53 protein-coding genes and 1 pseudogene (2 of these 54 cut by a window edge) are annotated in these 56714 nt (G+C 63.4%); 35 read left to right on the top strand and 19 right to left on the bottom strand.

All coding sequences use genetic code 11. The annotated features are described in order from the left end of the window. On the bottom strand, positions 1–677 hold the start of the coding sequence (gene glgX / locus CR492_RS02665) for a glycogen debranching protein GlgX (protein ID WP_180982392.1). It extends 1474 nt beyond the left edge of the window; only the first 677 of its 2151 coding nucleotides appear in the window; its start codon is at positions 675–677; the stop codon falls past the left edge of the window. A gap of 105 nt (positions 678–782) precedes the next feature. Then, complete coding sequence (locus CR492_RS02660; protein ID WP_102842125.1) at positions 783–1355, bottom strand: NnrU family protein; 573 nt, start codon at positions 1353–1355, stop codon at positions 783–785. Between the two features lie 307 nt (positions 1356–1662). Between CR492_RS02660 and CR492_RS02655 the strand changes: the two genes are divergently transcribed. The 3 genes from CR492_RS02655 to CR492_RS02645 all read left to right on the top strand — a co-directional run bounded on the left by CR492_RS02655 (position 1663) and on the right by CR492_RS02645 (position 6615). After that, a complete protein-coding gene (locus CR492_RS02655; RefSeq protein WP_102842355.1) occupies positions 1663–2709 on the top strand; it encodes an HlyD family secretion protein in 1047 nt (348 codons plus the stop codon). Then, positions 2706–5441 (top strand): ribosome-associated ATPase/putative transporter RbbA, encoded by a 2736-nt coding sequence (gene rbbA, locus CR492_RS02650; RefSeq protein ID WP_102842124.1) that lies wholly within the window; start codon positions 2706–2708, stop codon positions 5439–5441. Before CR492_RS02655 ends, rbbA begins: the two co-directional genes overlap by 4 nt. A 79-nt stretch (positions 5442–5520) precedes the next feature. Then, positions 5521–6615 (top strand): ABC transporter permease, encoded by a 1095-nt coding sequence (locus CR492_RS02645; protein WP_245411944.1) that lies wholly within the window; start codon positions 5521–5523, stop codon positions 6613–6615. Positions 6616–6644: 29 nt separating this feature from the next. Here CR492_RS02645 and CR492_RS02640 read toward each other — a convergent pair whose 3' ends face one another. Next, complete coding sequence (locus CR492_RS02640) at positions 6645–8078, bottom strand: helix-turn-helix domain-containing protein (RefSeq protein WP_102842122.1); 1434 nt, start codon at positions 8076–8078, stop codon at positions 6645–6647. A gap of 217 nt (positions 8079–8295) precedes the next feature. Here CR492_RS02640 and CR492_RS02635 point away from each other — a divergent pair, with 217 nt between their 5' ends. The 4 genes from CR492_RS02635 to scpA are packed head-to-tail and all read left to right on the top strand — an operon-like array spanning position 8296 to position 15917. After that, on the top strand, positions 8296–9828 hold the full coding sequence (locus CR492_RS02635) for an acyl-CoA carboxylase subunit beta (RefSeq protein WP_102842354.1): 1533 nt from the start codon (positions 8296–8298) through the stop codon (positions 9826–9828). Positions 9829–9835: 7 nt separating this feature from the next. After that, on the top strand, positions 9836–11842 hold the full coding sequence (locus tag CR492_RS02630) for an acetyl-CoA carboxylase biotin carboxylase subunit (protein ID WP_102842121.1): 2007 nt from the start codon (positions 9836–9838) through the stop codon (positions 11840–11842). Then, on the top strand, positions 11839–13707 hold the full coding sequence (locus tag CR492_RS02625) for a methylmalonyl-CoA mutase family protein (RefSeq protein WP_245411929.1): 1869 nt from the start codon (positions 11839–11841) through the stop codon (positions 13705–13707). Before CR492_RS02630 ends, CR492_RS02625 begins: the two co-directional genes overlap by 4 nt. Then, positions 13704–15917, top strand: coding sequence for a methylmalonyl-CoA mutase (scpA, locus tag CR492_RS02620; RefSeq protein WP_102842120.1), 2214 nt, complete (start codon positions 13704–13706; stop codon positions 15915–15917). The genes CR492_RS02625 and scpA overlap by 4 nt, the downstream gene beginning before the upstream one ends. Before the next feature lie 153 nt (positions 15918–16070). Here the strand turns inward: scpA and CR492_RS02615 are convergent, their stop codons facing one another. Further along, positions 16071–16466, bottom strand: a complete 396-nt coding sequence (locus CR492_RS02615; RefSeq protein ID WP_102842119.1) for a VOC family protein — start codon at positions 16464–16466, stop codon at positions 16071–16073. A 242-nt stretch (positions 16467–16708) separates the two neighbouring features. On the opposite strand from CR492_RS02615, the gene CR492_RS02610 reads away from it, so the two are divergent. From CR492_RS02610 to CR492_RS02600, 3 genes are all read left to right on the top strand, one after another. Next, the gene (locus CR492_RS02610) at positions 16709–17386 is read left to right on the top strand and encodes a TetR/AcrR family transcriptional regulator (RefSeq protein WP_102842118.1); all 678 of its coding nucleotides are present in this window, start codon (positions 16709–16711) and stop codon (positions 17384–17386) included. 191 nt (positions 17387–17577) lie between these two features. Then, positions 17578–18327: an electron transfer flavoprotein subunit beta/FixA family protein gene (locus CR492_RS02605; protein WP_102842117.1), complete on the top strand. Its 750-nt coding sequence runs from the start codon at positions 17578–17580 to the stop codon at positions 18325–18327. A gap of 1 nt (position 18328) precedes the next feature. Further along, positions 18329–19267, top strand: a complete 939-nt coding sequence (locus CR492_RS02600) for an electron transfer flavoprotein subunit alpha/FixB family protein (RefSeq protein WP_102842116.1) — start codon at positions 18329–18331, stop codon at positions 19265–19267. A 190-nt stretch (positions 19268–19457) separates the two neighbouring features. Here CR492_RS02600 and CR492_RS02595 read toward each other — a convergent pair whose 3' ends face one another. The 3 genes from CR492_RS02595 to CR492_RS02585 all read right to left on the bottom strand — a co-directional run bounded on the left by CR492_RS02595 (position 19458) and on the right by CR492_RS02585 (position 21862). After that, positions 19458–19949, bottom strand: a complete 492-nt coding sequence (locus tag CR492_RS02595; RefSeq protein WP_102842115.1) for a ferritin-like domain-containing protein — start codon at positions 19947–19949, stop codon at positions 19458–19460. Positions 19950–20027: 78 nt separating this feature from the next. Beyond that, positions 20028–20396 carry a 2Fe-2S iron-sulfur cluster-binding protein gene (locus CR492_RS02590; RefSeq protein WP_102842114.1) on the bottom strand — a complete coding sequence of 123 codons (369 nt, stop codon included), beginning with the start codon at positions 20394–20396 and terminating at the stop codon, positions 20028–20030. A gap of 347 nt (positions 20397–20743) precedes the next feature. After that, positions 20744–21862, bottom strand: coding sequence for an NAD(P)/FAD-dependent oxidoreductase (locus CR492_RS02585; RefSeq protein WP_102842352.1), 1119 nt, complete (start codon positions 21860–21862; stop codon positions 20744–20746). 200 nt (positions 21863–22062) lie between these two features. Between CR492_RS02585 and CR492_RS02580 the strand changes: the two genes are divergently transcribed. Then, complete coding sequence (locus CR492_RS02580) at positions 22063–22806, top strand: SDR family oxidoreductase (protein ID WP_102842113.1); 744 nt, start codon at positions 22063–22065, stop codon at positions 22804–22806. A 38-nt stretch (positions 22807–22844) separates the two neighbouring features. On the opposite strand, the gene nirD is transcribed toward CR492_RS02580, so the two are convergent. The 8 genes from nirD to CR492_RS02540 form a co-directional block, all read right to left on the bottom strand. Then, positions 22845–23168, bottom strand: coding sequence for a nitrite reductase small subunit NirD (gene nirD / locus CR492_RS02575; RefSeq protein WP_102842112.1), 324 nt, complete (start codon positions 23166–23168; stop codon positions 22845–22847). A 1-nt stretch (position 23169) separates the two neighbouring features. Then, positions 23170–25611 (bottom strand): nitrite reductase large subunit NirB, encoded by a 2442-nt coding sequence (gene nirB, locus CR492_RS02570; protein WP_102842111.1) that lies wholly within the window; start codon positions 25609–25611, stop codon positions 23170–23172. 29 nt (positions 25612–25640) lie between these two features. Further along, positions 25641–25991: a molybdopterin oxidoreductase gene (locus tag CR492_RS02565; RefSeq protein WP_102842110.1), complete on the bottom strand. Its 351-nt coding sequence runs from the start codon at positions 25989–25991 to the stop codon at positions 25641–25643. 11 nt (positions 25992–26002) lie between these two features. Next, complete coding sequence (locus CR492_RS02560) at positions 26003–28129, bottom strand: molybdopterin oxidoreductase family protein (protein WP_102842109.1); 2127 nt, start codon at positions 28127–28129, stop codon at positions 26003–26005. Positions 28130–28134: 5 nt separating this feature from the next. Further along, positions 28135–29349, bottom strand: coding sequence for a nitrate/nitrite transporter (locus tag CR492_RS02555; protein WP_102842108.1), 1215 nt, complete (start codon positions 29347–29349; stop codon positions 28135–28137). 114 nt (positions 29350–29463) lie between these two features. Continuing rightward, entirely contained in the window at positions 29464–30366 is a 903-nt protein-coding gene (gene cobA, locus CR492_RS02550) for a uroporphyrinogen-III C-methyltransferase (protein ID WP_102842107.1), read from the bottom strand. A 297-nt stretch (positions 30367–30663) separates the two neighbouring features. Beyond that, positions 30664–31860, bottom strand: coding sequence for a CmpA/NrtA family ABC transporter substrate-binding protein (locus CR492_RS02545; RefSeq protein WP_210200229.1), 1197 nt, complete (start codon positions 31858–31860; stop codon positions 30664–30666). A gap of 27 nt (positions 31861–31887) precedes the next feature. Next, positions 31888–32475 (bottom strand): ANTAR domain-containing response regulator, encoded by a 588-nt coding sequence (locus CR492_RS02540; RefSeq protein WP_102842351.1) that lies wholly within the window; start codon positions 32473–32475, stop codon positions 31888–31890. A gap of 202 nt (positions 32476–32677) precedes the next feature. Between CR492_RS02540 and CR492_RS02535 the strand changes: the two are divergent. The 23 genes and pseudogenes from CR492_RS02535 to CR492_RS02420 form a co-directional block, all read left to right on the top strand. Further along, positions 32678–34120 (top strand): annotated as a pseudogene (locus CR492_RS02535) (heavy metal translocating P-type ATPase); the annotation flags it as partial. Between the two features lie 137 nt (positions 34121–34257). Beyond that, positions 34258–35706: a sigma-54 dependent transcriptional regulator gene (locus CR492_RS02530; protein ID WP_102842105.1), complete on the top strand. Its 1449-nt coding sequence runs from the start codon at positions 34258–34260 to the stop codon at positions 35704–35706. Positions 35707–35715: 9 nt separating this feature from the next. Further along, the gene (locus CR492_RS02525) at positions 35716–35958 is read left to right on the top strand and encodes a hypothetical protein (protein WP_102842104.1); all 243 of its coding nucleotides are present in this window, start codon (positions 35716–35718) and stop codon (positions 35956–35958) included. A 227-nt stretch (positions 35959–36185) separates the two neighbouring features. Then, positions 36186–37148, top strand: coding sequence for a hydrogenase (locus CR492_RS02520; protein ID WP_102842103.1), 963 nt, complete (start codon positions 36186–36188; stop codon positions 37146–37148). A gap of 60 nt (positions 37149–37208) precedes the next feature. Beyond that, on the top strand, positions 37209–38807 hold the full coding sequence (locus CR492_RS02515) for a nickel-dependent hydrogenase large subunit (protein ID WP_102842350.1): 1599 nt from the start codon (positions 37209–37211) through the stop codon (positions 38805–38807). Positions 38808–38896: 89 nt separating this feature from the next. After that, entirely contained in the window at positions 38897–39211 is a 315-nt protein-coding gene (locus CR492_RS02510) for a hypothetical protein (RefSeq protein WP_102842102.1), read from the top strand. Between the two features lie 39 nt (positions 39212–39250). Continuing rightward, positions 39251–39574, top strand: coding sequence for a hypothetical protein (locus CR492_RS02505; RefSeq protein ID WP_102842101.1), 324 nt, complete (start codon positions 39251–39253; stop codon positions 39572–39574). A gap of 10 nt (positions 39575–39584) precedes the next feature. After that, positions 39585–40061: a hydrogenase maturation protease gene (locus CR492_RS02500; protein WP_102842100.1), complete on the top strand. Its 477-nt coding sequence runs from the start codon at positions 39585–39587 to the stop codon at positions 40059–40061. Continuing rightward, positions 40058–40378 carry a hypothetical protein gene (locus tag CR492_RS02495; protein ID WP_102842099.1) on the top strand — a complete coding sequence of 107 codons (321 nt, stop codon included), beginning with the start codon at positions 40058–40060 and terminating at the stop codon, positions 40376–40378. Before CR492_RS02500 ends, CR492_RS02495 begins: the two co-directional genes overlap by 4 nt. A 101-nt stretch (positions 40379–40479) precedes the next feature. Beyond that, a complete protein-coding gene (locus CR492_RS02490) occupies positions 40480–41493 on the top strand; it encodes a hypothetical protein (RefSeq protein ID WP_102842098.1) in 1014 nt (337 codons plus the stop codon). 49 nt (positions 41494–41542) lie between these two features. Continuing rightward, on the top strand, positions 41543–41755 hold the full coding sequence (locus CR492_RS02485) for a hypothetical protein (RefSeq protein WP_102842097.1): 213 nt from the start codon (positions 41543–41545) through the stop codon (positions 41753–41755). A gap of 8 nt (positions 41756–41763) precedes the next feature. Continuing rightward, entirely contained in the window at positions 41764–41988 is a 225-nt protein-coding gene (locus CR492_RS02480; RefSeq protein ID WP_102842096.1) for a hypothetical protein, read from the top strand. Between the two features lies 1 nt (position 41989). Next, the gene (locus tag CR492_RS02475) at positions 41990–42859 is read left to right on the top strand and encodes a NifU family protein (RefSeq protein ID WP_102842095.1); all 870 of its coding nucleotides are present in this window, start codon (positions 41990–41992) and stop codon (positions 42857–42859) included. After that, positions 42856–44055 (top strand): NHL repeat-containing protein, encoded by a 1200-nt coding sequence (locus CR492_RS02470; protein ID WP_102842094.1) that lies wholly within the window; start codon positions 42856–42858, stop codon positions 44053–44055. Before CR492_RS02475 ends, CR492_RS02470 begins: the two co-directional genes overlap by 4 nt. After that, positions 44052–46481, top strand: coding sequence for a carbamoyltransferase HypF (gene hypF, locus CR492_RS02465; protein ID WP_102842093.1), 2430 nt, complete (start codon positions 44052–44054; stop codon positions 46479–46481). Before CR492_RS02470 ends, hypF begins: the two co-directional genes overlap by 4 nt. A 3-nt stretch (positions 46482–46484) precedes the next feature. Further along, positions 46485–46766 (top strand): HypC/HybG/HupF family hydrogenase formation chaperone, encoded by a 282-nt coding sequence (locus CR492_RS02460; protein ID WP_102842092.1) that lies wholly within the window; start codon positions 46485–46487, stop codon positions 46764–46766. A gap of 65 nt (positions 46767–46831) precedes the next feature. After that, positions 46832–47989 (top strand): hydrogenase formation protein HypD, encoded by a 1158-nt coding sequence (gene hypD / locus CR492_RS02455; protein ID WP_102842091.1) that lies wholly within the window; start codon positions 46832–46834, stop codon positions 47987–47989. Then, entirely contained in the window at positions 47986–49053 is a 1068-nt protein-coding gene (gene hypE / locus CR492_RS02450; RefSeq protein WP_102842090.1) for a hydrogenase expression/formation protein HypE, read from the top strand. The genes hypD and hypE overlap by 4 nt, the downstream gene beginning before the upstream one ends. A 19-nt stretch (positions 49054–49072) precedes the next feature. Continuing rightward, positions 49073–49411 carry a hydrogenase maturation nickel metallochaperone HypA gene (locus CR492_RS02445; RefSeq protein ID WP_102842089.1) on the top strand — a complete coding sequence of 113 codons (339 nt, stop codon included), beginning with the start codon at positions 49073–49075 and terminating at the stop codon, positions 49409–49411. Beyond that, positions 49411–50370 carry a hydrogenase nickel incorporation protein HypB gene (hypB, locus tag CR492_RS02440; protein ID WP_102842088.1) on the top strand — a complete coding sequence of 320 codons (960 nt, stop codon included), beginning with the start codon at positions 49411–49413 and terminating at the stop codon, positions 50368–50370. Before CR492_RS02445 ends, hypB begins: the two co-directional genes overlap by 1 nt. A 56-nt stretch (positions 50371–50426) precedes the next feature. Continuing rightward, positions 50427–51026: a HupE/UreJ family protein gene (locus CR492_RS02435; RefSeq protein ID WP_102842087.1), complete on the top strand. Its 600-nt coding sequence runs from the start codon at positions 50427–50429 to the stop codon at positions 51024–51026. Between the two features lie 193 nt (positions 51027–51219). Next, positions 51220–51411 (top strand): hypothetical protein, encoded by a 192-nt coding sequence (locus tag CR492_RS02430; protein WP_102842086.1) that lies wholly within the window; start codon positions 51220–51222, stop codon positions 51409–51411. 691 nt (positions 51412–52102) lie between these two features. Continuing rightward, positions 52103–52747: a Crp/Fnr family transcriptional regulator gene (locus tag CR492_RS02420; RefSeq protein ID WP_245411928.1), complete on the top strand. Its 645-nt coding sequence runs from the start codon at positions 52103–52105 to the stop codon at positions 52745–52747. Positions 52748–53564: 817 nt separating this feature from the next. On the opposite strand, the gene CR492_RS02410 is transcribed toward CR492_RS02420, so the two are convergent. Beyond that, the gene (locus tag CR492_RS02410; protein WP_146030145.1) at positions 53565–53981 is read right to left on the bottom strand and encodes a hypothetical protein; all 417 of its coding nucleotides are present in this window, start codon (positions 53979–53981) and stop codon (positions 53565–53567) included. 272 nt (positions 53982–54253) lie between these two features. Between CR492_RS02410 and folE the strand changes: the two genes are divergently transcribed. Further along, positions 54254–54826: a GTP cyclohydrolase I FolE gene (folE, locus tag CR492_RS02405; protein WP_102842082.1), complete on the top strand. Its 573-nt coding sequence runs from the start codon at positions 54254–54256 to the stop codon at positions 54824–54826. A gap of 6 nt (positions 54827–54832) precedes the next feature. Here folE and CR492_RS02400 read toward each other — a convergent pair whose 3' ends face one another. The 3 genes in view from CR492_RS02400 to CR492_RS02390 are tightly spaced (at most 7 nt apart) and all read right to left on the bottom strand, a layout consistent with a single transcriptional unit that may run on beyond the window. Further along, positions 54833–55360 carry a chromate transporter gene (locus CR492_RS02400; protein WP_102842081.1) on the bottom strand — a complete coding sequence of 176 codons (528 nt, stop codon included), beginning with the start codon at positions 55358–55360 and terminating at the stop codon, positions 54833–54835. Positions 55361–55367: 7 nt separating this feature from the next. Then, on the bottom strand, positions 55368–55964 hold the full coding sequence (locus CR492_RS02395; RefSeq protein ID WP_102842080.1) for a chromate transporter: 597 nt from the start codon (positions 55962–55964) through the stop codon (positions 55368–55370). Next, positions 55961–56714, bottom strand: partial view of a hypothetical protein gene (locus tag CR492_RS02390; protein ID WP_102842079.1) — the 3' portion only. 86 nt of this gene lie beyond the right edge of the window; only the last 754 of its 840 coding nucleotides appear in the window; the start codon falls outside the window, past its right edge; it ends in the stop codon at positions 55961–55963. Before CR492_RS02390 ends, CR492_RS02395 begins: the two co-directional genes overlap by 4 nt.

The raw sequence follows: 56714 nt of genomic DNA, 5'->3' as shown, positions 1-56714 counted from the left end.
AGCAGGTAGTCGTCATTGATGAAGCTGTGGATCGGCAGCAACTCGATCGAGGTGACGCCAATCGATTTGATGTGGTCGATGACCTGCTTCTCGCCGAGCCCTGCGTAGGTTCCGCGCAGTGACTCTGCGATGTGCGGATGAAGTTTGGTATAGCCGCGCACATGCGCTTCATAAAAGATGGTCCGATCCCACGCGACGGGGCTGCGTCTTGGCTGCCCGCGCCAGTCGAAATTCGGATCGACGACGATCGATTTCGGCATGAAGGGGGCGCTGTCGCGCTCGTCGAAGGAGAGGTCGCCGTCGGCATGGCCGATCGTATAGCCGAACACCGCCGGGTCCCATTGGAGGTCGCCCATATGGGCGCGGCCATAGGGGTCGAGCAGCAGTTTTGTCGGATTGAAGCGATGGCCGGCGTCCGGCTCATACGGCCCATGCACCCGATAGCCATAGACCTGCCCCGGGCCGACGTCGGGAAGCCAGCCGTGATAGATCTGGTCGGTATATTCGGGGAGCGCCACACGCTCGAGTTCGGTCTTGCCCTCGGAATCGAACAGGCAGACCTCGACCTTCGTCGCATTTGCCGAAAAGAGCGCGAAATTAACGCCCTTGCCGTCCCATGTCGCGCCGATCGGATAGGGCAGGCCTTCGCGTATCCGGGATTTTATCGTTTCCGCCATCACGCCGTCTCCCATAGCGCCCGACGCGCCAAAGATTCTGCAACCCCTCGGAGGTTAGCGAGTTTCGTGCCGTCAGCGGGCGAGCGCGCGCGTTTCGCCGCAGGCTCACCTCAGAACAGGAACCCCGATCAGGATGGGATGGAGGAAGATCATGGCGACATAGGCCGCCGTCCCGACGATCAGCGTCACGGCGTCGGCGCGGGTGAATTCCGCGAGCCGGGGCGCCCCCACGTCGCCGCGCCGCTTGACCGCGATCCGGTCGTAGACGGCAAAAGCGAGGAAGGAGAAAAACAGGATCATGCCGCCAAGATCGCCGTTGACGAGGAGATGCGCCAGCGCCCAGATTTTGATCGCGACAAGCATCGGATGCCGTAGCCAGCCCCTGATCCGGCTCGGCGTCTTGCCCATCGCCGCCAGTGCGATGAAGGCCAGCCACATCAAAAGCATGGTAATGTGGCGGGTCCACTCCGGCGGCGCCCAGACCGGGATCAGGCCGGACGCGCGATAACGCGAAAAGCCCCAGACGATCAGGACAAAACCCACGAGGGACGCCGCCGTGTAAGCAAGCTTGTAAGGCTTCTCACCGAAGCGTCCGATCAGTTCGCCGCGCGTCTCGCGCATCGTCGTCAGCACATGGACGCCGAGAAAGACGATGAGTCCGAAGATCAAGATCAGCATGTCATCTTCCCTTTAGGTTGCGGGCCAGCGCGGGCGCGCCTTCGCCAACCGCCCGGCTGCTCTATCACAGAAGCGACGGATGCGGCGAGGCGCGATTGGCGACATATGCCGGTCGATTTGCGCCAACCGCTTGACAAGCCGAGGGCGCCGGAACCACGCTTTGCGGCCCGATAATGCAGCCGGAGGCCGCAGCCGCCGAATTGTTCACGGCAATTTGCGCGGTTTCAGCCGGAGCAAATAATAATAACGCCTTGATCCATAGAATCGACGGGCGCGAATGGATCGAGCCGTCGCAAAGGAAATTTATATGTATGCTCGCCGCGCCGCCCGATTGTGCCTGATCGCCGCCGTTCTGACCGCGACAGGCGTTGCGACGGCGCAGGGCCAGAACGACCTGAAGCAAGCCGCGACGAAAGCCGGCGAGATGATGCAAACGCTGATCGCGCGTCTGCGCGGCGGCAAAACTCCAGCCGGCATCGCCAAATCAAACGGCCGCATCGAGGCGACGCAGGTCGACGTCGCCGCCAAATATGGCGGGCGTCTCGAAACGCTCAATTTCGATGAAGGCGATGAGGTCACGGCGGGACAGGTCGTCGGCAAAATCTCCGGTCCTGAATATGAGGCTCAGCTGCGCGGCGCGCAGGCCGAGGTGTTGCGCGCGAAGCAGGCGCTCGCCGAAGCGGTCGCGCTGATCGCGCAGCGCCAGAGCGATCTGACCTTCGCCAAAACCGATCTCGAACGCGGCCAGGCGCTGCTGCAGCGCGGCAACATTACGCAACAGGTGGTCGACCAGAGACGCAACAAATATGAGGCGGCGGAGGCATCCCATCGCGCGGCGATGGCCCAGCGCGACCAGGCGGAATTTGCGATCCAGACGGCGGAAGCCGATGTGCAGCGGCTTCAATCGATCCTGGTCGACCTGGTGCTGGTGTCGCCGCGCAGCGGGCGCGTGCAATACAGGCTCGCGCGCGCAGGCGAGGTGGTCTCGCCCGGCCAGCGCATCCTCACCATCCTCGATCTCAACGACGTTTATATGACGATCTATCTGCCGGCGTCAGAGGCCGGCAAGCTCGCGCTCAGCGACGAGGCGCGCATCATCGCCGATCCCATTCCGCAATATGTGATTCCGGCCTCGATCAGCTTTGTCGCCACCGACGCGCAGTTCACGCCGAAAAGCGTCGAAACGGAGGATGAGCGGCAAAAGCTGATGTTCCGCGTCAAACTACAGGTCGATCCCAAAGTGCTGGAGAAATACCACCGGCAGGTCAAGACGGGCGTGCGCGGCATCGGCTTTGTGCGCACCGCGCCCGGCGTCGATTGGCCCGACGATCTCAAGGTGAAGCTGCCGCAATGACGCAAGATGTCGTCGCCGCGCTGAAGGGCGTCACCCATCGTTACGGCAAAAGGATCGCGCTCGACGACGTCAGCCTCGATATTCCCGCCCGCCGCATGGTCGGCATGATCGGTCCCGACGGCGTCGGCAAATCGACGTTGCTCGCGCTTATTTCCGGCGTCCGCGCCATCCAGAGCGGCGCGGTTACGGCGTTCGGCGCCAATATGGCCGATGAGCGCCTGCGCTTTTCCAATTGCACGCGCATCGCCTACATGCCGCAGGGGCTGGGGCGCAATCTCTACCCGACGCTCACCGTCTTTGAAAATGTCGACTTCTTCGGTCGGCTGTTCGGACAAACCGCTTCCGAACGGCGCGCGCGCATCGACGAATTATTGCGTGCGACGGATCTCGACCCATTCCTCGACAGGCCGGCCGGGCAGCTTTCTGGCGGCATGAAGCAGAAGCTCAGCCTCTGTTGCTCGCTGATGCATGATCCGGAGCTGCTCATTCTCGACGAGCCGACGACCGGCGTCGATCCTCTCTCGCGCCGCCAGTTCTGGGATCTGATCGGCTCGATGCGCGCCCGTCGCCCGGACATGAGCGTCATCGTCGCGACCGCCTACATGGATGAGGCGGCGCGCTTCGACTGGCTCGCGGCGATGGACGCTGGAAAAATCCTCGCGCAAGGGCCGCCGCGCGACATTCTGGAGCGGACGCACGAGACCTCTCTCGACAGCGCCTTCATCGCCCTTCTGCCGGAGGAAAAGCGCGCGCAGCACAAGCAGGTTCTGGCGCGGCCGCGCCCCGACAGCGCCGGCGAGCCACCGGCGATCGAGGCCGAGGGGCTGACGCGGCGGTTCGGCGATTTTGTCGCTGTCGACCATGTGAGCTTTCGCATCGGTCGCGGCGAAATCTTTGGCTTTCTCGGCTCGAACGGCTGCGGCAAATCCACCACGATGAAGATGCTGACCGGCCTCTTGCCGGCGACTGAAGGCTCGGCGAAACTGTTCGGCAGGCCGATGGCCGCCGACGACATGGCGATGCGGCAGAACGTCGGCTACATGTCGCAGGCCTTCTCGCTCTATAGCGAACTGACCGTCCGGCAGAACCTCGAACTGCACGCCCATCTCTATCATTTGCCGCCGAATGAGATCACCGGGCGCATTAACGAACTGTTGCAACGCTACGATCTGCGCGAAGCCGTCGATCAGCGGCCCGACAGCCTGCCGCTCGGCGTCAAGCAAAGGCTTCAGCTTGCCGTCGCCGTGCTGCACCGGCCCGCTGTCCTGATCCTCGACGAGCCGACGTCCGGCGTCGATCCGATCGCGCGCGACTCCTTCTGGCGCACCCTTATCGATCTGTCGCGCGACGATGGCGTCACGATCTTCATCTCGACGCATTTCATGAACGAGGCCGAGCGCTGCGACCGGATTTCACTCATGCACGCCGGCAAGGTGCTGGCTGTTGGAACGCCACGCGAGCTGGTTGAGAAGCGCGGCGCGGCGACGCTCGAGGACGCCTTCATCGGCTATCTTATCGACGCCGCGGCGACGGCCCAATCTTCCGCGCCTGTAGAAAACAGGGCCGCGCCGCCGCCGGCTGTGGACCATTCCGGCAAGACGAGGCGCTTCGATCCAAGGCGCCTTTGGGCCTATGCGCGGCGCGAGACGATGGAGCTTCTGCGCGATCCGATCCGGCTTGCCTTCGCTCTCCTCGGGCCGCTGATTTTGATGATGGCTTTCGGCTACGGCATTTCCTTCGACGTCGAAAACCTCAAATACGCCGCCTTCGATCAGGACCGCACGCCCGAGAGCCGCCGGCTGCTCGAGAGCTTTTCGGGATCGCGCTATTTTTTCGAGCAGCCTCCGATCGAGTCGCCGGCCGAGATGGAGGAGCGCTTCAAGCGCGGCGAACTGAGCCTCGTCGTCGAAATCCCCGCCGGCTTCGGCCGCGACATGCAAAATTCGCGCACGCCCGAAGTCACCGTGCAGATCGACGGCGCCATGCCCTTTCGCGGCGAAACGGCTCGCGGCTATGTGAGCGGCATCGCTGTGCAATATTTGAGGGACCGGACGGTTGAGAAGCTCGGCCCCAACGGGGTTACATCCACCGTGAACATTGAGACGCGCTTTCGCTATAATCAGGCCTTCAAGAGCGTCAACGCCATGGTTCCTGGCATCATCGTGCTGATGTTGATTCTTATCCCCGCGATCATGTCGGCGGTCGCCGTGGTCAAGGAGAAAGAGACCGGCTCGATCGCCAATTTCCGCGCAACGCCGATCAGCAAGTTTGAATTTCTGTTCGGCAAGCAGTTGCCCTATGTTGGCGTCGCCATGGTGAGCTTCCTTCTGCTCGTGCTGCTCGCGGGCGTTTTGTTCGGCGTCGAGGTCAAGGGCTCCTTCGCAACGCTCGCGCTCGCGAGCCTTTGCTATGTTTTCGCGACCACCGGCTTCGGCCAGCTCGTCTCGACATTTACCCGCACGCAAGTGGCGGCCGTTTTCGCGACCTCGATCCTTTGCATGATCACCGCCGTAAATTTTTCGGGGCTGCTGGCGCCGGTCGCCTCGCTGTCAGGCGGCGCGCGGCTGATCGGCCTCTCCTTTCCGGCCGCCTGGTATCAACCCATCAGCATCGGCGTTTTCACCAAATCGCTCGGGCTGGCCGAGTTCTGGGTCAGTATCCTGGCGCTTGTCGGATTCGCGCTCGCCTATCTTGCCGCCGCGCAATTCCTTCTGAAGAAACAGGAGCCCTGACGTGAAGGCGCCCGCCGGGAATGGAACGAAACCGGACGCGGGAGGGCTCCGCGCGCGGCTGTCCACGATCTACCGGCTGATGGTGAAAGAGCTGCGCAGCATCAGGGCTGACCCTGTGATGCTGGTCCTCGTCGTCTATTCCTTCACCGTCGCGGTCTACACCGTCGCGAACGGCGCTTCGACCGAGGCGATCAATCTATCGGTCGGAATTGTCGATGAAGACCATTCCGAGCTGTCGCGCCGGATCGCCGATGGATTGACCCCGCCGCTGTTCCAGCGCGCCGTCGAAGTTTCGGCCGGCGGCATCGACAAGGTCATGGATGAGGGCCGGCTCGTCTTTGTGATCGAGATTCCACCACGATTCCAGGCCGACATCCTCGCCAGCCGCACCACGTCCGTGCAGGTCGACATCGACGCCACCGCCATCACGCAGGCGGGCAATGGCGCCGTCTATATTCAGAACATCATCGCGACAGAAGTCGCCAATTTCCTCTCGGGGCGCGAAGGAACGACCGAGATCCCTGTAAACGTGGTCACCCGCGCAAAATTCAATCCGAACTTGAAATCGAGCTGGTTCACCTCGGTGATGCAGGTCATCAACAACATCACGCTCTTGACCGTCATACTGACCGGCGCGGCGCTGATCCGCGAAAGGGAGCAGGGAACCGTCGAACATCTTCTCGTGATGCCGGTGACGCCCTCGGAGATCATGCTCGCCAAGATCCTCGCCAATGGGCTTGTCATTCTCATCGCCGCCGGCCTGTCGCTGACCCTCGTCGTGCAGGCAGCGCTGTCCGTGCCGATCGCCGGCTCGATCCCGCTGTTTCTCGGCGGCTCGTGTTTCTACGTTTTCACCGTGGCGGCGCTGGGCATTCTGCTCGGCACCATCGCCTCCTCGATGGGCCAGTTTGGCCTGCTTGCGATTCCCGTGCTGCTCATCACGCAGCTTCTGTCTGGCAGCAGCACGCCGATCGAAAGCATGCCTGTCTGGCTGCGCTATCTGATGCAGACGCTCAGTCCGACGCCGCATTTCGTCGCCTTCGCCCAGGCCGTTCTTTACCGCGGTGCGGGCCTCTCCATCGTCTGGCCGCAACTTGTCGCCGTGGCGGTGATCGGGGGGGCCTATTTCTTGTTCGCGCTGCGCCGCTTCCGCCGGGTCATTTTCGGCGCGTAGACAGGCGCCGCCCAGCGCAACCAGCCGCCTCACTCGCCGCTTCTCAGTCTGTAGGGGGCGAGACCGCGTTCATTGGCGTCGATCTCGATCGCCGCGTCGAGCGGCGGCACGGCGCGTTGCAAACAGTCTTGCCGTTCGCAGACGCGGCAGGCGACGCCGATCTTGGCGACCGTTGCCGAACTGCGAAGATCGATCGCATCGGAATAGACAAGATCTTGCGCATGATCGATCTCGCAGCCAAACCCGATCGCGTAATTGCGCTGCGGCGAGCCGAACGAGCCGCCCTTCTTGGCGATCGAGCGCGCGACCGAAAGATAGCGCACGCCATCCGGCATTTCGGCGACCTGCACTAGAAAATGATTGGGCCGCTCGAACGCCTCGTGAATGTTCCACAACGGACAGGCGCCGCCATAGCGCGCGAACTGGAACCGCGTCGCGCTGTGGCGCTTGGTGATATTGCCGGCGCGATCGACCCGCAGGAAATAGAAGGGCGCGCCTTCGCGGCCCGGCCGCTGCAGCGTCGAAAAACGATGGCAGACCTGCTCGATGCTGACGCCGAACTGCCGCGACGGCCGCTCGACGTCATGTCGGGCCGCGCGCGCTTCGCCGGAAAAGCGCGCATAGGGCATCACAAGCGCGCTGGCGAAATAATTGGCGAGCGCAAGTTTCGCGATTTTTCCGGAGGCCGGGCTTTTGAACCGCGCGCCGTCGGCGAGTTCGTCGATCTTTTCGTGCTGCGTGCGCGCCGCAATATGACAGCCGAGCAGGAATTTCTGTGTCGCCGGCTCCTGATCGGCGTCGAGGAACAGGACGCCGATATCGGGATCGTAGCGGCTGATCGGGCCGCCGGCCGCTTTCGGCGTCGAGACCACGACGCGCGCGCCGAGCTCGCGCGCTGAATAGTCGGCAAGGCTTTGATAAGATACCGCATTCTCGCCCCAGAGCCGTTCGGCCAGGGCCTCGGCGCTGCGGTCGAGCGCATCGCAGTAATTGCCCATGAAATGGAAGAAATCCCGGACCTCGTCGAAGGCGAAGGGACGCCTTTGCGCCTCGACCCCGCCCTCGCCCTGACGCAAGGCGTCGTCGAGCCCGCGATAGCGCTCCTCCATGCGGCGATAGGTGGAATGCAGATCCAGCATGGCGCGAACGAGGTGGGGCGCAGCAGTCGAGATCGCCTTCAGTTCGCGGCCGCTGACGCTGGCGTGCTCGAACAGCGGATCGGACAGCATCTCGCGCAGGTTTGCGGCAAGGCGCTCCGGCCCATCGTCGTAAAGATCGGCGACCTGCAGCTTCAGCACGCGCGTGACCTCGACGAGGATCGCGGCGGTGAGAGGGCGCTGGTCGCTTTCGATCTGGTTAAGATAGCTTGGCGAGATGCCAAGGCGCCTCGCCACGAGCGCCTGCGGCAGGGATAGCTCCTCGCGGCGGCGCCTCAGGATCTGTCCGGCGAACAATTTCTTCATTTTTGTAAATCCGTTTGATTTACAGATTTGCAAGTTCGCCCGATTTGGATTGATCGCGCCGCTTACTGCAGTAGAACGCAAGAGTCGGTTCGACAACAAAAATCAGGCCGGCCCGCGCCGCTGCGGGCAGAAAGCCGCTTCTCTTTCAAAACGCCTGAAAATTTGTGAAGATTATGCGCCGCCGCAAAGGCGCGTCCGCAAAAGGAAACGTCTCGCCATGCGACATGTCATCGAGGAGCTTGAACGTCGCCGTGACGAGGCCCTCGCGGGCGGCGGCGCGCGCCGCGTCGGCGCCCAGCACGCCAAGGGGAAGCTGACGGCAAGAGAGCGCGTCGAGCTTTTGCTCGATAAGGGCTCCTTCGAGGAGTTCGACATGTATGTCGAGCATCGCTGCGCCGATTTCGGCATGGAAAAGCAGAAGATCCCGGGCGATGGCGTGGTCACCGGCTGGGGCACGATCAATGGCCGCGCCATATTCGTCTTTTCCAAGGATTTCACGGTGTTCGGCGGCTCGCTTAGCGAGGCCCACGCCGCCAAGATCATCAAGATTCAGGATATGGCGCTGCGCACGCGGGCGCCGATCATCGGCCTGTTCGACGCCGGCGGGGCGCGCATCCAGGAAGGCGTCGCGGCGCTTGGCGGCTATGCCGAGATCTTTCGCCGCAACGTCGAGGCCTCGGGCGTTATTCCACAGATCTCGGTGATCATGGGGCCCTGCGCCGGCGGCGACGTCTATTCGCCGGCTATGACCGATTTCATCGTCATGGTGCGCGACACCAGTTATATGTTCGTGACCGGGCCCGAGGTCGTCAAAACCGTCACCAATGAATCCGTCACCGCCGAGGAACTCGGCGGCGCGCGTATTCATACGACGAAATCCTCGATCGCCGACATCGCCTTCGACAATGACGTTGAGGCGTTGCTGCAGTTGCGCCGGCTGATTGATTTTCTTCCCGCCAACAATACCGGCGGCGCGCCGCATTGGCCGAGTTTTGACGACGTCGATCGCGTCGAGCCGAGCCTTGATACGCTGGTTCCCGACAACGCCAACAAGCCCTATGACATCAAGGAGCTGATCGAGAAAACGGTCGACGAGCGGGACTTTTTCGAGATTCAGGGCGCTTTCGCCGGCAATATCGTGACCGGCTTTGGCCGCATCGACGGGCGCACGGTCGGCTTTGTCGCCAATCAGCCGATGGTGCTCGCCGGCGTGCTCGACTCCGACGCCTCGCGCAAGGCGGCGCGCTTCGTGCGCTTTTGCGATTGCTTCGACATTCCGATCGTCACTTTCGTCGACGTTCCGGGCTTCCTGCCCGGCGTCGCGCAGGAATATGGCGGTCTGATCAAGCATGGCGCGAAATTGCTGTTCGCCTACTCGCAATGCACCACGCCCTTGATCACGGTAATTACGCGCAAGGCCTTCGGCGGCGCCTATGACGTCATGGCCTCAAAGCACATCGGCGCCGACGTCAACTACGCCTGGCCCTCGGCGCAGATCGCGGTGATGGGCGCGAAAGGCGCCGTCGAGATCATTTTCCGTCAGGACATGGCCGATAAGGATAAGATTGCGGCGCTGACCAAAAGCTATGAGGACCGCTTTCTGTCGCCCTTCGTCGCCGCCGAGCGCGGCTATATCGACGAGGTGATCAAGCCGCGGGAGACGCGGCTGCGGATTGCGCGGGCGCTCGCCATGCTGCGCGGCAAGACAGCCGAAAAGCCATGGCGCAAGCACGACAACATTCCGCTGTGAGGACGCAATGTTCGGAAAGATCCTGATCGCGAACCGCGGCGAGATCGCCTGTCGCATCATCAAGACCGCGCGCCGCCTTGGCGTCGCGACGGTCGCCGTCTATTCCGACGCCGATCGCGACGCAAGGCATGTCGAGATGGCCGACGAGGCAGTTCATATCGGTCCAGCGCCGGCGGCGCAAAGCTATCTTCGGATCGAGAACATCCTTGAGGCCTGCCGCAAGACCGGCGCCGAGGCCGTGCATCCGGGCTATGGCTTCCTGTCGGAGCGCGCGGCTTTCGCCGAGGCGCTGGCGGCGGACAATATCGCCTTCATCGGCCCGAATGTCGGCGCCATCGCGGCGATGGGCGACAAGATCGAATCGAAGCGCTTCGCACGCGCCGCCGGGGTTTCGACGGTTCCGGGCAATCTCGATATCATCAAGGATGGCGCGGACGCCGCGCGCATCGCCGCCGAGATCGGCTTTCCGGTCATGATCAAGGCGTCGGCCGGCGGCGGCGGCAAGGGCATGCGCATCGCAAGATCGGCAAGCGAGGTCGAGGAAGGATTTGCGCGCGCCAAATCGGAAGCCAAATCCTCGTTCGGCGACGACCGCATCTTCATCGAGAAATTCATTGAAAACCCGCGCCACGTCGAGATCCAGATCATCGGCGACAAGCATGGCCATGTGATCCATCTCGGCGAACGCGAATGTTCGATCCAGCGGCGCAACCAGAAGGTCATCGAGGAAGCGCCCTCCCCCCTGCTTGACGCTGCGACGCGCGAACTCATGGGCGCGCAGGCGGTGGCCCTCGCCAAAGCGGTCAGCTATGATTCGGCCGGCACCGTCGAATTCGTCGCGGGCCAGGACCGGAGCTTCTATTTCCTCGAGATGAACACAAGGCTGCAGGTCGAGCATCCCGTCACCGAGCTGATTACCGGCCTCGACCTTGTCGAGTTGATGATCCGCGTCGCCGCCGGCGAGCCGCTGGCGCTGGAGCAGGAGGATGTGCGCCTCTCCGGCTGGGCCGTCGAAAGCCGCGTCTATGCCGAGGACCCGACCCGCGGCTTCCTGCCCTCGATCGGGCGGCTCACCACCTACCGGCCTCCGGCCGAAGGCAAATTCGGCGAACTCACCATCCGCAACGACACCGGCGTCGTCGAAGGCGGCGAGATCGCGATCCATTATGATCCGATGATCGCCAAGCTCGTGACCCACGCGCCGACGCGGAGCGAGGCGATCCACGGCCACAGCGCCGCCCTCGACGCCTTCGCCATTGACGGCATCCGCCACAACATCCCTTTCCTTTCAAGCCTCATGTCCCATCCGCGCTGGCGCGAGGGGCGGCTCTCGACGGGATTCATCGCCGAGGAATATCCGGAAGGCTTTTCCAACCCGGCGCCAACCGGCGCGATCGCCCTGCGCCTTGCCGCCATCGCGGGGGCGATCGACTACCAGCTCAACCAGCGCAAGCGGCAGATTTCCGGTCAGATGCCGGTCGCCAAGGCGGTCACCTTCGAGCGCCGCCGCCACGTCGTCGTCGGAGCGGAAGACTTCGCTTTCGAAATCGATGAAACGCCGAAAGGCCTCGATCTTGCGTTCGAGGACGGGCGGCTCGTTTCGATTATCCCGATGTGGAAACCGGGCGAGCCGGTCTGGCGCGGCGTGGTCGACGGCGAACGCATCGCTGCGCAGGTCCGACCCATTTTGAACGGCGTGCTGCTCGCCCATGGCGGTTTTTTTGCCGAAGCGCGCATCTATACCCAGCGTGAAGCCGAACTCGTGCGGCTCATGCCGGAAAAACGTACGGCGGACAGCGGCAAGCATTTGCTCTGCCCAATGCCCGGCCTCATCCGCGAGGTTCTGGTAAGCGAAGGGCAGGCCGTGAAGGCCGGCGAAGCGCTGGCGATCGTCGAGGCGATGAAGATGGAGAATATCCTGCGCGCCGAGCGCGACGCGACGATCGGCAGGGTCTATGCGGCGGCGGGTCAAAGCCTTGCGGTCGACGCCGTCATCATGGATTTTGCGGCGTGAGCGCGCTCGCCTTTGCCGACGCCGCGGGCGAGGCCGCCTGGCGCGCCGCGGTCGCGCGCATCATGGCGAAATCCTCATCCGGCGCGCTTCCGGCCTTCCAGACCGATGACGCTATTCCGATCGCGCCGCTCTACCCGAAAGCCGACCCCGCGCCGCAGCCCTGGCGCGCCGCAAACGACTGCCGCATCATCGCTCGCCTCGATCATCCTGATCCCTTCGCGGCGAAGGCGCTCGCAACCGCCGATCTCGAAGGCGGCGCCAACGGATTGACGATCAGCTTCGAGGGCGCCGCCGCCGCGCGCGGTTTCGGCCTTCGCGCGCAAAGCGCCGAGGATCTCAATCAGGCGCTTGGCGGCGTTCGTCTCGATCTGATCTCGCTTCGCCTCGAACCCACCCCAGGCGGCGTCGGGGGCGCGCTGCAATTCGCCGAGCTCATCGAGCGGCGCAACCACGATCCGGCCTCGATCGACGTCGATTTCGGCTTTGATCCGATTGGCGTTTTCGCGGCGCGGGGCGGTCCCCCGACCAATTGGAAGGATCAGGAAGCCGCCGTCGCCAGCGCCTGCGCAACGCTGCGCGAACATGGCTTCGCCTCGCCTCTCATGCGCGCGGACGCGCGGCCCTACCACGAGGCGGGCGCAACCGAGGCCGAGGAACTCGCCTCCGTGCTGGCGACTGGCGTCGCCTATCTGCGCGCCCTCGCCAGCGCCGGCCAGCTGGCCAAGGCATCGACCGCGCTCAGTTTCGTGCTCGTCACGGAAGCCGACGTGTTGACGGGGATCGCCAAATTGCGCGCCCTGCGGCGGCTTTGGGCGCTTGTCGAAAAATCCTGTGACATTCCGAGCGCGCCGCTCCGGCTTCACGCCGAAACGTCATGGCGCATGCTGACGCGCCGCGACGTCTACGGCAATCTGTTGCGCGGCGCGCTCGGCTGCGCAGCGGCGATGATCGGCGGGGCCGACAGCGTGAGCGTGTCGCCCTTTACGGCGGCGCTGGGCCTTCCGGATGAATTCGCGCGGCGGCTCGCCCGCAACACCGGCGCGATCCTTTCGGATGAAAGCTATTTGACACGCGTCGCCGATCCGATCGCGGGATCCGGCGCGATCGAGGCGCTGACCCTCGCACTATGCGAAAAAGCCTGGGATCTGTTTCAGAGGATCGAGACGGCGGGCGGCTTCCCGAAGGCGCTCGCCTCGGGCTTCTGGCAGGACGCCATTGCTTTGTCGCGCGCCCGGCGCCGGCAGGATTTCGCCTCGCGCGCGCGCGCCCTCACCGGCGTCAGCATCTTTCCTGATCTTGCCGAAATCGTTCCGCCCGTGCTGTCGCCAAGCCGGCGCGCGGCGGCGGCCGCGGCGCGATCGGCGCGCGGCGCGCTCCCATGCCAGCGCGACGCCGAGCCGTTCGAACGTCTGCGCGACAAATCCGACGCATGGCTCGCCGCTCATGGCGCACGTCCACGTATTTTTCTGGCAAGACTCGACGCCAACGCCGAATCCGGCGCGCGCCGCGACCTTGCGCGGAGCGTGTTCGAGGCCGCCGGCTTCGAGACGGCCGGGCTTGAGACTTTCGCCGACCTCAAAGCGCTGACCGACGCCTGCTTTGCTTCCGGCGCCCTCGCCGCATGCCTCTGCGCGAGCGAGGCGGCTCACACCGCGAGCGGCAACGGTCATGAACACGTCTCGGGCAGTCGTCTTGAGGCCGCCGCGCGCGAACTTTCCGCGATCGGCGTAAGGGTGGTGGTCGCGAGTTGGCCCGGCGAGTTCGAGGGCGCGCTGCGCCGCGCCGGCGTCGAGGATTTCATCTTCGCCGGAAGCGACGCCGTTTCTTTCCTGCGCCGGATCTGGAACAAAAAACCGAGGGCATGATGCGAATTCCTGACTTCGCCAAGATCGCGTTCCATTCCGTGGCGATCAAGACGCCGGCCGCGGATGGGGGCCTCGCCGAGCCGTCCTGGCTGACGGCGGAGGGCGTCGCCGTAAAGCCCGCCTATTCGCCGCAGGACCGCGCGGGGCTTCCGGCCGTCGACGGTTTTCCCGGCCATGCGCCCTATCTGCGCGGCCCCTACCCGACCATGTATGTCAACCAACCCTGGACGATCCGGCAATATGCCGGCTTTTCCACCGCCGAGGACTCCAACGCCTTCTACCGGCGCAATCTTGCGGCGGGCCAGATGGGCCTGTCCGTCGCCTTCGACCTCGCGACGCATCGCGGCTATGATTCTGATCATCCGCGCGTTTCCGGCGACGTCGGGATGGCCGGCGTTGCGATCGATTCCATCTACGACATGCGCACGCTGTTCGACGGCATTCCCCTCGACCGCATGTCGGTGTCGATGACGATGAACGGCGCGGTTCTGCCAATCCTCGCCCTCTACATCGTCGCGGCGGAAGAACAGGGCGTGAAGCCGGAGCAGCTACAGGGCACCATTCAAAACGACATTCTCAAAGAATTCATGGTGCGAAATACCTATATCTACCCGCCCGGCCCGTCGATGCGGATCGTCTCGGATATCTTCGCCTACACGTCGGCGCGCATGCCGAAATTCAACTCGATCTCGATCTCTGGCTATCACATGCAGGAAGCGGGCGCCCCGGCCGATCTGGAACTCGCCTACACGCTCGCCGACGGCGTCGAATATGTGCGCGCCGGACTCGCCGCCGGCCTCGACGTCGACGCTTTCGCGCCCCGCCTGAGCTTCTTCTTCGCGATCGGCATGAATACCTTCATGGAGGTTGCAAAACTCCGTGCGGCGCGTCTCCTGTGGAGCCAGCTTATGGCGCAATTCGCGCCGAAATCGGAAAAATCGCTGATCTTGCGGACGCATTGCCAGACGTCGGGATGGTCGCTGACGGCGCAGGATGTCTTCAACAACGCAGTGCGCACGACAATCGAAGCGCTGGCCGCGGCGCTCGGCGGCGCACAGTCGCTGCACACCAACTCGCTCGACGAGGCCCTCGCCCTGCCGACCGATTTCTCGGCGCGGATCGCGCGCAACACGCAGATCATGCTGCAGCTGGAAAGCGGGATCACACGGACGATCGATCCTCTTGGGGGATCCTATTATCTCGAACGTCTGACGGCCGATCTCGCCGCACGCGCGCTGAGCCATATCGCGGAAATCGAGACGCTCGGCGGCATGACCAAAGCGATCGAAGCCGGCGTGCCGAAACTGCGCATCGAGGAAGCGGCGGCCAAGACGCAAGCGCATATCGACGCCGGGCTGCAGACGGTTGTCGGCGTCAATCGATGGAAGCCCGAGACAGAAGCGCCGCTCGAGGTGATGAAAGTCGATAATTCGGTCGTCCGCGCGGCGCAAATCGCAAAACTCGAGCGACTGCGCGCCGAGCGCAGCGCGGAAGAAGTCGAACGAGCTCTCGCAAAACTGAAGGAAGCGGCCGCGCACGGGACCGGAAACCTTCTCGAATTCGGCGTCGAGGCGGCGCGCGCCAAGGCGACCGTCGGCGAGATCTCGGCCGCGCTCGAGAGCGTCTACGGACGCCACGCCGCCTCGACCAGGGTGATTTCCGGCGTCTATCGCCGCGAGGCGGGCGCCGCCAATGAGGCCATTCACCGGGTCGCGGATCTGACCATGGGCTTCAGCCACAATGAGGGCCGCAAACCGCGCATCCTCGTCGTCAAGCTCGGCCAGGACGGGCATGACCGCGGACAGAAGGTAATCGCCTCGGCCTTCTCCGATCTCGGGTTCGACGTCCGCATCGGGCCGCTGTTCGCAACCCCCGCAGAGGCGGCGGCGCAGGCGATCGACGAAGAGGTCCATATCATCGGCGTCTCCTCCCTCGCCGCTGGTCACATGACTCTGCTGCCCGAGCTCAAGGCCGAACTCGAAGCGCGCGGTCGCGGCGACATCATGCTTGTCGTGGGCGGCGTCATTCCGCCGGCCGACGTCGCCCCCTTGCTCGATGCGGGGGTCGCCGCCGTGTTTCTGCCCGGGACGGTTATTCCGCAGGCGGCGGAGCGCCTCATCAACGAACTCAGCATACGGCGCGGCTACGCGCAAAAGCCGCCGTCCGCCTATATGGAGAAGCCGGCGCGCGGCGCACGGCCGGCGCCCTGAACCCGCGTCAGAGCTCCGCCTCCCGCCTGATCGCGCGCAACGGCGGATGGGCGCTGCGAAATTGGCGGGGCTTTCGAGGGTCGAGCAACACGGGTTTACCGGCCAGTGCTGACAAGGATGGCGTCCGCCAACACTATTGCCCTCCCGTCGTCGCTAACGGTAGCGCCCGTGGCTTTGCAACACCTCGATTTTATAGCCATCCGGATCCTGAATAAAGAAGAACCGCGCCATAAGGGCGCCGTCGTGAAACATTTCCTTGATCGGATTCGGCGCCAATCCGCGCGACGCCATAAGGTCTCGCTCGCGCTCAAGATCATCGACAACAAAAGCAAGATGGCCATAGCCGTCGCCGAGCGCATAGGGCTCCGTCCGGCCATGGTTGATGGTGAGTTCGAGCTCGAAATCGGCGTCGGCGTTGCGCAGATAGATGAGCGTGAAGTCGTCAAAGGGGATTCGATCGGCGATCTTCAGTCCGAACGCCGCCTCATAAAAGTCGACCGAGCGCTGCTCCTCCAACACGCGGATCATCATGTGAATGGCTTTTGTCATATGTCGGTCACGCTCCTTCAATGTGTGGCGGTCTGCGATCCTGGCGGTGATTCTCCGGTCAGGATGAACAGGCCGGCGCAAAGCGGAAGCTCCGCCGTCGCCTGCGCAAGACTAACTTTAGCTTAATCTGCCGGCCTTTAAGTCGCAATCGGGACACACAAAGGCGTCATTGAAGGTTGAGTTGGATTTTACAGAGAGGTATATGGTTTGATGTTCAGAAATACGCAGGTAGTGGCAGCCCCATGATGACATCTCCGGCCCGGAAATACCGCGCTTCGGAAAAGCGGGAGAGCACGCGCCAGCAAAACAGCGCCGACATCCAGGCGGCGGCCTGGCGCGTGTTCTGCAATGTGGGAATGGACGCGGCGAATGTACGCGACATCGTCAAGCTGAGCGGCCTCTCTCCGGGCACATTTTACAACTATTTCCGTACCAAAGAAGCGATCTTCGAAGTTATCGCGCAAGATCTATTTGAGCGGCTGCGGATCGAGACTCGCGCAGTTCGCGCACGGGCGACAAATCCGGAAGAGTTGCTGTTTCTCGCCTATAGTTCCTACCTCGATTTCGTCCAGTCGATCGACGGCGCAATGGATTTCATCCAACGCAATCAGCACTACATTCGCTCGGAGGTCTATCCGTCAACGGCGATCCACAGCCTCTCGACCGATCTGGAGCGAGATTTACGGCGCTTCATCCCCCCGTCCGCCATGTCCGACGAGGAAACCGGTTTATTCGCCGCCATGATTATCGCGGCTGGCGCCGAGGCCGTCTTTCGCGCGACCCAGCCGCCAGAAATCCGGATCGAAGCGCTGCGGGCGTTTCTGACGAGATTTATGCTTGGCGGCTTGAACGCCTGGCGGCCGGCCGAGCCTCAACCGGCGTCGCCCGATCGCCGACCTTCGGTCGCCAACGACGCCTGAACTGTCTTTACAATCCGCGCCCCGCCCCCTGGCGCGATTTGACGCGCGCGCGCCGCCGCCAGCGTGATCGACGCCGCGCCGGCTCTAGCTATATATTGCGCCGCCGGAGCGACGTTGTCGTTTGACATGCCGCGGCGGCTGCGCTCCTTGTTCCGCTGCGCGCAAAATTCCAGGAAAGGTTACGCATCGCGATGAAAGCCCTCGTGGCGGTGAAGCGGGTCATCGACTACAACGTCAAGATCCGCGTGAAAGCCGACAATTCCGGCGTCGAGACGGCGAATGTAAAATTCTCGGCGAACCCCTTCGACGAAATCGCCGTCGAAGAAGCGGTGCGGCTGAAGGAGTCCGGCAGCGTCTCGGAGATCATTGTGGTCACGATCGGCCCGGCGGCGGCGCAGGACGTACTGCGGTCCGCGCTCGCGATTGGCGCCGACCGCGCGATCCTTATCGAGACCGGCGAGGAAATTCAGCCGCTGGCTGTCGCCAAGATCCTCAAGGCGCTGTGCGAGCGGGAGGCGCCGCAGATCGCAATTCTCGGCAAGCAGGCGATTGACGATGATTCAAACCAGACCGGACAGGCGCTCGCCGCCTTGCTGGGCTGGCCGCAGGGAACCTTCGCCTCAAAGCTCGTGATCGCCAACGGACGCGCCGAGGTGACGCGGGAAATTGACGGCGGGCTGGAGACGCTGTCGCTGACGCTTCCGGCCGTCGTCACGACAGACCTTCGCCTCAACGAGCCGCGCTATGCCAGCCTTCCCAACATCATGAAGGCAAAGAAAAAGCCGCTCGACATCATTCCCGCGGCGACGCTCGGCCTCGATCTTGCGCCGCGCCTTGCGACCTTGCGGGTTGAGGCGCCGCCGAAACGCAGCGCCGGAATTAGGGTGAAAACCGTCGCCGAACTCGTCGACAAATTGAAGACCGAAGCGAAGGTGATCTGATATGGCCGCACTGGTGCTCGCCGAACATGACGGCCGCCATCTCAAAGCCGCGACGCGCAGCGCCGTCGCGGCGGCCCTGCGCCTCGGCGGCGAGGCTCATCTTCTCGTCGCCGGGCAGGATGTGCGCGGCGTCGCCGAAGACGCCGCCGCCGTCGCTGGCGTCACGAAAGTGCTGCTCGCGGACGATCCGCTCTACGCTCATCCCCTGGCGGAGACGCTGGCTCCTCTTGTGATCGGACTTTCCGCGGACTATGCCGCGATCGTCGCCGCCGCCACAACATTCGGAAAGAATGTCCTGCCGCGCGTGGCCGCCAAATGTGACGTGCAGCAAATTTCGGAGATCGTTGCGGTCGTCTCGCCTGATACGTTCGTGCGCCCGATCTACGCCGGCAACGCCCTCGCCACGGTCCAGTCAAAAGACGCCTTGAAGGTCATCACCGTCAGGGCGACCGCTTTCGAGCCCGCTGCGTCCGCCGGCGGCGCCGCGCCGATCGTGACGACGCCCGCCATGCCTGCGGCGGCGGATGCGAGCTTCCTGCGCGACGAGCTCACCAAATCGGAGCGTCCGGAACTGACCTCCGCGCGCGTCGTTATTTCGGGCGGCAGGGGCATGCAAAACGGCGATAATTTCAAGCTGATCGAGCCAATCGCGCAATCCCTTGGCGCGGCGATCGGCGCCAGCCGCGCCGCCGTTGACGCCGGCTTCGTATCGAACGATCTGCAGGTTGGCCAGACCGGCAAGATCGTAGCGCCCGATCTTTATATTGCAGTCGGCATATCAGGAGCCATACAGCACCTTGCCGGCATGGGAGAGTCGAAAGTCATCGTCGCGATCAACAAGGACGAAAGCGCGCCGATCTTCGATGTCGCCGATTATGGCCTCGTCGCGGATCTGTTTCAGGCGCTGCCCGAGCTCGCAGCCGCCCTGAAATCTGGATGATAAAGAGCGCCCTATAGAGCAGGATGCGTTCATACTGAATCGCATCCTGCTCATTAAGCATCTGTTTTGACCCATGTCCCGTTCAGATGGAATATCTGGACGATGAGGACGTGCTCCAACTTATGGATATGGGGCGATTTCTTATCGATCACATGTTTCCATGTGATCGGAAAGCGCTCTGGCGGCAGCTTCAGAAAACGCGCAAACGATCAACAGGCAGGGGTCCGCCAGCCTTGTGCGCGGCGATCCATTTGTTGATCTCGGCGACGTGCAGGGTTTCCTCCTCGACAAACTCCTTGGCGAGAACGCGGACCTCTGAATCGTCCGTTGTTCGGTAGATCTTGGTGTAATAATCGAGGCTCGCCTGTTCCGCGTCACGCGCGATCTCCAGCGCCTGCTCGCGGCCAATAAAGGGATCGGCGGCCCAGATCGCCGCCGATTCCGGACTCTCGAAATCGGGCCACGCGAATTCGTTCGGCCTCATGTCCGGGATGTCGCGAAAGCCCGACCGCGCCTTTGCGTCGGCAAGGTGCAGCCTTGAGTAATCGGAGAGGCGCCGGAACAGCTTGCCGACATCGCCATTGCCACAGCTTTGCATGACATCCGCAAGCTCGCCAAATCGAATCGCCGCCTCTTCCTCCAGCTTGACAGCATAAGCAAGAAACTCTTCGACGGTGTGCATGTAAATGCCCCTTTGCGTTACGCGACGCGCGGTTTTGTGTTCATCCTGCGTGGCGAGGCGACTTGACGCCCCGCAATTTCAGGCTCCGGCGGGTTCGCCGGTGAAATGGATGACGATTTCTTCTTCCCGCACGATAAACTGACAGGCGAGGCGATAGGGCGGCGCAATATCATTGGTCTCGGCGTCGCGGATCTGCTCCACCGTGATTTTGCCAAGCTCGCGAAGCTTGATCTTTTCCTTCTCCGTCAGCGCGATCGCCATTTTCGGCTTGCCGTCGACATATTTGACTTCAATCAGGCAGGAGCCGCATTCGCCATCCCGGCAATCATGCGGGATCTTGACGCCCTGCGCGAGTGCGACGCTGAGCACCGTACTGGTGTCGCCAGCAGTCGCGTAGGCCCGCACGTCCCGATGCAGCGTTTCCGAAGTAAAGGTTACAACCGGCATAATTTGATCCCCATCTTGCAAGCATCGCCTGATTTGTAACGGCGTTTTCTGCTTGTCTGTCAGTTTTCCAACATTTCATCATCCGCTTTGTCAGGAAAAATGACCCGTCTGCGGACCGTTTTACAACAAAGCAGCCTGTCCGATTTGACGGCGTTGCCAACTCAGCAAGCAGTATGCCATTTGATCTGCCTCAACTCGGCAGTCAATGCGTGGAATTAATAAGGAATTCCCGAATAATCTGCGGCGCCCTGAGCGACATTGTTCTGGCGCAATCGATCGCGTCGTTGATTGAAAAATTCGTTCAGGGCGCCAGTTCGGACAAGAACAATGCAGCATCGCCCGTCAGCTCAAGCTGCGCCGCGCTCCGGGTCCAGAAGCCGGGCGACATGATCGGCGATCGCCAGCGCCGCGGTGAGGCCAGGCGATTCCACGCCAAACAAATTGACGAGCCCGCGAACGCCGTGCTCGCGCGGGCCGCTTATGAGAAAATCCCGCGCCGGCGCGCCTTTCGGCGCCAATTTGGGCCTGACGCCGCAATAGGCGGGCTCCAGCGCCCCGTCCTGCAAGCCAGGCCAATAGCGCCGGATCGCGTCATAAAAGCCGTCCGCGCGATCCGGATCGACCGTGTAGCTCTCCTGAGCGATCCATTCGACGTCGGGGCCAAAGCGCATCTGATGCGCAAGATCGAAGGTGAGATGCACGCCAAGGCCTCCCGGAACGGGCACGGGATAAATCAGCTGGGCAAATTGCGGCCGCTGCCCCGAAAGAGCGAAATAATTGCCCTTGGCGAGATAGGTTTCGGGAATATGGGCAGCGTCCAATCCCTCGAAGCGGCGCGCCAGCGCCGACGTGCCGAGGCCAGCCGAATTCACCACCCAGCGCGAATTGAGGCGCATCGGATCGGCGCCGCCGATCTCAAGTTCGATCCCCTCGTCCCGCAGGCGACCGCCCATGGCCGGACTCTCCAGCGCGAGGACGCCTCCATGCGCCTCCAACTCCGCCTGAAGCGCGAGCATGAACCCGTGGCTGTCGACTATGCCGGTCAAGGGCGAAAACAGGGCGCCGACGCAGGCGAGTTCCGGGTTAAGCCGCCGCGCTTCTTCAGGCGCCAAATGCGTCAGTTCCACGCCGTTCAACGCGGCCTGCTTCTGAATGGCGCCGAGCGCGCCGGCCTCCGCCTCATTGGTCGCCACGATCAGTTTGCCGCAAGGCTCAAACGCCACGCCGTGCGAGCGACAATAGGCATAAAGCGCCTGTCGGCCGGCGACGCAGAGTTTCGCCTTCAGGCTACCCGGCGGATAATAGATTCCGGCGTGAATGACCTCGCTGTTGCGCGAGGAGTTGCCGGTCCCGGTCCCGCGGGCAGCTTCGACGACAATGACCTCTCGCCCGCCCATCGCGAGAACGCGCGCAATCGCAAGGCCGACAACTCCGGCGCCGATGACGACGCAGTCAACGGTTTCCACGGCGACAGGCTCCTGCAAACTGGGTGAGGCGGCAAGGATCCGGCGGCACGACGCACCTTTCGAGGGAATAATTCGGCTAGTTTGGCGCATTCCGGTCGACAAGAATACTCTTGGCGCCGCGCCGAGGGTCCCCGGCGGACATCGTGCTCCCAGCACGCTAGCCAGCGTGGACGTCCCGCGCGAAATGGAAGAGAACCGATATGACCGACAGCAGCAGCAACAAAATCGCGATCGTGACGGGCGCCTCACGCGGCATTGGCGCAGCAGTGGCGGCGCGGCTCGCCGCCGACGGCTTCGCCGTCGTCGTGAACTATTCCAGCGACTCCGCGCCAGCAGAAGCGCTAACCCGCGAAATCGAAGCCAGGGGCGGCCGGGCTCTAAGCGCCAGAGCCGACGTCAGCGACGCGCAAGCCGTGCGCGGCATGTTCGACGCCGCCGAGGCGGCCTTCGGCGGCGTCGACGTGCTCGTCAACAACGCCGGAATCATGGCGCTCGCCGCCATCGCCGATACGGATGACGCCAGCTTCGAGCGCCAGATGAACGTCAATCTCAAAGGTACGTTCAATACGCTGCGCGAGGCGTCGCGGCGGCTGCGCGACGGCGGCCGCATCATCAATTTATCGTCGAGCGTCGTCGGCTTGCTGCAGCCCACCTATGGCGTCTATGCGGCCACGAAAGCGGCCGTCGAAGCAATGACGAGCGTCCTCGCCAAGGAGTTGCGCGGCCGCTCCATCACCGTCAACGCCGTGGCGCCTGGTCCGACCGCCACCGACCTTTTCCTGAACGGCAAGCCGGAAGAACTCGTCGAACGCCTGGCGAAGCTCGCGCCGCTCGAAAGGCTTGGCCAACCGGCCGACATCGCAGCGGCGGTCGCCTTTCTCGCGGGGCCCGACGGCGCCTGGATCAATGGCCAGACATTGCGCGCCAATGGCGGAATTATCTGAACGCTCGGCCGTTGCCGGCGCCGAGATCCTCAAAGCCGCTAAGTCGCCGGTTCGAGCTCCATCGCGATGCGTCCATCCTCCGTCAAACTGACGGGATAGATTTGGATATCGGTACAATCGCCGCTCAGATTCTGTCCGGTGCGAAGGTCGAACAGGCGATCATGCAGCGGACATAGAATCGTCGCGCCGCCGATGAGCCCGTCAGCCAGCGGCCCCATCTTGTGCGGACAGCCGGGTTGCGTTGCATACACTTCGCCGGCATGGGTGTGATAGACGGCGATCTCCCTGTCGCGCACCATGAAATTTCGCGCCTCGCCTTTGGGGATCTGATCGAGGCTGCCGATCAAGATTTTTGTGGTCATGTTAAACCTCCGCCGTTTCGATCACCGAAGCAAATTGATTTGCGGTTTTTGGCGCGAGCGCCTCTTTCCATGGATCATAGGCCGCGTCGACGGAGGCCTGCATCGCTACGTCGAGGGCGTCGGCAATTCCGTCGCTGTCGTCGACGATGACGGCGCGGATTCGTTCGATCCCGATCCTCGGCACGAAGTCATAGGTGCGCTCGCGCCATTTGGCGTTCTCGCGATAATATTGCATGAAGCGGCCGCCGAGAGCGATGGCGTCTTCCTCGCTATCGACCGTGCACATGAGATCGCCCTTGCGCACATGCGCGCCGCCGGCGCCGCCAATGTAGATTTCCCATTTGCCATCGCCGACGGCGACAAATCCAACGTCCTTGATCAGGGCTTCGGAACAGTTGCGCGGGCATCCGGTCGTTGCGAGTTTCAGCTTCGCCGGGCTGTCGATGCCGCGAAAGCGCTTCTCGATCTTGGCCGCGAGCCCCATGCTGTCGCCAAGACCGAAGCGGCAGAACTCCGTGCCGATGCAGCTTTTGCAGGTCCGGTAGCTCTTGCCCCAGGCGGAGCCCGCCGGCATGCCAAGATCGCTCCAGACGCCTGGCAGCTGGTCCTTCGGAATGCCGACAAGATCGATGCGCTGACCGCCGGTCAACTTCACCAGCGGAACATTATATTTCACGGCGACTGAGGCGATCCGCATCAATTCGTCCGGCGTGCAGACCCCGCCCGGCATTTCCGGCACAACAGAGAAGGTGCCGTCCTTCTGGATGTTGCCGTGAACGCGATCATTGATGAAGCGGGCGTCGCGCTCGTCTTCATATTCATCGGCCCAGATCGTCGCCAGCAGCGAGGCGAGCGCCGGCTTGCTCGCGGCGTCTTCGACGCCGCCGGCCAGCGCCTGGAAAATGGAGGACACTGATTTCAGCCCTTGTTCGCGCGCGGCCGCGATCAGCTGAGGCTTGGTCAGCGGAACGCAGGGAACATAATAATGGACGGACGGATCTTCTTCGACCTCGCCGCCGCAGAACCATTCGACCACTTCGCCGACGAGACTTTTGCAGGAGCCGCAGCCCTTGCCTGCTCGCGTTGCGTCCATGACCGCTTTGGTGGTTTTCGCGCCGCTGGCGACGCAGGCGCCGATGGCCGATTTGGTGACGCCGTTGCAATTGCACACCTGCATGTCGGCCGGCATTTCATCGATCGTCACCTTTTGACTTGGCGCGCCGAAATCGAACAGCAGAGACAGGCGCTCCTCCGGCAACGGCGAGTCGCGATCGAAGGCCTGCATCAGAAAGGCGGCCTTCGAAATATCGCCCATCAATATGCCGCCGACGAGCCGTCCGTCGCGCACAATCAGTTTTTTATAGGTGCCCTTTTTGGGCTCGCTAAATTGAATGAGCTCGTCGCCCTCAAGCGGCTCGGTGATGCCCATCGAGGCGAGTTCGACGCCCATGACCTTCAGCTTGGTGGCGAGCTTCGAGCCATGATAGGCGGCGTCGAGATTGCGTTGCGTGATATGGTCGGCGAAGACTTTTCCCTGATCCCACAGCGGCGCGACGAGGCCGTAAACCTTGCCGCGATGCTGCGCGCATTCGCCGACGACATAGACGTCGGGATCGTCGATCGCGCGCATATGATTATCGACGACAATCGCGCGCTCCACCGTGAGGCCCGCGCTGCGGCCGATTTCCGCGTTGGGACGGATGCCGGCGGCGACCACCAGCATGTCGCATTCGATCGTCGAACCATCCTTAAAGGCGAGCCCGCTCACATGCTCTTCGCCGAGCACTTCGGTCGTGCTTTTTTCAAGATGCACGTTGACGCCCATCTTCTCCATGCTCGCCTTGAGCAAGGCGCCGCCTGGCGTGTCGAGCTGCATCTCCATGAGGTGTTTGGCGAGATGAACGACATGCACTTCGCAGCCATGGTTGAGGAGGCCGCGCGCGGCCTCGAGCCCAAGCAGACCACCGCCGATGACCGCGGCGCGCGTACTTTTTTGCGCCTGCGCGACAATGCCATTGCAATCGTCGATGTTGCGGAAGCCGAACACGCCCGACTTCAGCTTCTGGTCCGGCCCGAAGACGCCCGGAATAGGCGGGATGAAGGCGCGGCTGCCCGTCGCGATCAATAATTTATCGTAAGGCTCCTCGACCCCGGCCTCCGAAGTAACGATGCGCGCGGCGCGGTCGATCTTGACCACGGGCGAGCCGGCATGCAGCGTTATATTGTTTTCGGCATACCAATCGAGCGGATTGATGAAAATCTCGCTCGCGTCCTGCGCGCCGCTGAGGATATTCGAGAGCAAAATCCGGTTGTAATTGCCATAGGGCTCGTCGCCGAACATAACGATGTCGAACTGGTCGGCGCCGCCGCGGCTCAAGACTTCCTCGACCGCTCTCGCGCCCGCCATGCCATTTCCGACAACTACGAGCTTCCGTTTTGTCATGGGGTTATCCTCTCTTTTGCGCGGCGCGGTCAGATCTCGACAAAGCCGACGTCAAGGACGATCGATCCGGCGATGTCGGCCGGCGCGCCGACGAACACATCGAGCTTTGTCGAAGGCTCGAGGTCTTCGGTGACGGCGAGGGAAACATGGATCCCGGAAGCGGCGCCAACCGGAAAATAACGCATCGGCGCGCCGTCCTTCATGATGATGACATAGATCATGTCATCGGATGAATTGCCGGCGCGAAAATAGGTCAGCTGGCTTCGCCTGTCTGGCGGCACGCAATAGGAAAGTTTGTCGCTCAGCAGCAGAGGTTTTTCATAACCGGCGCCTTCAAAAGAATAGACGCCGTTGAGAAACTTTGGAATCGACTCGCGCATAATGCTTCCTCTCAGTTGTTGGATACAGGGTTGAGGGGTCGGGCCGCATCGGCGCCGACTTTCTCGATCCGGACGGCGCAGATCTTGAATTCGGGTATTTTCGACACAGGATCGAAGACGGCGTTGGTCAATGCGTTGACCGAGCTCGCCCCCCAGTGAAACGGAACGAACAGCGTATCGAAGCGAGTGTCGGACGTGAGCCGCGCCTTGAAGACGACGCAGCCGCGGCGCGTCGTCAGCGCGACGAGATCGCCGTCGCCGACGCCAAGCGTTCTTGCTGTCTCGGAGTGAATCTCGACGAAGGGTTCGGGTGAGGCGTCACGCAATTCATCGACGCGGCGCGTTTGCGCGCCCGAATTATAATGCTGCAGCACCCGGCCGGTCGTCAGCAGATAGGGAAAGCCCGCATCAGGACTTTCGGCCGACAGCCTGTGCTCGACAGCGTGAAACCGCGCCCTGCCGTCCTCGGTCGCGAAGCGTTCAAGAAACATCCGTGGCGTGCCGGGATGGCCGGGCGAAGGACAGGGCCAGAAGACGCCATCCTCGGCGTCGATCCGTTCATAGGTGACGCCGGCGTAATCGGCGACGCCGCCGCTGCTCGCGCGCCCCAATTCATCAAATGTCGCACGGGCATCGGGCGAAAAATGGCGTCCTTTGCCAAGACGGTCGGCCAGCCCCTTCAGAATCTCGTTGTCGGTTCTGACGCCGTCCGGCGGCGCCCTCACCCGGCGGCGCAACAGAATGCGCCCTTCGAGATTGGTCATGGTGCCTTCCTCTTCGGCCCATTGGGCGACCGGAAGCACGACGTCGGCGAGCGCCGCCGTTTCCGACAGAAACAGGTCGGCGACGACAAGAAGATCAAGCCGCTCAAGCCGCTCGACGAGTCGGGACGAATCCGGCGCGGCGACGACAATATTGGAGCCCATCACCAAAAGCGCCTCAAGGCCGCCCGGCTCTCCAACCGCGTTCAAAAGCTCGACGGCGGAAAGGCCGGCCTTTGGCAGCTCCGCTACGTCGACGCCCCAGACCGCGGCGATCTCGTTGCGATGCTGCGGATTGTCGATCCGGCGATAGCCTGGAAGCTGGTCGGCCTTCTGGCCGTGCTCCCGCCCGCCCTGCCCATTGCCCTGACCGGTCAGGGCGGCGTAGCCGCAATGGGGCTTGCCGGCTTTTCCCAGCGCCAGCATAAAATTGATGAAAGCCAGCACATTGTTGACGCCCTGGCTCTGCTGCTCGGGGCCGCGACCGGTCAACAGCATGGCGGTTTCCGCCTCGCCGATCATATGCGCCGCCTGCTCGATCTGCCGCGCCGGCACGCCGGTGATGCGCTCGACCCGGTCGGGCCAGTAGCGTGAGGCCATGCGCCGCGCCGCCTCAAATCCGCTCGTGCGCGTCTCGATAAAATCGCGATCGATCAGCCGGTGCTGGATCGCCACATGCAACAACCCATTGGCGAGCGCGGCGTCGGTTCCGGGCGTCAGCTGCAAATGCAGGCTGGCGCGTTTCGCCGTTTCCGAACGACGCGGATCGACGACGATCAGCGCCCCGCCCGCCTCGCGCTGCGCATCGAAATATTGCATCATCACCGGCAGGGTTTCGGCCGGATTGCCGCCAATCGCCAGGATCGCCTGCGTCCTGCCGATATCCTCCATCGGAAACGGCATGCCGCGATCGAGGCCAAACGCCCTCTGGCCGGCCGCGGCGGCCGAAGCCATGCAGAAACGACCATTGTAGTCGATATTGGCCGTCCCAAGCCCGATGCGGGCAAACTTGCCGAGCATATAGGCTTTTTCATTGGTGAGGCCGCCCCCGCCGAAAACCCCGATCGCGTCCGGCCCGGAGCGCGCCGAAATCTCCCCGAGTTTTGCGGCGACATGATCCAGCGCTTCATCCCACGACACCGGCCGAAGCTTGCCGCCCTTGTGATCGCGCAGGAGCGGCGTGCGCAGACGATCGGGGGCGTCAAGCAGCGCCGCAGCGGTCCAGCCCTTGCGGCAAAGTCCGCCCCGGTTGGTTGGAAAGTCGCGCGAGGCCACAGCCCAATGCTCGCCGTCATTGACGAGCGCCATGCCGCATTGCATGGCGCAATAAGGGCAATGGGTGAGCACCGTTGTAGCCTTCGGCGTGGCCTCGTACATTCGCGTCAAATCCGCGCAACGCCCATGCCCGCCGCGCCCCATGTGGTGCGCCAGCGACGCTTGATGCTGGTAAGTCCGATCAGCGCCGAGACGGCGAGAACGGCGAAGACAAGCAGGCCAAGCTGATAGGTTCCGGTGAATTGCTTCGAATAGCCAAGACTCGAGGCGAGATAGAATCCGCCCACGCCGCCGGTCATGCCGACAAGCCCGGTCATGACGCCGATTTCATTCCGGAAACGTTGCGGCACAAGCTGAAACACCGCGCCATTGCCCATGCCAAGCGCCAGCATGGCGACGACGAAGACGGCGAGCGCCGCGCCCATCTGCGGCAGCCGGAAGCTGACGATCGTCAGCGCCGCGGCCGCGACGCAATACATGATCGTCAATGCGCGAACACCGCCGGTGCGATCGGCAAGCGCGCCGCCGATCGGCCGCACCAGCGATCCGGCGAAGACGCAGGCCGCCGTCGCGTAGCCGGCCGCTACGGGGCTCAGCCCATATTCGCTGTTGAAGTAGATCGTCAGCGATGACGCAAGACCGGAGAAGCCGCCGAAGGTCACGAAATAGAAGAACATGAACCACCAGGCGTCGGGCAGTTTAAGCACCGCCGCATAGTCAGCGAAGGACTTCGGCGCAGGCTGGTTCGGGGCGTCCTTGGCGAGAAACAGATAAACGACGAGCGCGATAGCGACCGGAATGGCGGCGAGGCCGATGACGTTGATCCAGCCAAAATGAGCGGCGAGCGTCGGCGCAAACAGGGCCGCGAGGACCGTGCCGGAATTACCGGCCCCAGCGATGCCGAGCGCGACGCCCTGATATTGCGGCGGGTACCAGCGCGAGGCGAGCGGCAGGGCGACGGCGAAGGATGCGCCGGCGACGCCGAGCACGACGCCAAGAGCCAGAATGCCGCCAAAGCTTGAAATCCCCAACGACCAGGCCACGATCAATCCGACGATGACGATGACCTGGCCTATCAGGCCAGTGAGCTTTGGCTTGATGCGATCGACCAGCACGCCCATGACGACGCGCAGCAGCGCGCCGGCAAGGATCGGAATCGCGACCATGAGCCCTTTCTGACCGGCGTTGAGCCCGAGATCACCGGCGATCTGCACCCCGAGCGGCCCCAGCAGCACCCACACCATGAACGCCATGTCGAAATAGAAAAAGGCGGCGAAAAGCGTCGGGGGGTGTCCCGCCTTCAAGAATTCCTTACCGATCATGCCGTTGTCTCCATTGAGCGATATTAGTCATTGTCTGTTGCTGACGGCTCTTGCCCGCGCGTGATTGAGGTTGCGTCTCGCGTAGCCGGATTGTCGCCCGCGAGACTTCTTCCTCTATCCACGTATCGCGGCGCGCGCCTCTGAATGCGGATGAGCGGCGATCGACGCCGCAGCTGTCGCGTCGCCGACGATAATGATGAGAGGGACGCCTGGCGGAAACCGATCGACTGCGGGCTGTAGTTCGCAGAGGCAGGCGCGCAGCCGCATTTGTGTTGGACGGCTGACGTCGCTCATCAGCAGGACAGGCGTGCGCGCGCCCAGCCCATGCGCCATGAGCCTTCCGGCGATCAGCGCGGCGGCCTCGCGCGCCATGTAAAAGACGGTTGTCGCCTTGTCGTCGGCAAGGCTCCGCCAATCGAGCGCGAGCTCCTCGCCGGCGCGCGCATGCGCCGTGGCGAATTGCACGCGGCGCGCCTGCCCGCGTGTCGTCAAAGAGATGCCGGCGGCGGCCGCGGCGGCTGAGGCGGCGGTTACGCCAGGAATGATTTCAAAGGGTACGCCGGCCGCCTCGAGCGCGGCGATCTCCTCGCCGAGCCGCGCGAAGATCAGCGGATCGCCGCCCTTGAGCCGAATGAGCCTTCGCCCCGGACGCGCGAGGCGCACAAGCATGCGGTTGATATCGCTCTGGGCGATACAGGGCGCGCCGGCGCGTTTTCCGACCGCGATGCGCTTTGCGCCGCGTTTGATCAAACCGAGCACATCATCGCTGACGAGCGCGTCATAGAGCACGACGTCGGCGCCGCCGAGCAGCTTCAGCGCCCGTACGGTCAGAAGATCGGGATCGCCCGGGCCTGCGCCAACGAAGAAAACCGATGGCGTTGTGGCCTCGGGCCCGACGCCTTCGGGCTCAAGGGTCGTAGAGACAAGCTCGCGCGACGCATCATCCGAACGAATCGGCGGAGAAAAAAACAGCGTAGGGCTGACGTCGGCGTGCGCCGAGTCTCGCGGAAGCTTCATTGGGAGTTCGCTCGTTGCTGCCGCGCCAAAGCGCTGCCGGACATCATCCGGAACGAACCGCCGTTGGCCCGCGAAAATATTCGAGGACGAGAATTTCGCCCGCTATGAAAACGCGCCCCTCTTTGGACGATTCTCAACCGCGCAGAACAGGCGTGGCTAACATACCATGCAACTCGGAGGCCAACCGGCGCGGAGCCGCTACAGATGAGTGATAAATCCATATGCGGCATGACGCGGACGCTGTGACTGCTTAATGGCGCCGCACCATCTGGTCAAAAATTGCGCGCACAGCGTCAATCAGGGCGCCGGATCGAATATGGCCCCATCGCAAAAAAGATCGGCGCTCATCGCAATCGGCGCGGGAGCAGCGTCCAGCAACCAAGGGGCGGCGTGGGCGCCTTCCTCCTTGGCGTCGACAAGCGGCGTCGGAATTTCAAGCGGCTTCACGGCGGATCTGTAAAGATCGGGGCGATAAACCCGCGCGGCCAACGCCGGAAGATCGAGGCCGGTCTCGATCAATCCCCAGCGCGTCATCTCGCGCAGAAACCACAACGCATGCGACCGCCAGGGAAAGGTCGCGGCATTGCCATAGAAACTCGACAGATTGTCCCGCGCGATGCCGCCGCCGGGCAGCGAGGGCAAAATCGCATGACTGTCGACATTCAGATATTTCCGCCGGGACAGAAGCGAGGCCGTATAGGATGCGTTTTCCGGCGCGTCGCAGAATTGCGCCGCACGGACCAGCGCGCGGATGGCTCCGCCCAAAGCATCGGGGCGCTGATCGATCCAGCGCTCGCGGATGGCGAAGGCCTTCTCCGGCGCGTTTTGCCAAATATCCCGTGACGTCGCGATGGTGACGCCAACCCCCGCGCGCGCCGCGATTTCGCCCCACGGCGCGCCGGCGCAAAAGCCCACAATCTGGCGCGACCGCAAGGCCTCGACGGCAAGCGCCGGCGGCACGACGGCGAGGCTCGCCTCGCGCCCGATATCAACGCCGGCCGTCGCCAGCCAATAGCGCATCAGGAGATTATGCGTCGAATAGGCGTGCACCACGCCGAAGGGCGGCGCCGGCGCGCTCTGCGCGCGCAGCCAGACGGCAAGCGCATCAGCCGTCGATCGGCGATCACGCCTGATGATGGCGCGAACCGCCGCGGCCACATCCCCCGCGAGCGTAATCGTATTGCCGCCGAGGCTGATCGCGTTGGGAACGATCAGAGGCTGCGGGACGCCCCGAAGCCCGAGTTCGACGGCGAAGGCCAGCGGCGGCACGATCACCGCGGCGTCAAGAAATCCATAAGCCAGCTTGTCGGCAATATTCGCCCAGGACGGCTCGGGCGCGAGTTCAGCGTCAATGCCCTCTTCGGCGAAATAGCCGAACTCCTGCGCGACGATCAGCGGCGCGGCGTCGGTCAGTTGCAGAAAGCCGATCCGCATCCGCGCCGGGCCGGCGCCGCGCGCAGCCATCGGCGCAGCATCTGTCGCGCTCCGGCTCATTGAATGGAACTCCACGCCGCAGACAGGTCATTTGCGGCGCGCATCGGCTTCTTCCTTCTTTACGAACGCGGCGGCGACCAGAAACAATTTGCTGTTCTCGTTCATCGCCTTGCGTTGCAGCCAGCGATAGGCCTCGGGCTCGGTCATCTTCCGATCTCGCATCAGCGCCGCCTTGGCCCGTTCGATGAGCCGGCGCTCGTCAAGTTGCGCTTTGGCGGCGGCAAGTTCGCTTTCGACATGCCGGTAGCGCTGGAACAGGGCGATCGCCGACGCGACAATTGGCTTCACCTCCCGGTTTGCGACGCCGGACAGATTGTAGGAGCAAACCCCCGCCGCGATCGCCTCGCCGACAAACGCCGGATCGTCCTCATCGGAAAACATGACGATCGGACGCGGTGCATTGGCGGAGAGATGGCGAAGATCCTCAAGGGCGTCGCGGTCCGGCAAGGCCATGTCGATAATGATGAGATCGGGCGACAATCGCTCGACCGCCGCAATCAAGTCGCCCCCGCTCGGCGCCCGCGCGACATCGACGAAGCCCGCTTCGGAGAATTTCCGCTCCAAAGCCTCCGCCCGCTCGGAATCGGTGTCGATGAGCAGAATTTTCAAGGACATGATCCGAGTTTTGCGCGAAAAGCCGGTGTTTTGCAAAGCGGGACCTGAGGCTCCGGCGCCCGCCGACAAAAGCTGCCGTTGAAGTCTCGGCTCATCTTCGTCGCCGGACCGGCCCGCATTGCGCAAGCTCAACGACAAGTTTCAAATAGCGTTGTTTTGCTGGGACAGGCTGCCGTTTTTTCGGCGCGGCAAGGAGTCTGGCATGTTCAATGAACGGCTGGCCCGGCGCGCTCTGATCGGGGTCGCCTTGCTCGGATTGGCCGGAGGCCTTGCCGCCGCCTTCCTCGACCGGGGCGGGCTCGCGCACTGGATTTGGGCGGCCGGCGCAATTCCGGTGGCGGCCAGTCTCGCCGTCTCGATTGTTCGGGACTTGCGCGCCGGCCGCGCCGGGGTCGATTCGGTTGCATTCATCTCCATGACGGCGGCGCTCGCGCTCGGCGAGCCGCTGGCCGCGGCGGTCGTCGCGGTCATGTATGCCGGCGGCAGCGTGTTGGAGGATTTCGCGGTCGGGCGCGCCGAGCGGGAGTTGAAATCGCTGGTCGACCGCGCGCCGCGCATCGCCCATCGCCGCGTGGCGGACGCCGTCGCGGACGCGCCGATTGATGAGGTCGCGATTGGAGACCGGCTGCTTGTGCGCGCCGGCGAGATCGTCCCGGTCGACGGCTTGATCATGAGCGAAAGCGTATCGATCGACGAATCAGCGCTGACGGGCGAGCCGATGCCCGTTTTGCGCCACGCCGGCGAAGCGGCGCGCAGCGGCACGGTCAACGCCGGAGAGACTTTTGAGATGGAGGCCTCGGCGACGGCGGGCGCAAGCGCATACGCCGCCATCATCGGTCTCGTCACGGCGGCGCAAACCGCCAAAGCGCCCTTCATCCGGGTCGCGGATCGCTTCGCCCTGCTTCTTTTGCCTGCTGCGCTCGCGCTGGCGGGCGCCGCCTGGGGCTTTTCGCACGATCCCATCCGCGCGCTTGCCGTCCTCGTCGCGGCGACGCCCTGCCCTTTGATTCTCGCCGCGCCCGTCGCCTTCATCGCCGGAACCTCTCGCGCGGCGCGCCGCGGCATTCTGATCAAGGGCGGCGGCCCGCTGGAGGCGCTGGCGCGCGCTCATACCGTCATGTTCGACAAGACCGGCACCTTGACGGTCGGCGGCGCGCGGCTGGTTTCGATCGAAGCGGCTCCGGGCGCAAACGCCGATGAAGCGCTACGCCTTGCAGCCTCTCTCGAACAGGCCTCGCACCATGTCGTCGCCGCCGCCATCGTCGCGGCGGCGCTGGAAAAGGGCCTGGCCTTGCAAATCCCCACATCCGTCCGCGAGACCATGGGATCGGGACTTCAAGGCGTGATCGAGGGGCGAACGATCTGCGCCGGCTCCTATTCGCTCGTGTCCGGCGGAGGCCGGCCGGGGGATTGGGCGGCGCGCGCGCTGCGGCGCGCCTCCTGGCGCTCCGCCCTCAGCGTTTTTATCGCCGTGGATGGGCAAGTCGTTGCAGCTTTGCTGCTGGCGGATGAGTTGCGGCCGGAGGCGCCGCGGGCGATCGCCGCCCTTCGCGCCGGCGGCGTCAGGCGGATCGTCATGCTCACAGGCGACCGCAGGGATGCCGCCGAGACGATCGGCGCGGCGCTTGACCTTGACGCCGTCCTTGTCGTCGCCGATTGGGACGCCGACGTCGCGCTGCGCGCGGCCGGAAATGGCGCGAAACGCGACGCATAGGCGCCTGCCCGATTGAAGTGGCTCCCGCATCTTGCTAACCAAGTAAGCAAACTGGAAGGCGCCATTGCATGGATGAGCCCGGCACAGTCGTCATCATTTCGCGGCCCGGCGGCGACTGGGCGTCCTCGCTCGAGGTGCTCTGCGAGCGCTATGCCTATCGCGTCGTGCTCGCCGGCTCGCCCGCGGAAGCGTTGACGACGCTGTCCTCGATTCACGTCGATCTCGCCATCGCCGAGGATAATGACAACGAAAGCGGCGGCCTCGATTTCCTCACCGGCCTGCGCGTCTCCCACCCCGACATCATCCGCGTCTACGTAACGCCGAAATCGGGATCGATTTCGGAGCAGGCGCTGGCGAAGGCGGCGATCTTTCAGTTCCTGCTGAAGCCGCTCGACGCCGCGCAGCTTGGCCTCGTCGTCGAGCGCGCGCTCGAGACTCGCGAACTCGCCCGCCGCCACCGCATTCTGTCGCGCGAGTTCAAGATATCGGGCGGCGCATTGATGTTCGCCGAGCGCAAGACCGCTTTGTTCCGGCCGGAAAGCCAGCGCTTCGAGAAGCTCGTCTATGTCAGCGAACAAATGGCCGAGATGTGTGATCTGGCGCGACAAGCGGCGCGAACCGAATTGCCCATCCTCATCCAGGGCGAGACAGGCACGGGAAAAGAATTGCTGGCGCGCGCAATCCACTATAATTCACTGCGCCGCGCGAGCCCGCTTCTGGTGCAAAATTGCGGCGGCATGCCGGATGAACTGCTGCAATCGGAATTGTTCGGGCATAAGCGCGGGGCTTTCACCGGCGCTATTTCCGATCGGCTCGGCCTGTTCCGGGCTGCCGATGGCGGCACGGTGTTTCTCGACGAGATTTCGGAGGTCTCGCCCTCGTTCCAGGTCAGCCTGCTGCGGTTCCTGCAGGAGGGAGAGGTGAAGCCGCTCGGCTCCGACAAGGTGCTCCATTGCGACGTCCGCATCATTGCGGCCTCGAACCGGCCGCTCAAGGCGCTGGTCGAGCGCCGCGAATTCCGCCAGGATCTTTATTTCCGGCTGAAGGGCTTCGAGTTCGAAGTTCCGCCTCTGCGCGCAAGGCCAATCGACATTGCGCCGCTCGCCGAGTTTTTCGCCGCCAAACACGCCGACGCGCTCGGCCGGAAAATCCTCGGCGTCAGCGCCAGCGTCATCGACAAATTAAGCAATGGCGAGTTTCCCGGCAATGTGCGCGAACTGGAAAACGAGATTCGGCGCATGGTGGCGCTGGCCCGGGACGGCGAATATCTCACCACCCGAAACATGTCGCCGGCCTTGCTGGCCGCGGCTCCGCGTGAGCGGCCAGGCGCCGCCGGCGGCTTCCAGCCCGAGGGCGTGACGCTCAAGGACCAGGTCGAAAGCCTGGAGAAACAGATCGTCGGCCGCGCGCTCGCCCGCAACCACTGGAACCAGAGCCGCGCCGCGACCGAGCTCGGCTTGTCTCGGGTCGGCCTCGCCAATAAGATCAAGCGGTACAATCTTGTTCCAAGCGGTTGAGTTGAAGCGATGCGCGACGGCGACGAATCCAAGGCGACCCCCGACGCAAGCGTGCTCCGTTTCCCGCAGTCGCGCACATCGCCATCGGGCGCCGGCAAGCCGACGAAATTTCTCGGCCTCGGCGCGATGGCGAAGATCCTCGGCGTTCCGGAGCAACAGGCGACCGGCCATTGGTGCAGCCGCTGCCGCGGCGTCTGGTACGGCTATCTTCTCGAAGTGACTTGCCCGGCATGCGGAAATCGCCACGGCTAGGCGCGCAACAGGCCAGCCAAATCGAGCCCGAAACTTTCTTTTCACCTGCATACAAAGTATACGCAAAGACGCGACAGTAATATTGCGGCGCAGCATCTCCACATTTGAGCAAATCATTGTAAAACAATAGAAGTTTCCTGTCATCAGAAGATGGCGCCACGATTGCGTCCTGGCTTCCAAAGCGCGCCGCACACAAGAATTGCGGCGCCCATCGGGAGGAGGACTTCATGGCCAATCTGTTGTGGCTCCAGGGCGGAGCCTGTTCCGGCAACACGATGTCGTTCCTGAACGCAGAGGAGCCAAGCGCCTGCGACCTCGTCACGGATTTCGGCGTCAACGTCCTGTGGCACCCTTCCCTCGGCATGGAGCTCGGCGACAATCTGAAGAAACTCCTGCGGGCGCTTACGTCGGGCGAAATAGCGCTCGACATTTTTGTATTTGAAGGGACCGTCGTCAACGCGCCGGACGGGACCGGCGAATGGAACCGTTTTGCCGGCCGGCCCATGAAGGACTGGGTCGCCGACCTCGCCAAGGTCGCGAGCTTTACCGTCGCGATCGGCGATTGCGCGACATGGGGCGGCATTCCGGCGACAGCGCCCAATCCGTCGGAGAGCCAGGGACTCCAGTTTCTCAAGCGCGCCCATGGCGGTTTTCTCGGCAAGGACTACAAGTCCAAGGCCGGCCTGCCCGTTATCAACATCCCCGGTTGCCCCGCGCATCCCGACTGGATCACGCAGATCGTCGTCGCGGTCGCCACCGGCCGCGGCGGCGACCTGACGCTCGACGAATTTCAGCGTCCCAAGACCTTCTTTACCTCGTTCACCCAGACCGGCTGCACGCGCAACATGCATTTCGCCTACAAGGTGTCGGCGACCGAATTCGGCCAGCGCAAGGGTTGCCTCTTCTACGATCTCGGCTGCCGCGGGCCGATGACTCATTCGCCGTGCAACCGCATCCTGTGGAACCGGCAATCATCGAAAACCCGCGCCGGCATGCCGTGCCTTGGCTGCACAGAGCCCGAGTTCCCCTTCTTCGAACTCGCGCCTGGCACTGTGTTCAAGACGCAGACGGTGATGGGCGTGCCAAAGGACATGCCGAGCGGCGTCGACAAGACCGGCTATGTCAAGCTGACCGCAGCCGCCAAGGCCGCCTCGCCGCGTTGGGCCGAGGAAGACATCTTCGTCGTCTGAGCCCGCCACCAAGATCATCGCCGTCGCGAACCAAACTCATTGCAGAAAGGTCATGAGGCCATGCCCGCCGCTGTACAGACACTCGATATCTCTCCGGTTGGCCGCGTCGAAGGCGACCTCGACGTTCGCGTCGACGTTCAGGACGGCGTCGTCGTCAACGCCTGGACCCAGGCCGAACTCTTCCGCGGCTTTGAGGTCATCCTGCGCAACAAGGATCCGCAGGCCGGGCTGATCGTCACGCCGCGCGCCTGCGGCATTTGCGGCGCCTCGCATCTCACCTGCGCGGCCTGGGCGCTTGACACGGCGTGGGGAACGACCGTGCCGCGCAACGCCATCCTTGCGCGCAACCTTGGCCAGGTGGTCGAAAGCATACAGAGCTTGCCGCGACACCACTATGGGCTCTTCATGATCGACTACACCAACAAGAATTATGCGAAGTCGAAATTTTATGAGGAAGCCGTCCGGCGCTGGGCGCCCTTTACCGGAACCAACTACGAAATCGGCGTGACGATTTCCGGTCGTCCGGTCGAAATCTACGCCTTGCTTGGCGGTCAATGGCCGCATTCGAGCTATATGGTGCCCGGCGGCGTGATGTGCGCCCCGACTCTTACCGACGTGACCCGCTCCTGGGGCATTCTCGAACATTTCCGGCGCAATTGGATCGAGCCGATATGGCTTGGCTGTTCTCTGGAGCGTTACGAGGAGATCAAGTCGCTTGACGATTTCAAGGCTTGGCTCGACGAGCGTCCGGAACACGCCAACTCCGATCTCGGCATGTTCTGGCGCATGAGCGAGGATATTGGCCTCGACAAATACGGACAGGGGCACGGCCGCTTCGTCAGCTGGGGCTACCTGCCGCACGAAGACAAATACAACAAGCCCACCATCGAAGGCCGCAACGCGTCCTTGTTCATGAAGAGCGGCGTCTATGACTCCAGGACCGACGCGCATCAATTGATGGATCAGTCCTTCACGCGCGAAGACACAATGCGCGCCTGGTACGACGAACCCAGCGGAAAACATCCGTTCGACCGCACAACCACCCCGACCCGCAAGAATACGGTTGACATGGAAGGCAAATATTCCTGGTCGACGGCGGTGCGCCATGAGCAGGCGGGCCGATTGGAGGCGGGCCCCCTCGCTCGTCAATTGATCGCGGGCGGCCCGCATGGCGAGTCGTGGCAGCATTACGATCCGCTTGTGCTCGATATGTACAAGAAACTTGGCGGCGCGAGCGTGATGCTTCGCCATTTCGCGCGCATGCATGAATGCGTGAAACTGTACCGCCGCGCCGAATATTATCTGAAGGAATTCAGACTGAACGATCCCTGGTATATCAAGCCGACGGAGCGCGACGGGCGCGGCTGGGGCGCGACGGAAGCGATCCGCGGCGCGCTTTGCCACTGGATCGAGATCGAAGGGGGCAAGATCAAGAATTATCAGATCATCGCCCCGACGACGTGGAACGTGGGTCCACGGTCGGACGACGGCGGGCGCGGCCCGATGGAGGAGGCGCTGATCGGCGCGCCGATCGCCGATCCGAGCGATCCCGTCGAGATCGGCCATGTCTGCCGGTCCTATGATTCGTGCCTCGTTTGCACGGTGCATGCCCACGACGCCAAAACGGGAAAAGAGCTCGCGCGTTTCAGAACGGCTTGATCGAAGAGGCTTGTCGTTGGACATTCATAGCTAGATATCCAGGGGCGGTTGGGGCCGCGCTCCGACGCGAACCCGGACGAGGCGGCGTAATGAATAGCGAGCAGCAACGCGCTCAGCTCAAGAAAATAGCTGGCCTGATGCGGAACGGGTTGAAGACGCAGACCGAGCCCTTTCCGGAGACGGAAAGGGAGTTCGCGGCAATTCTGGATCAGCTGCGCGCGCTCGATCCGGAAAATATCGAGGCCAAGCTGGTGATCAGCGGCTTTGTCGATCACCCTTACGGCCCCGACAAGCAGCGCTGCATGGAGTGCATGTATTATCTCGTGCATCGGGAATGGTGCGACCTCCCCGAACTTGCGGTGCCGGTCGACGCGGACTGGTGGTGCCGGTTGTGGCGAATCTGAGAAGAAAATTGGCTTTAAGCGGCGGCTGACGGAGGCGACATGAGTCAAGCTGCGACATTGGACGTCGAAGTCCTGGAGCGCATTCGCTCCCTGCTGGCGGGCGGGCTCGAGACCGAGGTTTTTCCGCGCGCCGACACACAGGAGATGACGCGCGACATCATCAACAGGCTCGCGGCCGCCGGGGACGATCTCGAAGCAAAGCTGACGATCTCAGGCTTCACGCTCCAGCCCATCGAATACGGCGGTCTCGAGCAGGCTTGCGAGACCTGCATGTATTATCTCGTCCACCGCCATTTCTGCGAGCTTCCCGAGCTTGCCGTACCCGTCGAGCCGCAATGGTCGTGCCGGCTCTGGCGGATCTGAGGGTCGTGCGATGATCGCCGTCATTGGCTGCGGCAACGCCAACCGGCGCGATGACGGCGTCGGCCCCGAGGTCATTCATGCGCTGCGCGCGCGTGGATTGGAAAGCGCCGGGGTAAAACTGTTCGATGCCGGCACAGACGGCATGGCGGTCATGTTCGCTGCGCGCGGATGCGCCGCCCTGATCATCATCGACGCTGCGAATTCTGGCGGCGAGCCCGGCGCGCTTTACGAGGTTCCGGGGTATGAACTCGAACGGCCCTATAGCCCTGGCCTCAACCTGCATGATTTTCGCTGGGACGCAGCGCTTCACGCCGGCCGGCAAATCTTCCGCGACGCGTTTCCGCACGACGTCGCGGTCTTTCTGATCGAGGCGCAAGAGCTTGGTTTCGGGATCGGCTTGTCGCCTGCGGTTGCGGCCGCGGCCAACAAGGTCTCGCAACGTATTGAGACGTTGATCGGCGCGCGCGCGGAGAAATATCAGACATGAGCGACCCGCCCGGCGTTGTGCAGTTGAGGCGCGGCGGCCTCTATCTGTCATCGGCGATGTGCGCGGAATTTTACCCCGGCCTTGAGACGGTGATCCTGCTTCGCCGCGACCACGATCTGCTCATTCTGCCTGTGCGCCATGCGGCAGCGGGCGGCTATCTGTTGAAGCTTCGTAACAGCGCCGGCGACCGCGTGGTTTTCGCGCCAGATTTCTTTCAAGAGCACGGATTTGAGGATCACCTTGCGGGCGAGTTCGCGGCGGACTGGGACGCGGCGCTAGCGGGCTTGATCGTCAGGGGCGCGTTTGCTGTAAACTAAGTTTCTAGTTTGTAATAGATGTAGACGGGCGTGCCAAAGCAGATTAGCATTCCAGCCAATCAAATTAGCTGCATCGAAAACGCAGCCGGGAGGATGCCGAATTGAACGGCGATCGCATCGACGATGAGTTGCGAGCAGCTTTCGCTGCGGCCGAGGATGGCGCCGCAAGCCCGGCCGAACGCGCCGAAATGCTGATGGAGATCGCGATGGGCCTCCAGCAGCGACCCAAAACACCGCAACAGATCGCCGCCGCGATTGAACTTTACGATCGTGCGCTGGCGCTGGCTCCCAAGAGCGAGCCTCTGCTTTTCGCACGCATCACCGCGCGCAAAGGAACCGCGCTGCTCGCCGCTCCGGGCGATGGCGCCGAGGCGCTCGTCGCCGCCCGGGCGGCCTTCGAGACGGCCATTCCTCATTTCATCGATTTGGGCCGCGCCGAGGAATTGGCCGAGGCCGAAATGAATCTCGGCGTCGCCATCCAAAATCTCGCCAGCCTGCACAAAGCGCGCATCACCGACGCGATTTCGGCTTATCAGCGCGCGCTCCGCACCTTCGACAAAATCCGCTTCCCCAAGGAGTTCGCGATCCTGCAGAACAATCTGGCGACCGCCTTCCTGTCGATGCCATTCACCGACTCCCGCGCCAAAATGCGCGAGGCGCTCGCCGTGCAGGCCTTCGAGGAAGGCTTGCGGATCGTCAACATCATCGATCATCCGGCGGAATACGCCATGCTGCAGAACAATCTCGGCAATGCGTTGCAATATGCGTCTTCGAGCCACACGATTGAGAATAATCTGCGCGCGCTTGACGCCTATGATGAAGCGCTGAAGGTGCGCACCCGCGATGCCATGCCGCTCGAATACGCCAACACCATCGCCAACAAGGCGAATTGCCTGTGGAACCTCCCTGACGATCTCGAAAAAGCCGATGCCGGCAACCGCGCCAACATGATGCTGGCGCAGGATTGCTATCGCGAGGCCCGGGCAATTTTCAGCCGCGGCGGCGAAATGGAAAAGGCGCGCATCGTCGGAGAGGCCTACGATCAGATCGGCCGCGAGCTGCTGTCGCTTGCCTCCACCTGCGACGCCGACAGCCAGCAAAGGACCGCATCGTGACGATTGCGTCCTCGATTTATCACTACAGACATGGCAAGGAGACCAACATATGACGCCAGTGGTTCTGACGGCGGGAAGCTTTACGCTCGCGCTGGTCGTCGGTCTGATTGCGTCTTGCATCGGCGGCGCGCTTGGCGGGATTGCGACCGGCGGGGCCGCGCTCGGCAATGAGCTGGCGGCCATGATGGGCAGTTTCTACGGGCCGCTCGGCGCCGTCGCGGGCCTCGTTGTCGCCCTCGTCGTCCTCGCTCTCATCGGTTGAGGCGCCACATGCTGGAAATGGCCAAAAGCTCAATCGTCCTGTTCTTCCGCGGCAAGCTCTTTTCTGAGCCGTCCAAAGTCTACCGCCAGATGGCGAAAGGGGCCGCGGCGACGGCGATCATCCTCATAGCGCTCGCCAAGATCGGCCTGCCTGTGGCGGTCGCCGCCGGCTTCGCCGGTCTCATCGGCGGGGCGCTGCAGCCCTATCTGTTCAAAGATTTGCGGTATCGCTGAGATGAACGCGGTCGACATCATTGCAACAAAGCGCGACGATCTTGCTGGCTTTGCCGGCGATATCGAGCGGCTTGAAACAATTTTTTCGACCTGGGATGCGACGCAACGTGGCGCGGTAGAGGCTTATCGCCGCGCCGTCGAAGATCTGAACGGCGAGGCGCTGCGCCGCCTTGTACGCATCCTGAAACAGGAGCCGGCCGCGCTCGCCGCGATGAAACAGGCGGCGACCGACGAAATTGTCTACGCAGTGCTGCGCCGCCACAACATCCTGAAGCCGAGCCTCAGCGAACGGGTCGAAGCGGCGCTTGAGGGCGTCAGGCCAATGCTCGCCGCGCATGGCGGCGACGTCGAACTGGTGAGCGTCCGCCCGCCTGCCATCGAGGTGCGTTTCGTCGGCGCCTGCGACGGCTGTCCGGCCTCATCGATGACTTTCCACGCGGGTGTCAAAAAAGCCGTCGCGGAGGCCTGTCCCGAGATCACCGACATTCTTCAGGTCAAGGGCGTGAGCCATGCCGGCGCTGGAAACGTCCATTTCATCAGCCCCTTCGCGCATGGCGCAGCCGATGGCTGGCGCTTCGTGTGTCGCATCGATGAGATCCCGCAAGGCGGCGTCAGCGCCATCACGATCGATGGGCGGGATGTGATCCTTTCGCGTCAGGGTGCGGCATTGTCCTGCTTTGAGAACGCCTGCGCCCATCTTGGCCTGCCGTTGGACGGCGGCGAAATCGCCCATGGCGTCATCACCTGCCCCTACCACGGCTTCCAATATGATCTCTCCAGCGGCGAATGCCTGACCGCGCCGGAAGTGGCGCTGCAGCCGCACGCCGTTCGCGTCGTCGGCCATTGCGTCGAGGTGAGGCTGTCGTCATGACCCACCTCTCGCTCGCGCCCGACTATCGCCGCAACCCGCAGCAGCCGCCTGCTGGCCGGCCGGCGCCCATGCTCGATCCGGCAGGCGCGCGCGTGGTCCTTGGCGACTACGTGCGCCCCGACGGCCTGCCGATCGAGGTCGCGCCCACGCCGAGCACCCTGTTCGGACCGCGCGGCCTCTGCCTCACGCCCGCTGATGGGCCATTGTTCGTCGCCGATACCGGCCACCACCGATTGATGATCTGGCGCAATGCGCCGGAAGACGACAATGCGCCCGCCGATTTTCTGATCGGCCAATCCGATTTCTTCAGCGAGGGACGCAACGCGCGCGGGGACGTAGGCGCGGCAACGCTGAACATGCCCACCGGCCTTTCGACCGACGGAGAGACGCTCGTGCTTGCCGACGCCTGGAATCATCGCGTGCTGATCTGGCGCGCCCTGCCCGAGCGCTCGAACCAGCCCGCCGATCTCGTGCTGGGTCAAGCCGACTTCTCCGGCGGCCTCGCCAATCGCGGCCGGCCTGACGCTGCCGCCGACACGCTGAACTGGTGCTATGGCGTCACCCTGGCGGATGGCCGCCTGTTCGTCGCCGACACCGGCAATCGCCGGGTGCTGGTGTGGAACGCCCTGCCGGAACGCAATGGCCAGCCGGCCGATCTTGTGCTCGGCCAGACAAATACGACGACTCGCGACGACAACGCGTCCGGCGCCGGCGGGGCGGTCGGCATGCGCTGGCCGCACAGCATCGCCGCAGCGAATGGCCAGATCCTCGTCGCCGACGCCGGCAACAACCGCATCATGGTCTGGAATGCGATGCCCAACGCCGACGGTGCGCCATGCAGTTTCGTGGTCGGGCAGCAGACATTCGAGACCATAGATCGCAATCGCGCCGGCTATATTCCAAATGATCGCGCGCTCAACATGCCCTACGGGCTTGTTGTCAACGATGGCGCCCTTTATTGCGCCGACACCGCCAATTCGCGGCTCCTCGCCTATCCGCTTGGCGCCCTTAAGATGGACGCCGCAGCCGCGGGATTAGCGGGGCAGCCCGGCTTTTCCGACGAAGGCGACAATCGCTGGCGCTTCGCCGCGCGCGACAGCATCTGCTGGCCCTTCGCGCTCGCCGCGCGCGGGGGCACGCTGGCCGTCGCCGACACCGGCAACAATCGCGTGCTGCTCTGGGAGACGGCGCCATGAACACGCCGCTGCGGACGCCCTTCGCCGAGCCGATCCAGACGGTGGAGATCAGGGTGCGCGGCCGCGTGCAGGGCGTCGGCTTGCGGCCGGCGATCTGGCGCATCGCGCACGCCATCGGTCTCGATGGCGAGACGCTCAACGACGGGGAAGGCGTGCTGATCCGGGCGCGGGGCGCGGCGGCGCAAATCTCCGCGCTGATCGATGATATGCGCGCCGCGCCGCCGCCGCTCGCCGAAATCGCCTCCATCGACATACGCGACTATCATGGCGACGTCAGGCCGGGGTTCGTAATCTTGCAAAGCGGGTGCGGCGGCGCACGCACGGAGGTCTCGCCTGACGCCGCGATTTGCGTGGCCTGCGCGGCGGAAATTTTCGATCCCTTCGTCCGCCGTTTCCGCTATCCCTTTACCAATTGCACGCATTGCGGGCCGCGCCTCAGCATCGTCCGCAGCGTTCCCTATGATCGCGCCACGACTGCCATGGCGCCCTTCCCCTTGTGCGAGGCCTGCGGCGCCGAATATCGCGATCCCTCCGACCGGCGCTTCCACGCCGAGGCGACCGCCTGCCATGTCTGCGGACCGCGGGCGAAGCTGATCCGCTTCGATGGCCGCGCCTTTTCGTTCGAGCAGCATTCGATGCTCGATGATGTCGACGCAGCGCTAAGCCTCATCCAGAAAGGCGAGATTGTCGCGATCAAGGCGCTCGGCGGCTACCAGCTCGCCTGCGACGCAACCAACGCCCAGGCGATCGCAACGCTGCGCCAACGCAAGGGGCGTGACAGGAAGCCCTTTGCGCTGATGGCGCGCGACCTTGAGGTCATCCGTCGCTACGCGACAGTCGGCGATGATGAAGCAGCCGCGCTGGCGAGCCGAGAAGCGCCGATCGTGCTGCTCGCCGCCGACGGAAGGGAAAGACTGCCCGATCAAATCGCGCCGGGTCTTGCCACGCTCGGCTTCATGCTGCCGTCGACGCCGCTGCATCTCCTGTTGCTTCGCCGCATGACGCGGCCGGTCGTCATGACGAGCGGCAATCTCTCCGATGAGCCGCAGGTCACAGGCGATACGGAGGCCGTGCAGAAGCTTTCCACCATCGCCTCCTATGCGCTGATCCACAACCGCGAGATTGCCAATCGCATCGACGATTCCGTCGTGCGCCGCATGGGCGGCAAGCTCCGCGTGCTGCGTCGCGCCCGCGGCTATGCGCCAGCTTCGATCGCCTTGCCGGACGGTTTCGAGGGGTCGCCCGAGATCCTCGCCTATGGCGGCGAATTGAAATCAACCTTCTGCCTTGTCAAGGACGGACGCGCCGTTCTTTCACAGCATCAGGGCGATCTCGAAGACGCTTTGACCTATGACGACTACCGCAAAAACCTCACGCTCTACCGGGAGCTTTTCGACCACCGGCCGACGGGTCTCGCCGCCGATCTGCATCCTGACTATCTCTCGTCCAAACTCGCGCGGACGACAGCAAAAAGCGACGGACTTCCGCTGATCGAGATCCAGCACCATCACGCCCACGCCGCCGCCTGCCTTGCGGAGAATGGCCGCCCGCTTGACGCGGCGCCTGTGCTCGCCATCGTGCTCGACGGCCTCGGCTATGGCGCGGACGGGGCGATCTGGGGCGGCGAGTTTTTGCTGGCCGACTACCGCGGCTTCGAACGGGTGGGAACCTTCAAGCCGGTCGCCATGCCGGGAGGAGCGCAGGCGGCGCGCGAGCCATGGCGCAATCTCTACGCCCATCTCATGGCGGAGATGGGCTGGTCGGCGTTCGCCATGAATTTTGCCAAGCTCGACGTCTTTGCGGCGCTGTCGGCCAAGCCGCTGGCGACGGTCGAAGCGATGCTGAAGGCCTCGGTCAATTCTCCCAAGGCGTCATCTTGCGGGCGCCTGTTCGACGCGGTCGCAGCCAGCGTCGGCCTGTGCTTCGACCGCCAGGCCTATGAGGGCGAAGCGGCGGCGCGCCTCGAGGCAATCGTGTCGTCGAAGACGCTGGCTGAGGAAGGCGAAGAGCTCGCCTATCCGCTATCGATCCCCACCCTCAAAAGCTCCGCCCTGGCCTATATCGAGCCGCTCGCCATGTGGAGCGCGTTGCTTGGCGACCTCATCTTGAGGACGCCAGCGCCAGTCATCGCGGCGCGCTTCCACAAGGGCCTCGCCAGATCGATCGCCGCAATGGCGCTGAAACTGGCCCGCCGCGGCGACGCTGACGACTGCCCGTCGCGCTTCGACACCGTCGCGCTGTCGGGCGGCTGCTTCCAAAACAAAGTGCTGTTCGAGCAGGTTGTTAGCCGTCTTCAGGCGCTGGATTTCGAGGTTCTGACCCACTCCCGCACGCCCGCCAATGACGGCGGCGTCGCGCTCGGCCAGGCGGCCATCGCTTGCGCCCATCTCATCGACGCCGGCGCTGGCCGGCGGAAAGCGAGCTGACCCATGTGCCTTGGCATTCCCGGACGGATCGTCAAGATCGACGATCCTTTGAAGAAACTGGCGACGGTCGACGTCAGCGGCGTCAGACGCCAGATCAACATCGCCTGTATCGTCGACGACAACCATTCGATCGATGATTGCGTCGGCGATTGGGTGCTCGTGCATGTCGGCTTCGCCATGAGCCGCATCGACGAGCGTGAAGCGGCGGAAACGCTGAAAATCCTCGCCGAGCTTGGCGAGGCGCAATCCGAGATCGAGGCCATGCGGCTCTCAGCCGCGCAATAGCAAAGCCGCGCGAACACATTGCTCGCCGCCGCGCGCGGCTTCGCCGCGCAGAAGGGACCAGCGCAATGAAATACGCCGACGAATTCCGCGACCGCGAGAAAGCGGCGACTTTAATCCTGGAAATCGACAGGCTCGCCGCCACGATAGAGATCGCCAAAACACGGCCGATCAACATTATGGAAGTCTGTGGCGGACATACTCATTCGATCTTCCGCTATGGGCTCGAAGGCATGCTGCCCGGCGCCATCGAACTGGTGCATGGGCCGGGCTGCCCCGTCTGCGTCCTGCCGATGGGCCGCGTCGACGACTGCGTGTCCATCGCCGAGCGGTCCGAGGTCATCTTCGCCACTTTCGGCGACGCCATGCGCGTGCCCGGCTCGAAGAAAAGCCTGCAACAGGCCAAGGCGGGAGGCGCCGATGTGCGCATGGTGTATTCGCCGCTGGACGCGCTCGCCCTCGCCCGCAAAAACCCTGGACGTGAAGTGGTCTTCTTCGGCCTCGGCTTCGAGACCACCATGCCGTCCACCGCGCTGACGGTGTTGCAGGCGGAAGCCGACGGCGTCGAGAATTTTTCGGTGTTCTGCAACCACATCACGATCGTGCCGACGATGAAGGCGATTCTCGATAGCCCCGAGCTCAACCTCGACGGCTTCCTCGGACCCGGCCACGTCTCGATGGTGATCGGCGCCGCGCCCTATCAATTCATCGCCGACGTCTACAAGCGGCCGATGGTGATCGCCGGCTTCGAGCCGCTCGACGTGCTGCAATCGATCTGGATGGTGCTGAAGCAGATCAAGGAGGGCCGCGCCGAGATCGAGAATCAATATGCGCGCGTCGCTCCCGCGGCGGGCAATGCGGCGGCGCTGAACGCCGTCGGCAAAGTCTACGAGCTGCGCGAATTCTTCGAATGGCGCGGCCTCGGCTCCATCGATCATTCCGGCGTGAAAATGCGCGACGAATATGCCCGTTTCGACGCCGAGCGGAAATTCGCCATTCCCAATGTCAAGATCGCCGATCCCAAATCGTGCCAATGCGGCGATGTGCTGAAGGGCGTCATCAAGCCATGGCAGTGCAGGGTCTTCGGCGCCGCCTGCACGCCGGAGACGCCGCTTGGCGCGCTGATGGTGTCGTCCGAGGGCGCATGCGCCGCCTATTACCAATATGGCGGCGTCAGGCGCCATGCGTCCAATGAGGCAACGCAGCGACTGGCCACAGCATCATGAACATGCATCCCATCCCGCCGCCGCGCGCGCTGGGGCGCGTTTTCGTGCCGATGGTGACGCTCGCGCACGGCGGCGGCGGCAAGGCGATGAAGGATCTGATCGACGACGTCTTCATCAGCGCCTTCGCCAATGCGGCGCCGCAAACTCTTGAAGATCAGGCGCGGTTCGACCTTGCGGGCCTCGCCGCGCATGGCGACCGGCTGGCTTTCACCACCGACAGTTTTGTCGTCGATCCGCTGTTCTTCCCGGGCGGCGACATCGGCAAGCTCGCGGTCTGCGGCACGATCAACGATCTTGCCGTCGGCGGCGCGAAGCCTCTCTATCTCTCCTGCGCCGTGGTCATCGAGGAAGGCACTGAGGTGGAGCTGCTGCGTCGCATCGCGCAATCCATGGCGTATGCGGCGCGTGAGGCGGGCGTCGCCATCGTCACCGGCGACACCAAGGTGGTGCAGCGCGGCGCCTGCGACAAGATCTTCATCACCACGACCGGCATTGGCGTGATCGCGCCCGGCGTCGACCTTGGCGTCGATCGGGTGAGGCCCGGCGACGGAATATTGGTCAATGGCCTGCTCGGCGACCATGGCGCCGCCATCCTCTGCGCGCGCGGCGACCTCGCGCTGGAGACAGCGATCGAAAGCGACTGCGCCGCGCTGCACGGCTTGATCGCGGCGCTGCTGCGCGCCGCGCCGGGCGCGCGCTGCATCCGCGACGCGACGCGCGGCGGCCTCGCCACGGTGCTCAATGAAATCGCCGACGCCTCCGGCGTCTCGATCGAGATCGAGGAAGCGCTGACGCCGCTGCGCGAGGAGGTGCGCGGTTTCTGCGAAATCCTTGGCCTCGACCCGCTCTATCTCGCCAATGAGGGCAAGATCGTCATCGCCGTGCCGCGAGACGAGATCGCCGCGGCGCTGGCTGCGCTCGGCGCGCATCCGCTCGGCGAGGGCTCCGCGCTGATCGGCTATGCCGGCTGCGGCGAGCCGGGGCGCGTGACCATGCAGACCGTGTTCGGCGGGCGGCGCATCGTCGACATGCTGGTCGGCGAACAGCTGCCGCGAATCTGTTGAGGGGCTCAGGGAAACGCCCATGCATGAACTCGGCATCACCCGCAACATCGTCTCGATCGTCGAAGAGGCGGCGAAGGGCCGCCGCGTCACGCGCGTCACGCTGGACGTCGGCCGCCTTTCTGGCGTCACGCCCGAGGCGATCCTGTTCTGCTTCGACATCGTCGCGAGGGGAACGCTGCTCGACGGCGCGAAACTCGACATCAACAGCATCGAAGGCCGCGGCCGCTGCCGATCGTGCGGCGAAGCCTTCGAAACAAGGACGCTTTTCGAGGCCTGCGGCTGCGGCTCGCGCTCGATCGAGCGGCTTGCCGGCGAGGAGTTGAAGATAAGAAACATGGAAATCGAGGAGGCGGCCTGATGTGCGGAACCTGCGGCTGCGGCGCGAAGACGCAAGCGACGATCCTCAATCTCGAGACCGGGGCGGAAACGACATTGGACGGCCATGTCCGTTCGCACACGCAAGACGATGGCTCAGCGCGCCAGCATGAGCATAGCCCTCCTCATGCGCATCCACACGACCATGGCGCCGACCATGTCCATGCGCGCCATCACGATCATGATCACCTGCACGATCACGATCACCTGCACGATCATGAGCATGGCGACCACGATCATCAACATGATCACCGTCATGACCATGACGACGGCCATGCCCGCTCTTCGGTGATCGAACTCGAAGCACAGATCCTCGCCAAGAACGATGCGCTCGCCGCCAAAAATCGGGGCTGGTTTCTGGGCCGCGAAATTCTGGCGCTAAACCTTGTCTCCTCGCCGGGCGCGGGCAAGACGACGCTCTTGGAGCGCACCATCCGCGACCTCAAAAACAAGATTCCGATCTCGGTCATCGAGGGCGATCAGGCGACCTCGAGAGACGGCGAGCGCATCCGCGCGGCGGGCGCCGCCGCCGTTCAGATTAACACCGGCGCCGGCTGCCACCTCGAAGCCGACATGGTTGAAAAGGGTCTCGCCGAACTGAAGCCGCCCTTCGGCTCGATGGTGATGATCGAGAATGTCGGCAATCTTGTCTGCCCGGCGCTGTTCGATCTTGGCGAAAGCGCCAAGGTGGTGATCCTCTCGGTCACCGAAGGCGACGACAAGCCGCTGAAATATCCGCATATGTTCAAAGCTGCCGAGATCATGATCGTCAACAAGGTCGATCTCCTGCCTCATGTCGATTTCGACGTCGGCGCGGCGATCGGCAATGCGATGAAGGTCAATCCGGCCATTCTGGCGCTGCGCGTTTCGGCCAGGACCGGCGAAGGAATGGACGACTGGTACGACTGGCTCGATCATCGCATGCTTCAGTCTCGGCTTTGAATGCTCGCGGAGCCCGGCTCCCGGTCGGGCGTCAGGATTTTTGGAGGACAGGACACATGAAATCGACTCTCAGATTGACGCTTCTGGCGCTCGCCGTCGCCGGACTTCCAATCAGCGCAGACGCCCATGTCGGAATCGGCGACACGCACGGCTTCATGCATGGGTTCGCCCATCCGATCGGCGGCCTCGACCATGTCCTTGCGATGGTCGCCGTGGGCATGTTCGCGGCCTATCTCGGCGGACGCGCGCTTTGGCTGACGCCTGCCGCCTTCGTTCTGATGATGGGCGTGGGCGGCGCGCTCGGCCTCGCCGGAGTGGCGTTGCCCTTCGTCGAAATCGGCATCGCCGCCTCCGTCATCGTGCTGGGGCTTGCCGTCGCCCTGCAATGGAGCTTGCCGACCGTCGCCGCGATGGCGCTTGTCGGCTTTTTCGCAATTTTTCACGGCCACGCCCATGGCGCGGAAATGCCCGCTGACGCATCCGGGCTCGACTATGCGCTGGGCTTCATGCTGGCCACGGCGTTGCTTCATGTCGCCGGCATCGGCATCGGGCTCGGCGTCGGCCGGATCGGCGCGCAAACATCCCGCCTCGCCTTTCGGGCCAGCGGCGGCCTGATGGCGCTGGCCGGAGTCGGCCTCCTGACCGGCTATCTCTGAGCCCTGCAAACTGCGCCACATGGCGGAACGGAACGCTCCGCCATGTTCCACGGCGCGGGCGATGGAATCAGACGATTGAAATTGGTCTTCCCCTGCTTGCGCGAGCGGGGGACGGTGGGCATTCATGGTCCGTCGCGCTATATGAGGGCGCGCCGTGTTGCCGGCCGCCTCAAAAATTGAGCAAGGTACAACCATGGAAATCGTCGCCACCCTCGCTGAGATTGACCAACGCATCGCCGACATAAGGGAGAATATCCGCGTGCTCACCGAGCAGGCGGCGGCGTTTTCCGGCGCGGCCGACGAGGATCGTGCGGCGGAGAGAATCGCCGAGCAGGAGGCGCTGCTTGCCGAACTCTTGAAACATCGCGAAACCCTGACGCATTAGAGCGCTTTCCGATCACATGGAAACATGTGATCGACAAGAAATCGCTCCATATCAATAAGTTGGAGCATGTCCTTATCGTCTGGATGTTTCCATCTGAACGGGACATGCTCGCGCCGCCTAATCGGCCTTCCACGATTAGTCCTGCGGTCTATTCGCGACGCTTCCGGTTTCCCCGCGAGGTAGCGCGCGGCGCGCCTTGGCGCGCGGAAGCAATGAACAGCCTGTCCGGCGCGCGATCGTCTCCTCGGTCGACGCCGGATAATTCCAGCCTCATGCATTTCAGCCCGCTTTGAGCACGTTGGCGATCACGGGAGCGCGCCGCTCGGCTCGAGTTTTTTCCTCTGCTCATTGAGCGCAAGCGCAGCGACGCCCCGGCGAGAGTCTCCGTCAACAGGGCTGAAGCCTCTTCGCGAGACTTCTCAGCCAAAGCCGCTCGGCAATCTGCCGCATGCAAGGCTTGGTCTGGGCCGCTCTGTCGGCTAGCCGACCGACAGGCCAAAAACCATCAGATAGGGCTTATGCTCCTTTGGTGCTATCTTCGAATGATCGTCGGCAGCTGGACACAGGAAGCCGACGGCTGAGAGACACTTTCGCGCTCCCCGCCATGCTTTGCGGAGAGCGCTCTTTGTCAGCATTTTCGGATTCGCCGAATCACTTTCTGTCGTCGCTATCTGAGAGCGACCGCGCGCTCTTGGCGCCGCATCTGCGGCCGATGGAATTGGCTCAAGGCGCCATCCTGTTCAGCGCAGAGGATCAGATCAGCCGCATTTATTTCCCCGAGAGCGGCGTCGTTTCGATCGTCGTTGGGCTCAGCACCGGCCAGTTCATCGAAGCCGGCATGTTTGGCAGAAACAGCGTGATCGGCGCCGGGGCGTTAACGAATGGCCCCACCGCCATTAATCAGGCGATCGGGCAGGTTTCGGGCCGCGGCATTGTCGGCGAAACGACGGCGTTGAAGCGCCTCGTCGAGACAAGCGAAACGATGCGCCCTTTGATCGCCAAATATGAGCAAAGCACGGTGGCGCAAATCCAGCAGGTGGGGGCCTGCAACGCCGCGCATACGCTGGAGGAGCGCCTCAGCCGATGGCTCCTGCAAGTGCGTGACCTGATCCAGAGCGACGATCTGCCTTTGACGCAGGAATTCCTGTCCCAGGTGCTCGCGGTGCAACGCAGCAGCGTCACGCTTATCGCCCGCTCGCTGCAGGAGGCCGGCTTTATCACCTATCGCCGTGGCCGAATTCACATCGTCGATGGTGGCGCGCTGAGCGAAAACGGCTGCGAATGCTATGGCGCGATCAACGCGCATTTCCATCGCCTGATCGGATGGAAGCCGTAAGCGGGCAACCATTTGCCGCGCGTATTCCATCGCGCCATACATGACGCCCGGATCCGATGCCATGCGAGTCGACGTCCGGACCGGAAGAAGCCAGGCTTTCGCCTGGCTTCCATCCGTGCAATTGCGGGCCGACGTCGGGAGCCCCCCGCTCACCCGGAGCGCATCTGCCTCGGACGCTACGCTCCCCAGATATCCCTTCTGGTCGATTGATAAATACGCGTATTTTTCATCTTGCGATAGTGCTGTGTCGGGTACCCGACACAATTATTTGTAGCCGGCGCGCGGCGAGCGGGCCGATCTGCAGCATTTGCACGCGTGGGAAAGAACCAAGGGCTCCCCGATCGGCAGGATCCTCAGAACGGCCCGCACAGATCGCCTCGCGATGAAAATCCATGCCTCTGCGACCGGATCTGCCGATCGACACGCCGCCGGTCGGAGGCCGGGAAGATCGATCCGCAGAAATTGGCGCGACGAATATCAAACGATCCAGTTTAATTGCACACAATCTTTCCAAATCATTAACATTGTGATGCCGGGTCATGGAATTACGCGTGACAATGCGCCGCGTATCCGCTAATGAGCCTCACGCTAAACGCGCGCGCTGTTCTGTCTATCGGCGCAATGTCCAAGTCCTGGGAGGACGCCGATTGCATGCTTGCGCCGCTCCGCGGCGCTTCTCATGACGCGGCTGTCTTCGGACGGCGCGATATGCAGGCAAAGCGCGCAAGAGGATTTAAGGGTAGAAGCCGGACGAGGGCGGGAATGCCATGCATTCTCGCCCTTTTCTGTGGCGGCTTTTCCGTTTCTTTCGCGGCTCTTATTTCGGCGTCGCCGTAGCATCGGGCTGGACGGGCGGCGCGGCCGGCGCGCCGGCGGGAGACGCGCCAAGCGGTTGCGTCGGCGCGCCCCGCCGATTCAGCGCCCCGACGTTGTCGTACATTTCGATGCAGGTCAAAATTTCGACGTAGCTCGGCATCGGCGAAATGCCCTGAGCGATGCAGGTCGAGCGCGTCTCCGGCTTATATTTCGACCAATCGCGTTGCAGCTGGGCAAAAGCGTCGTTTTCATCCTGCATGCATCCTTTGAAGGCAAGCTTGGCGTCGCCGCCGCCGCCAAAATCACCGGCTTCCTTGCAGGATCGCGCGACATCGAGCTTCGGCGCCCCCTCGGCCATCGCGTGGCCGGCAGATAAAGAGAGCAACGCCAAAGCCAGCGTTGCAGACAGGCGTTTCATGCAAATCTCCTGCGCGTTCGATTCGCGCGGGGCGAGCCTTGCGCGACCGACGCGCAATCTCCGAAACCTTCCGGCGCGGGCGCAATCTGGACTGACGCCTCGCGTTCTGCAAGCCGCTGCTGGCGGTCGCAACCGTCGCCCGCGGCGGGCCCCTGTCCCGAGCCCGCTCTTTTGTCGACGCTTTCGGCTCATACGGGCAATCTCCCCTTTCGCATCAGGGCGCGGCGCAGCATAAAGACCGACGCCGGTCTGGCTGCAACGGAGAAACAGGAATGGCGAAACCGACCGAGGCCGAAGCCGAAGCCGCCGTGAGAGTGCTGATTGAATGGGCGGGCGATGATCCGGACCGTGAGGGGCTGCTCGACACCCCGCGGCGGGTCGCGCGCTCCTATCGCGAATTATTCTCAGGCTATGTCGCCGACCCGCGCGCCTATCTCGAACGGACATTCGAGGAGGTTGGCGGCTATGACGAACTGGTCGTGTTGCGCGATATTCGAGTCGTCAGCTTCTGCGAGCATCACATGCTGCCGGTGCTTGGCCGCGCGCATGTCGGCTATCTGCCGACCAACAAGGTCGTCGGCATTTCCAAGCTGGCCCGCGTCGTTCATGGCTTTGCGCGGCGCTTGCAAATTCAGGAAAAGCTGACCGCCGAGATCGCCGACGCCATTCAGGATATTCTGGAGCCGCAGGGCGTTGGCGTCGTCATCGAGGCCGAACACAGCTGCATGTCGCTGCGGGGCGTCAATACGATCGGCGCGAGCCTGATCACCAGCCGTCTCCTCGGCGTTATCCGCGACGATCCCCGCACGCGCGAAGAATTTCTGCGGCTTACGCGGGGGACATGAGGGTCTTCAACGCAGGGCGGCGAGGCCGATAAGACCGCCGGCAAGAATGAACAGCGATGGATTGACCCGCTTGGCAAAGGCGACGCCCAGGAAAACGCCGACAGCGAGCGCGAGCGTCGCCCAGTCATTAATCGCCGTGCGCGCGATGGCGATGACGCCGGCGATCATCAGCCCCACCACCAGCGGCGCCATGCCGTCCTGAAGCGCGCGCCGCCACGGGGAGCCCTCGAAATGGTCCCAGAGCCGGGATCCAATGAAGGAGATGAGGCCCGCCGGCACGAAGAAGCCAAAAAAAGCGAGGAAGGCGCCCAGAAAGCCGGTGACGTGATAGCCGATGACGATGACCATGAGCATATTCGGCCCCGGCGCCATCTGGCCAAGGCCATAAATATCGCGGAACTGATCGTCGTTCAGCCAATGATGGGTCTCGACCACCAGCGTCTTCATTTCCGGCAGCACGGCCGAGCCGCCGCCGACCGCCAGCACGGACAACAGCGCGAAAACGCCGAATACGCCGAGATTTTGATCCTGCATGCGGCTGCTACTCCGGCGGCTGCGCGCCGACGCCGCCAGGTCGCGGCCGGTAGATCAGAACGGCGAGCGGGCCGACCGTCAACAGGACGATCACGAGCGAGATGTGGAAGAAGCTCACCATGGTGACGGTGACAAGGATGATGGCGAGGTCGATCGGCGCCGCCAGCTGCTTGCGCCCGATCTGAAAGGTCACCGCGCTCAGCATGCCGACCGCAGCGGCGCCGACGCCGATCAGCCCCGCATTGACGTAGGGATTTTCGGCGTTCGACGCATAGAGCACGCCGAGCGCCATCACCAGCGCGGCGCCAGGCGCCGTCATGCCAATAAAGGCGAGCGCGGCGCCGGGCGGACCGCGCAGCCGGTCGCCGACGATGACGCTCATATTGGTGGCGTTGAGCCCCGGCAGAGCCTGCGCGATCTCCAGCGCCGACAGAAACTGCTCCTCATCGAGCCAGCCGCGCCCGATCACCAGCACATTGCGCAGATAGGCGACGACGCCGCCGCCAAAGCTCGTGGCGCCAATGACGAGAAAGGCCCAAAATATCTCGGGCAGGGAAGCCCGCGGCGCCGCGCCGGAGCGGTCAGCCTCGCGCACTTTCGTCATTCGCGCCCGCATGCTTCTTTATGGCCAAGGCCATAGACGACAGCAGTCTTGGTCGCGCCAAGCGCGACCCAGTCCGGGGCCCGAAGCTGCGCATCCTTGAAGAAATCTTCCGAACGGGCCTTCGCTTTTATATGGAGGGCGTCATAACTGTCGAACTTCACCTGAAACGCGAACTCGCCGATCAGCGATGTTTCCGTGGCGCGGTTACGCCAGATCGCGATCGTGGCCTTGGCTTCGAGGCCATGGCCAAAGTCGAAGGATCCGACATTGACCTGCACCTCCTGCACGGGAAGGTTGTTGACGAGGGAAACCTTCGCGCTTCCGGAGGCGGCGGTCAGGCGGCCGATGCAGGGGAACACCGCCGCGATGTGCTCCAGCCCCTGATTCATCTCGAGTGCGGGAGTCATCAGCACGCAATTATGCGAATAGAGGCTGCGCATGCCGCCGATCTGATCCTTCAGCGGCAGGACCTCTTCCTTGAATTTGATGACGGCATTGGCTTCCATATACGGGGTCACGTCGACCTCCGCGGCTGTCTTCATGTCAGCGTGGCGGAACTTGAACGTGAGTTCATGATCGGGATCGGGCCAGCCGTCGGTGTAGAAAGTGCGCTTTCGCAGGATGAACGCGTTCCGATAGAGGTCGCAAGTCTCGGTATCGTAGAACAGCACTTCGCGCACATGGCGATGGAAGGCGTCCTTGTTCGTGGCGACGCCGACTTTGTGGAGGTCGGCGACCGCGCAAAGCTTC

This window comes from Methylocella silvestris, from assembly GCF_002891535.1.
GTDB classification, from domain to species: domain Bacteria; phylum Pseudomonadota; class Alphaproteobacteria; order Rhizobiales; family Beijerinckiaceae; genus Methylocapsa; species Methylocapsa silvestris_A.
Note: the sequence above shows the minus strand (reverse complement) of the source record. Positions and strands in the feature narration are given on the sequence as shown.

What these genes read in the sequence shown, in the direction of transcription:
- CR492_RS02480 (WP_102842096.1), top strand. Translation starts at nt 41,764, where the DNA reads ATGCTGGAAATGGCCAAAAGCTCAATCGTCCTGTTCTTCCGCGGCAAG.
- CR492_RS02600 (WP_102842116.1), top strand. Translation starts at nt 18,329, where the DNA reads ATGGCCGCACTGGTGCTCGCCGAACATGACGGCCGCCATCTCAAAGCC.
- CR492_RS02460 (WP_102842092.1), top strand. Translation starts at nt 46,485, where the DNA reads ATGTGCCTTGGCATTCCCGGACGGATCGTCAAGATCGACGATCCTTTG.
- CR492_RS02495 (WP_102842099.1), top strand. Translation starts at nt 40,058, where the DNA reads ATGAGCGACCCGCCCGGCGTTGTGCAGTTGAGGCGCGGCGGCCTCTAT.
- CR492_RS02605 (WP_102842117.1), top strand. Translation starts at nt 17,578, where the DNA reads ATGAAAGCCCTCGTGGCGGTGAAGCGGGTCATCGACTACAACGTCAAG.
- CR492_RS02520 (WP_102842103.1), top strand. Translation starts at nt 36,186, where the DNA reads ATGGCCAATCTGTTGTGGCTCCAGGGCGGAGCCTGTTCCGGCAACACG.
- CR492_RS02660 (WP_102842125.1), bottom strand. Translation starts at nt 1,355, where the DNA reads ATGCTGATCTTGATCTTCGGACTCATCGTCTTTCTCGGCGTCCATGTG.
- CR492_RS02485 (WP_102842097.1), top strand. Translation starts at nt 41,543, where the DNA reads ATGACGCCAGTGGTTCTGACGGCGGGAAGCTTTACGCTCGCGCTGGTC.
- hypB (WP_102842088.1), top strand. Translation starts at nt 49,411, where the DNA reads ATGTGCGGAACCTGCGGCTGCGGCGCGAAGACGCAAGCGACGATCCTC.
- nirB (WP_102842111.1), bottom strand. Translation starts at nt 25,611, where the DNA reads ATGACAAAACGGAAGCTCGTAGTTGTCGGAAATGGCATGGCGGGCGCG.
- CR492_RS02435 (WP_102842087.1), top strand. Translation starts at nt 50,427, where the DNA reads ATGAAATCGACTCTCAGATTGACGCTTCTGGCGCTCGCCGTCGCCGGA.
- CR492_RS02615 (WP_102842119.1), bottom strand. Translation starts at nt 16,466, where the DNA reads ATGACAAAAGCCATTCACATGATGATCCGCGTGTTGGAGGAGCAGCGC.
- CR492_RS02580 (WP_102842113.1), top strand. Translation starts at nt 22,063, where the DNA reads ATGACCGACAGCAGCAGCAACAAAATCGCGATCGTGACGGGCGCCTCA.
- CR492_RS02545 (WP_210200229.1), bottom strand. Translation starts at nt 31,860, where the DNA reads ATGAGCCGGAGCGCGACAGATGCTGCGCCGATGGCTGCGCGCGGCGCC.
- CR492_RS02640 (WP_102842122.1), bottom strand. Translation starts at nt 8,078, where the DNA reads ATGAAGAAATTGTTCGCCGGACAGATCCTGAGGCGCCGCCGCGAGGAG.
- CR492_RS02560 (WP_102842109.1), bottom strand. Translation starts at nt 28,129, where the DNA reads ATGTACGAGGCCACGCCGAAGGCTACAACGGTGCTCACCCATTGCCCT.
- CR492_RS02395 (WP_102842080.1), bottom strand. Translation starts at nt 55,964, where the DNA reads ATGACGAAAGTGCGCGAGGCTGACCGCTCCGGCGCGGCGCCGCGGGCT.
- CR492_RS02590 (WP_102842114.1), bottom strand. Translation starts at nt 20,396, where the DNA reads ATGCCGGTTGTAACCTTTACTTCGGAAACGCTGCATCGGGACGTGCGG.
- CR492_RS02645 (WP_245411944.1), top strand. Translation starts at nt 5,521, where the DNA reads ATGGTGAAAGAGCTGCGCAGCATCAGGGCTGACCCTGTGATGCTGGTC.
- cobA (WP_102842107.1), bottom strand. Translation starts at nt 30,366, where the DNA reads ATGAAGCTTCCGCGAGACTCGGCGCACGCCGACGTCAGCCCTACGCTG.
- CR492_RS02445 (WP_102842089.1), top strand. Translation starts at nt 49,073, where the DNA reads ATGCATGAACTCGGCATCACCCGCAACATCGTCTCGATCGTCGAAGAG.
- CR492_RS02635 (WP_102842354.1), top strand. Translation starts at nt 8,296, where the DNA reads ATGCGACATGTCATCGAGGAGCTTGAACGTCGCCGTGACGAGGCCCTC.
- CR492_RS02470 (WP_102842094.1), top strand. Translation starts at nt 42,856, where the DNA reads ATGACCCACCTCTCGCTCGCGCCCGACTATCGCCGCAACCCGCAGCAG.
- CR492_RS02555 (WP_102842108.1), bottom strand. Translation starts at nt 29,349, where the DNA reads ATGATCGGTAAGGAATTCTTGAAGGCGGGACACCCCCCGACGCTTTTC.
- hypE (WP_102842090.1), top strand. Translation starts at nt 47,986, where the DNA reads ATGAACATGCATCCCATCCCGCCGCCGCGCGCGCTGGGGCGCGTTTTC.
- CR492_RS02510 (WP_102842102.1), top strand. Translation starts at nt 38,897, where the DNA reads ATGAATAGCGAGCAGCAACGCGCTCAGCTCAAGAAAATAGCTGGCCTG.
- CR492_RS02565 (WP_102842110.1), bottom strand. Translation starts at nt 25,991, where the DNA reads ATGCGCGAGTCGATTCCAAAGTTTCTCAACGGCGTCTATTCTTTTGAA.
- CR492_RS02530 (WP_102842105.1), top strand. Translation starts at nt 34,258, where the DNA reads ATGGATGAGCCCGGCACAGTCGTCATCATTTCGCGGCCCGGCGGCGAC.
- CR492_RS02610 (WP_102842118.1), top strand. Translation starts at nt 16,709, where the DNA reads ATGATGACATCTCCGGCCCGGAAATACCGCGCTTCGGAAAAGCGGGAG.
- CR492_RS02630 (WP_102842121.1), top strand. Translation starts at nt 9,836, where the DNA reads ATGTTCGGAAAGATCCTGATCGCGAACCGCGGCGAGATCGCCTGTCGC.
- CR492_RS02540 (WP_102842351.1), bottom strand. Translation starts at nt 32,475, where the DNA reads ATGTCCTTGAAAATTCTGCTCATCGACACCGATTCCGAGCGGGCGGAG.
- CR492_RS02475 (WP_102842095.1), top strand. Translation starts at nt 41,990, where the DNA reads ATGAACGCGGTCGACATCATTGCAACAAAGCGCGACGATCTTGCTGGC.
- CR492_RS02595 (WP_102842115.1), bottom strand. Translation starts at nt 19,949, where the DNA reads ATGCACACCGTCGAAGAGTTTCTTGCTTATGCTGTCAAGCTGGAGGAA.
- nirD (WP_102842112.1), bottom strand. Translation starts at nt 23,168, where the DNA reads ATGACCACAAAAATCTTGATCGGCAGCCTCGATCAGATCCCCAAAGGC.
- CR492_RS02505 (WP_102842101.1), top strand. Translation starts at nt 39,251, where the DNA reads ATGAGTCAAGCTGCGACATTGGACGTCGAAGTCCTGGAGCGCATTCGC.
- CR492_RS02430 (WP_102842086.1), top strand. Translation starts at nt 51,220, where the DNA reads ATGGAAATCGTCGCCACCCTCGCTGAGATTGACCAACGCATCGCCGAC.
- hypF (WP_102842093.1), top strand. Translation starts at nt 44,052, where the DNA reads ATGAACACGCCGCTGCGGACGCCCTTCGCCGAGCCGATCCAGACGGTG.
- CR492_RS02655 (WP_102842355.1), top strand. Translation starts at nt 1,663, where the DNA reads ATGTATGCTCGCCGCGCCGCCCGATTGTGCCTGATCGCCGCCGTTCTG.
- CR492_RS02410 (WP_146030145.1), bottom strand. Translation starts at nt 53,981, where the DNA reads ATGAAACGCCTGTCTGCAACGCTGGCTTTGGCGTTGCTCTCTTTATCT.
- CR492_RS02515 (WP_102842350.1), top strand. Translation starts at nt 37,209, where the DNA reads ATGCCCGCCGCTGTACAGACACTCGATATCTCTCCGGTTGGCCGCGTC.
- CR492_RS02500 (WP_102842100.1), top strand. Translation starts at nt 39,585, where the DNA reads ATGATCGCCGTCATTGGCTGCGGCAACGCCAACCGGCGCGATGACGGC.
- CR492_RS02400 (WP_102842081.1), bottom strand. Translation starts at nt 55,360, where the DNA reads ATGCAGGATCAAAATCTCGGCGTATTCGGCGTTTTCGCGCTGTTGTCC.
- CR492_RS02525 (WP_102842104.1), top strand. Translation starts at nt 35,716, where the DNA reads ATGCGCGACGGCGACGAATCCAAGGCGACCCCCGACGCAAGCGTGCTC.
- folE (WP_102842082.1), top strand. Translation starts at nt 54,254, where the DNA reads ATGGCGAAACCGACCGAGGCCGAAGCCGAAGCCGCCGTGAGAGTGCTG.
- hypD (WP_102842091.1), top strand. Translation starts at nt 46,832, where the DNA reads ATGAAATACGCCGACGAATTCCGCGACCGCGAGAAAGCGGCGACTTTA.
- rbbA (WP_102842124.1), top strand. Translation starts at nt 2,706, where the DNA reads ATGACGCAAGATGTCGTCGCCGCGCTGAAGGGCGTCACCCATCGTTAC.
- scpA (WP_102842120.1), top strand. Translation starts at nt 13,704, where the DNA reads ATGATGCGAATTCCTGACTTCGCCAAGATCGCGTTCCATTCCGTGGCG.